Annotated in this window: 53 protein-coding genes and 4 pseudogenes; 25 read left to right on the top strand and 32 right to left on the bottom strand. The window is 64.2% G+C overall.

The features are described from left to right. Positions 1-109: 109 nt before the first annotated feature. Both hisI and folE read right to left on the bottom strand, forming a co-directional pair. Positions 110-538 (bottom strand): phosphoribosyl-AMP cyclohydrolase, encoded by a 429-nt coding sequence (gene hisI, locus H8A92_RS11640; RefSeq protein WP_229195926.1) that lies wholly within the window; start codon positions 536-538, stop codon positions 110-112. A 28-nt stretch (positions 539-566) separates the two neighbouring features. Next, positions 567-1,247, bottom strand: a complete 681-nt coding sequence (folE, locus tag H8A92_RS11635) for a GTP cyclohydrolase I FolE (protein WP_163155996.1) — start codon at positions 1,245-1,247, stop codon at positions 567-569. 239 nt (positions 1,248-1,486) lie between these two features. On the opposite strand from folE, the gene H8A92_RS11630 reads away from it, so the two are divergent. Next, positions 1,487-1,933 carry an iron-sulfur cluster assembly scaffold protein gene (locus tag H8A92_RS11630; protein ID WP_229195925.1) on the top strand — a complete coding sequence of 149 codons (447 nt, stop codon included), beginning with the start codon at positions 1,487-1,489 and terminating at the stop codon, positions 1,931-1,933. 21 nt (positions 1,934-1,954) lie between these two features. Here the strand turns inward: H8A92_RS11630 and H8A92_RS11625 are convergent, their stop codons facing one another. Further along, on the bottom strand, positions 1,955-2,872 hold the full coding sequence (locus H8A92_RS11625; RefSeq protein WP_229195924.1) for a COG3904 family protein: 918 nt from the start codon (positions 2,870-2,872) through the stop codon (positions 1,955-1,957). A gap of 240 nt (positions 2,873-3,112) precedes the next feature. On the opposite strand from H8A92_RS11625, the gene yidD reads away from it, so the two are divergent. Together yidD and H8A92_RS11615 are read left to right on the top strand one after the other, a co-directional pair. Continuing rightward, the gene (gene yidD, locus H8A92_RS11620) at positions 3,113-3,466 is read left to right on the top strand and encodes a membrane protein insertion efficiency factor YidD (RefSeq protein ID WP_420831311.1); all 354 of its coding nucleotides are present in this window, start codon (positions 3,113-3,115) and stop codon (positions 3,464-3,466) included. Positions 3,467-3,581: 115 nt separating this feature from the next. Then, positions 3,582-3,749: a hypothetical protein gene (locus H8A92_RS11615; protein ID WP_165445763.1), complete on the top strand. Its 168-nt coding sequence runs from the start codon at positions 3,582-3,584 to the stop codon at positions 3,747-3,749. Between the two features lie 9 nt (positions 3,750-3,758). On the opposite strand, the gene H8A92_RS11610 is transcribed toward H8A92_RS11615, so the two are convergent. Together H8A92_RS11610 and H8A92_RS11605 are read right to left on the bottom strand one after the other, a co-directional pair. After that, positions 3,759-4,892 (bottom strand): MFS transporter, encoded by a 1,134-nt coding sequence (locus tag H8A92_RS11610; RefSeq protein WP_229195952.1) that lies wholly within the window; start codon positions 4,890-4,892, stop codon positions 3,759-3,761. 106 nt (positions 4,893-4,998) lie between these two features. Continuing rightward, positions 4,999-6,300: a COG3904 family protein gene (locus H8A92_RS11605; RefSeq protein ID WP_229195922.1), complete on the bottom strand. Its 1,302-nt coding sequence runs from the start codon at positions 6,298-6,300 to the stop codon at positions 4,999-5,001. A gap of 228 nt (positions 6,301-6,528) precedes the next feature. Between H8A92_RS11605 and thrS the strand changes: the two genes are divergently transcribed. Beyond that, positions 6,529-8,577, top strand: a complete 2,049-nt coding sequence (gene thrS, locus H8A92_RS11600; protein WP_229195921.1) for a threonine--tRNA ligase — start codon at positions 6,529-6,531, stop codon at positions 8,575-8,577. 84 nt (positions 8,578-8,661) lie between these two features. Continuing rightward, the gene (locus H8A92_RS11595; RefSeq protein WP_229195920.1) at positions 8,662-9,225 is read left to right on the top strand and encodes a nitroreductase family protein; all 564 of its coding nucleotides are present in this window, start codon (positions 8,662-8,664) and stop codon (positions 9,223-9,225) included. 146 nt (positions 9,226-9,371) lie between these two features. Here H8A92_RS11595 and H8A92_RS11590 read toward each other — a convergent pair whose 3' ends face one another. After that, positions 9,372-11,855, bottom strand: a complete 2,484-nt coding sequence (locus tag H8A92_RS11590; RefSeq protein ID WP_229195919.1) for a putative bifunctional diguanylate cyclase/phosphodiesterase — start codon at positions 11,853-11,855, stop codon at positions 9,372-9,374. A gap of 283 nt (positions 11,856-12,138) precedes the next feature. Next, positions 12,139-13,209, bottom strand: coding sequence for a hypothetical protein (locus H8A92_RS11585; protein WP_229195918.1), 1,071 nt, complete (start codon positions 13,207-13,209; stop codon positions 12,139-12,141). A 268-nt stretch (positions 13,210-13,477) separates the two neighbouring features. On the opposite strand from H8A92_RS11585, the gene H8A92_RS11580 reads away from it, so the two are divergent. Then, the gene (locus H8A92_RS11580) at positions 13,478-14,524 is read left to right on the top strand and encodes a patatin-like phospholipase family protein (RefSeq protein ID WP_420831310.1); all 1,047 of its coding nucleotides are present in this window, start codon (positions 13,478-13,480) and stop codon (positions 14,522-14,524) included. A gap of 3 nt (positions 14,525-14,527) precedes the next feature. Here H8A92_RS11580 and H8A92_RS11575 read toward each other — a convergent pair whose 3' ends face one another. Together H8A92_RS11575 and H8A92_RS11570 are read right to left on the bottom strand one after the other, a co-directional pair. Continuing rightward, entirely contained in the window at positions 14,528-14,956 is a 429-nt protein-coding gene (locus tag H8A92_RS11575) for a CBS domain-containing protein (RefSeq protein WP_163156016.1), read from the bottom strand. Between the two features lie 192 nt (positions 14,957-15,148). Continuing rightward, complete coding sequence (locus H8A92_RS11570; protein ID WP_229195917.1) at positions 15,149-15,946, bottom strand: rhomboid family intramembrane serine protease; 798 nt, start codon at positions 15,944-15,946, stop codon at positions 15,149-15,151. 488 nt (positions 15,947-16,434) lie between these two features. Here H8A92_RS11570 and H8A92_RS11565 point away from each other — a divergent pair, with 488 nt between their 5' ends. Together H8A92_RS11565 and H8A92_RS11560 are read left to right on the top strand one after the other, a co-directional pair. Continuing rightward, the gene (locus tag H8A92_RS11565; RefSeq protein ID WP_229195916.1) at positions 16,435-16,989 is read left to right on the top strand and encodes a PAS domain-containing protein; all 555 of its coding nucleotides are present in this window, start codon (positions 16,435-16,437) and stop codon (positions 16,987-16,989) included. Between the two features lie 127 nt (positions 16,990-17,116). Continuing rightward, positions 17,117-18,849 (top strand): annotated as a pseudogene (locus H8A92_RS11560) (adenylate/guanylate cyclase domain-containing protein). 18 nt (positions 18,850-18,867) lie between these two features. Here H8A92_RS11560 and H8A92_RS11555 read toward each other — a convergent pair. Then, complete coding sequence (locus H8A92_RS11555; protein ID WP_229195915.1) at positions 18,868-19,254, bottom strand: ester cyclase; 387 nt, start codon at positions 19,252-19,254, stop codon at positions 18,868-18,870. A gap of 248 nt (positions 19,255-19,502) precedes the next feature. Here H8A92_RS11555 and H8A92_RS11550 point away from each other — a divergent pair, with 248 nt between their 5' ends. The 3 genes from H8A92_RS11550 (at position 19,503) to H8A92_RS11540 (ending at position 23,308) form a co-directional block, all read left to right on the top strand. Further along, positions 19,503-20,117, top strand: coding sequence for a tetratricopeptide repeat protein (locus H8A92_RS11550; protein ID WP_229195914.1), 615 nt, complete (start codon positions 19,503-19,505; stop codon positions 20,115-20,117). 254 nt (positions 20,118-20,371) lie between these two features. Beyond that, positions 20,372-22,729, top strand: coding sequence for an Orn/Lys/Arg family decarboxylase (locus H8A92_RS11545; RefSeq protein ID WP_229195913.1), 2,358 nt, complete (start codon positions 20,372-20,374; stop codon positions 22,727-22,729). A gap of 18 nt (positions 22,730-22,747) precedes the next feature. Next, on the top strand, positions 22,748-23,308 hold the full coding sequence (locus tag H8A92_RS11540) for a GNAT family N-acetyltransferase (RefSeq protein WP_229195912.1): 561 nt from the start codon (positions 22,748-22,750) through the stop codon (positions 23,306-23,308). Positions 23,309-23,471: 163 nt separating this feature from the next. Here the strand turns inward: H8A92_RS11540 and H8A92_RS11535 are convergent, their stop codons facing one another. Further along, the gene (locus tag H8A92_RS11535) at positions 23,472-23,693 is read right to left on the bottom strand and encodes a dodecin (RefSeq protein ID WP_163156030.1); all 222 of its coding nucleotides are present in this window, start codon (positions 23,691-23,693) and stop codon (positions 23,472-23,474) included. Between the two features lie 238 nt (positions 23,694-23,931). On the opposite strand from H8A92_RS11535, the gene H8A92_RS11530 reads away from it, so the two are divergent. Then, positions 23,932-24,513, top strand: a complete 582-nt coding sequence (locus tag H8A92_RS11530) for an HdeD family acid-resistance protein (RefSeq protein ID WP_165445764.1) — start codon at positions 23,932-23,934, stop codon at positions 24,511-24,513. A 76-nt stretch (positions 24,514-24,589) separates the two neighbouring features. Here the strand turns inward: H8A92_RS11530 and H8A92_RS11525 are convergent, their stop codons facing one another. Further along, on the bottom strand, positions 24,590-24,796 hold the full coding sequence (locus H8A92_RS11525) for a hypothetical protein (protein ID WP_229195911.1): 207 nt from the start codon (positions 24,794-24,796) through the stop codon (positions 24,590-24,592). Between H8A92_RS11525 and H8A92_RS11520 the strand changes: the two genes are divergently transcribed. Beyond that, positions 24,786-25,046, top strand: a complete 261-nt coding sequence (locus H8A92_RS11520) for a hypothetical protein (RefSeq protein ID WP_229195910.1) — start codon at positions 24,786-24,788, stop codon at positions 25,044-25,046. The genes H8A92_RS11525 and H8A92_RS11520 overlap by 11 nt on opposite strands. A 66-nt stretch (positions 25,047-25,112) precedes the next feature. Here the strand turns inward: H8A92_RS11520 and H8A92_RS11515 are convergent, their stop codons facing one another. Both H8A92_RS11515 and H8A92_RS11510 read right to left on the bottom strand, forming a co-directional pair. Next, entirely contained in the window at positions 25,113-25,499 is a 387-nt protein-coding gene (locus H8A92_RS11515) for a COG4315 family predicted lipoprotein (RefSeq protein WP_229195909.1), read from the bottom strand. Between the two features lie 193 nt (positions 25,500-25,692). After that, positions 25,693-26,433, bottom strand: a complete 741-nt coding sequence (locus H8A92_RS11510) for a bestrophin-like domain (protein WP_229195908.1) — start codon at positions 26,431-26,433, stop codon at positions 25,693-25,695. A 146-nt stretch (positions 26,434-26,579) separates the two neighbouring features. Here H8A92_RS11510 and H8A92_RS11505 point away from each other — a divergent pair, with 146 nt between their 5' ends. Further along, positions 26,580-27,524: an ornithine cyclodeaminase family protein gene (locus H8A92_RS11505; protein ID WP_229195907.1), complete on the top strand. Its 945-nt coding sequence runs from the start codon at positions 26,580-26,582 to the stop codon at positions 27,522-27,524. A 112-nt stretch (positions 27,525-27,636) separates the two neighbouring features. Here H8A92_RS11505 and H8A92_RS11500 read toward each other — a convergent pair whose 3' ends face one another. The 5 genes from H8A92_RS11500 to H8A92_RS11480 form a co-directional block, all read right to left on the bottom strand. Next, entirely contained in the window at positions 27,637-28,617 is a 981-nt protein-coding gene (locus H8A92_RS11500) for an alpha/beta fold hydrolase (RefSeq protein WP_274613332.1), read from the bottom strand. A gap of 174 nt (positions 28,618-28,791) precedes the next feature. Further along, entirely contained in the window at positions 28,792-29,724 is a 933-nt protein-coding gene (gene coaA / locus H8A92_RS11495; RefSeq protein WP_229195905.1) for a type I pantothenate kinase, read from the bottom strand. Between the two features lie 129 nt (positions 29,725-29,853). Further along, the gene (locus H8A92_RS11490) at positions 29,854-32,112 is read right to left on the bottom strand and encodes a xanthine dehydrogenase family protein molybdopterin-binding subunit (RefSeq protein ID WP_229195904.1); all 2,259 of its coding nucleotides are present in this window, start codon (positions 32,110-32,112) and stop codon (positions 29,854-29,856) included. After that, on the bottom strand, positions 32,109-32,591 hold the full coding sequence (locus H8A92_RS11485) for a (2Fe-2S)-binding protein (protein ID WP_229195903.1): 483 nt from the start codon (positions 32,589-32,591) through the stop codon (positions 32,109-32,111). The genes H8A92_RS11490 and H8A92_RS11485 overlap by 4 nt, the downstream gene beginning before the upstream one ends. Before the next feature lie 4 nt (positions 32,592-32,595). Beyond that, positions 32,596-33,456: an FAD binding domain-containing protein gene (locus tag H8A92_RS11480; RefSeq protein WP_229195950.1), complete on the bottom strand. Its 861-nt coding sequence runs from the start codon at positions 33,454-33,456 to the stop codon at positions 32,596-32,598. Between the two features lie 347 nt (positions 33,457-33,803). Here H8A92_RS11480 and H8A92_RS11475 point away from each other — a divergent pair, with 347 nt between their 5' ends. Beyond that, a complete protein-coding gene (locus tag H8A92_RS11475) occupies positions 33,804-35,414 on the top strand; it encodes an ABC transporter substrate-binding protein (RefSeq protein WP_420831309.1) in 1,611 nt (536 codons plus the stop codon). 329 nt (positions 35,415-35,743) lie between these two features. Here the strand turns inward: H8A92_RS11475 and H8A92_RS11470 are convergent, their stop codons facing one another. Continuing rightward, on the bottom strand, positions 35,744-37,753 hold the full coding sequence (locus H8A92_RS11470) for an SPFH domain-containing protein (RefSeq protein ID WP_229195902.1): 2,010 nt from the start codon (positions 37,751-37,753) through the stop codon (positions 35,744-35,746). A 105-nt stretch (positions 37,754-37,858) separates the two neighbouring features. Beyond that, positions 37,859-38,050: a hypothetical protein gene (locus tag H8A92_RS11465; RefSeq protein WP_229195901.1), complete on the bottom strand. Its 192-nt coding sequence runs from the start codon at positions 38,048-38,050 to the stop codon at positions 37,859-37,861. 294 nt (positions 38,051-38,344) lie between these two features. On the opposite strand from H8A92_RS11465, the gene H8A92_RS11460 reads away from it, so the two are divergent. Then, positions 38,345-38,938 (top strand): YybH family protein, encoded by a 594-nt coding sequence (locus tag H8A92_RS11460; protein WP_229195900.1) that lies wholly within the window; start codon positions 38,345-38,347, stop codon positions 38,936-38,938. Positions 38,939-39,022: 84 nt separating this feature from the next. On the opposite strand, the pseudogene H8A92_RS11455 reads toward H8A92_RS11460, so the two are convergent. The 7 genes and pseudogenes from H8A92_RS11455 to H8A92_RS11425 form a co-directional block, all read right to left on the bottom strand. Continuing rightward, a pseudogene (locus H8A92_RS11455) lies at positions 39,023-39,302 on the bottom strand (amidohydrolase/deacetylase family metallohydrolase); the annotation flags it as partial. Beyond that, a complete protein-coding gene (locus H8A92_RS11450; RefSeq protein ID WP_229195899.1) occupies positions 39,290-40,138 on the bottom strand; it encodes an SDR family NAD(P)-dependent oxidoreductase in 849 nt (282 codons plus the stop codon). The gene H8A92_RS11450 and the pseudogene H8A92_RS11455, both read right to left, overlap by 13 nt. 125 nt (positions 40,139-40,263) lie before the next feature. After that, a complete protein-coding gene (locus tag H8A92_RS11445) occupies positions 40,264-40,953 on the bottom strand; it encodes an aspartate/glutamate racemase family protein (protein ID WP_229195898.1) in 690 nt (229 codons plus the stop codon). 140 nt (positions 40,954-41,093) lie between these two features. Next, positions 41,094-42,338: a hypothetical protein gene (locus tag H8A92_RS11440; RefSeq protein WP_229195897.1), complete on the bottom strand. Its 1,245-nt coding sequence runs from the start codon at positions 42,336-42,338 to the stop codon at positions 41,094-41,096. A gap of 249 nt (positions 42,339-42,587) precedes the next feature. After that, a complete protein-coding gene (locus H8A92_RS11435; protein WP_229195896.1) occupies positions 42,588-43,727 on the bottom strand; it encodes an amidohydrolase/deacetylase family metallohydrolase in 1,140 nt (379 codons plus the stop codon). Between the two features lie 59 nt (positions 43,728-43,786). Then, a complete protein-coding gene (locus H8A92_RS11430; protein ID WP_229195895.1) occupies positions 43,787-45,658 on the bottom strand; it encodes a cyclic nucleotide-binding and patatin-like phospholipase domain-containing protein in 1,872 nt (623 codons plus the stop codon). A gap of 169 nt (positions 45,659-45,827) precedes the next feature. Continuing rightward, positions 45,828-46,022 (bottom strand): annotated as a pseudogene (locus H8A92_RS11425) (sorbitol dehydrogenase); the annotation flags it as partial. A 335-nt stretch (positions 46,023-46,357) separates the two neighbouring features. On the opposite strand from H8A92_RS11425, the gene H8A92_RS11420 reads away from it, so the two are divergent. The 6 genes and pseudogenes from H8A92_RS11420 (at position 46,358) to H8A92_RS11395 (ending at position 51,602) form a co-directional block, all read left to right on the top strand. Beyond that, positions 46,358-46,885, top strand: coding sequence for a hypothetical protein (locus H8A92_RS11420; RefSeq protein WP_229195894.1), 528 nt, complete (start codon positions 46,358-46,360; stop codon positions 46,883-46,885). Between the two features lie 221 nt (positions 46,886-47,106). Then, complete coding sequence (locus tag H8A92_RS11415; protein ID WP_229195893.1) at positions 47,107-47,799, top strand: fatty acid desaturase family protein; 693 nt, start codon at positions 47,107-47,109, stop codon at positions 47,797-47,799. A gap of 27 nt (positions 47,800-47,826) precedes the next feature. Further along, positions 47,827-48,042, top strand: coding sequence for a hypothetical protein (locus tag H8A92_RS11410; protein ID WP_229195892.1), 216 nt, complete (start codon positions 47,827-47,829; stop codon positions 48,040-48,042). A 292-nt stretch (positions 48,043-48,334) separates the two neighbouring features. Further along, positions 48,335-49,902: pseudogene (locus H8A92_RS11405) on the top strand (FAD-dependent monooxygenase). A gap of 135 nt (positions 49,903-50,037) precedes the next feature. Further along, the gene (locus tag H8A92_RS11400) at positions 50,038-50,655 is read left to right on the top strand and encodes a PilZ domain-containing protein (RefSeq protein ID WP_163160632.1); all 618 of its coding nucleotides are present in this window, start codon (positions 50,038-50,040) and stop codon (positions 50,653-50,655) included. A 332-nt stretch (positions 50,656-50,987) separates the two neighbouring features. Beyond that, positions 50,988-51,602 (top strand): transglutaminase-like cysteine peptidase, encoded by a 615-nt coding sequence (locus H8A92_RS11395; RefSeq protein WP_229195891.1) that lies wholly within the window; start codon positions 50,988-50,990, stop codon positions 51,600-51,602. A gap of 216 nt (positions 51,603-51,818) precedes the next feature. Here H8A92_RS11395 and H8A92_RS11390 read toward each other — a convergent pair whose 3' ends face one another. Together H8A92_RS11390 and H8A92_RS11385 are read right to left on the bottom strand one after the other, a co-directional pair. After that, positions 51,819-52,703, bottom strand: a complete 885-nt coding sequence (locus tag H8A92_RS11390; RefSeq protein WP_229195890.1) for a class I SAM-dependent methyltransferase — start codon at positions 52,701-52,703, stop codon at positions 51,819-51,821. A 313-nt stretch (positions 52,704-53,016) separates the two neighbouring features. Then, complete coding sequence (locus tag H8A92_RS11385; protein ID WP_229195889.1) at positions 53,017-53,427, bottom strand: hypothetical protein; 411 nt, start codon at positions 53,425-53,427, stop codon at positions 53,017-53,019. Positions 53,428-53,525: 98 nt separating this feature from the next. Between H8A92_RS11385 and H8A92_RS11380 the strand changes: the two genes are divergently transcribed. The 3 genes from H8A92_RS11380 (at position 53,526) to H8A92_RS11370 (ending at position 55,365) form a co-directional block, all read left to right on the top strand. Further along, entirely contained in the window at positions 53,526-54,152 is a 627-nt protein-coding gene (locus tag H8A92_RS11380) for a TetR/AcrR family transcriptional regulator (protein WP_229195888.1), read from the top strand. Positions 54,153-54,176: 24 nt separating this feature from the next. Continuing rightward, a complete protein-coding gene (gene fabA, locus H8A92_RS11375; RefSeq protein WP_420831308.1) occupies positions 54,177-54,716 on the top strand; it encodes a bifunctional 3-hydroxydecanoyl-ACP dehydratase/trans-2-decenoyl-ACP isomerase in 540 nt (179 codons plus the stop codon). A gap of 157 nt (positions 54,717-54,873) precedes the next feature. Beyond that, positions 54,874-55,365, top strand: a complete 492-nt coding sequence (locus tag H8A92_RS11370) for a hypothetical protein (protein ID WP_229195887.1) — start codon at positions 54,874-54,876, stop codon at positions 55,363-55,365. A 433-nt stretch (positions 55,366-55,798) separates the two neighbouring features. Here the strand turns inward: H8A92_RS11370 and H8A92_RS11365 are convergent, their stop codons facing one another. Both H8A92_RS11365 and H8A92_RS11360 read right to left on the bottom strand, forming a co-directional pair. After that, the gene (locus H8A92_RS11365) at positions 55,799-55,948 is read right to left on the bottom strand and encodes a hypothetical protein (protein WP_163160625.1); all 150 of its coding nucleotides are present in this window, start codon (positions 55,946-55,948) and stop codon (positions 55,799-55,801) included. 202 nt (positions 55,949-56,150) lie between these two features. Next, positions 56,151-56,425: hypothetical protein (locus H8A92_RS11360; protein ID WP_229195886.1), on the bottom strand; the 275-nt coding region annotated here is incomplete at its 5' end.

Genomic DNA, 56,425 nt, shown 5'->3' with positions numbered 1-56,425 from the left:
GGCATCTCTACGACATCGCGATCGCTGCCGACCGTGTGCTGCCGGTTGCGATGGCACCAGCGGAGCTGTTACCCGAGCCGGACGGACCACCCCTCGAAGGGCTGAAGCGCTATTTGCGATAGACCTGCGCCGGATCGAACAGTCGCTCGGCATCGACGAATGACAGGCTGATGTCGCCGCCCTCGCCCTTCACGGCGCGATAGAAGCAGGATCGCCGTCCCGTGTGGCAGGCAGCGCCGATCTGCTCGACCTTGATCCACACCGCGTCCTGATCGCAATCCATCCGGATCTCGACCACGCGCTGGGTCTGGCCCGAGCTCTCGCCCTTGCGCCACAACGCATTGCGCGAGCGGCTGAAGTACCAGCCTTCGCCGGTCGCGATCGTCTTGCGCAGGGCTTCGTCGTTCATGTGCGCAACCATCAGCACATCGCCGGTCGCGGCATCGGTCGCGACGCAGGTCACGAGACCTGTCGCGTCGAATTTGGGCTGGAAGGCCAGCCCCTCTTCGCGGTCGTGATCGTGAGTCGATGCGGACACGGAAAACCTCGCTTGGAAAAATGCGAGGTTACCGGTTCGGTCCTCGCACCAGGGACAGGAAGCGCTGCTGCTCCGCCGGATTGTCGCGGAACATGCCGGTGAAGCGGCTGGTGAAGGTCGATGCACCATGCTTGGCGACGCCGCGCACCGACATGCAGGTATGCTCCGCCTCGATCAGTATCGCAACGCCGCGGGGCTTCAGCACCTCGTCGATCGCGGCTGCGATCTGCGCGGTGAGATGCTCCTGGGTTTGCAGGCGGCGGGCGAAGATATCGGTCAGCCGCGCCAGCTTGGAGAGGCCGACGACGCGCTCCACCGGTGTATAGGCGATATGCGCCTTGCCGTAGAACGGCATCATGTGATGCTCGCACTGCGAGGTGAATTCGATGTCGCGGACCAGGACGAAGTCGTCGTAGCCGGCGGTCTCGCCGAAGGTGCGGTTCAGCACTTCGGCCGGGCACTGATGATAGCCCTGATAGAGCTCGTCATAGGCCTCGACGACGCGGCGCGGCGTGTCGAGCAGACCTTCGCGGAAGGTGTTCTCGCCGATATAGGCGAGCAGCGTCTTCACGGCGTCCTCGGCTTCCGCTCGCGACGGGCGCGGCTGGTCAGCACGGACGGCGGCCGCCATGAATTCTGAGGGGTCGAGCTCGCTGGCCTTGGCGTCGGCTGGCTTGTTGGGGCGAATCGGCTTGATCAAAGCGTCCATGTCGTCTCCGTTCGACCGGCCCTGGCATTGCCCTCGGGCCGGATGTGTCACCGGGCAGACGGGGCGGATTGTCGAACCGCCGGGCGCCTGAGTCCCCATCTTGTAGCACCACAACGGCGAATGTGGTCCGCGGTGGCCGCATGGCCGGGCTATGTTTCCGGCGCTGCCGTCCATATATAGGACGGTGAAACCCAGCCGCCAAGAGCGCCCGGCGCCGCCGGAACCAGGCATCTGTCCCCATGCTGAACGACATTTACAACAAGCGGATCATCGAGTTGGCCGGCAATATTCCGCGCCTCGGACGGCTGGCCGAGCCGGACGCCAGCGCCACCGCCCACTCCAAATTGTGCGGTTCGACCGTCAAGGTCGACCTCAAGATGGACGGCCCTGTCGTGACCGACTTCGCCCATGACGTGAAGGCCTGCGCGCTCGGTCAGGCCTCCTCCTCGATCATGGCGAGCCATGTGGTGGGCTCGACCGCGGACGAGCTGCGCGACTTGCGCGAGACCGTCCGCAAGATGCTGAAGGAAAACGGCCAGCCGCCGCAGGGCGGCAAATGGGCCGACATCGCGCTGCTCGAGCCGGTGCGCGACTACAAGGCCCGTCATGCCTCGACGCTTCTGACCTTCGATGCCGTGGTCGATGCGATCGGCCAGATCGAGGCCAAGGCCAAGCAGCCGGCGTAAGCCTTACCGCCGGCGAAGACCCTACTGGGACGGCTGGACCGGCGCCGGCGCTGCGGTGCCGCCGGTCGGCACCTCGGCCTCGGCGGTCTTGGTCGCCTTCGCGGCCTGCGGTGGCGCCTCACCCTTCATCGCGCTGCTCACGAAGCGATCGGTGTTCTTCGGCTTCGCTTCGGCAACGGGAGTTGCATTGTCCTGCCGCGGCAGCACATCGGCGACCGCATCCGTGGTGACGAGATTGGTCAGCCGCAATTCGGCCGCGGACAATTCGTGCAGATCTTCCCACGGCGGCACGCTGAGTGCGAGCGACAAAAGCTCACCTGCCCCGCCCATGTCGAAGGTGTACTTGGCGAGACGGCCGATATCGCGCTCGACGATCATCAGATCCTGCGCGGTGTAGCTCGCGGCCTTGGCGTCGTCGGCGCGGTCGCCCATCCATATCTGATGCACGCGGACGTGGGCGGCCGGCGGCACGTAGCGCGTCTTGCCCGACAGCAGCAGGAACACGCACATCGACTCGCAATAGGCATCCGGCAGCACGCTGGCGCGATCACCGGTCGCGGCCTGATTGGCGACGCTGATGCCAACCGTGGTCAGCGCGCCGAGACCGCGGAAGCGGCGGCCGAGCGCGATCGCGTCGTTGACCGAGCCGCCGCTGGAGTCGAGCACGATGGTGGCGCCGTTGAGCGGGCGGCTGCGCGCAAACTCGTCGAATTCCTTGGGGCTGTCAGCCGTGATGATGCCGACCGCCGACACCCAGCCCCGGCAATTCGGCTGGCAAGCGATCCAGCTGAACTTCATCGGCAGCTTGCGCTCTTCGAGGGTCGAGCTCGCCCGTGCGGAACTGCCCGCCGTGGTGACCGTGCCGGAAACTGCGAAGCAAACGGCAACGGCGCCGGTGAGCACCCAACTGCGCAACGAGAACGACTTGACGAGCCTCAATTTGGTTCCTTCCCCCAAGCTCTTGGTGATGCGAGCGGTGGCAATGGCCCCATGGCAACGCGCCACGATTCTGTCATCGGCGCGTAACGGGAACGGTAGCCCTGCTGACCTGGACCGTCCATAGGACCCTTGCTGCAGCGCCATTTCCGCTGTGCAATAGTTGCGAACTGTGGCGTAAATATCTGCAATTGAACAGTTCCTTGGCTTGGAACCCCCGCAAGACTACGTACATACTTGCGTATGCCGTCGACAGATCATTCAACATCAGACCATCCGCGATGCATGGACTGTGCCACCGCTGCGCGTCGATTGCCGCGCAACTTCGGCCGCGCCCTGATCTGGATCTACCGGCACACGCTGTCACCGCTGGTGGGCTATAACTGCCGGCACCTGCCGACCTGCTCGGTCTATGGCGACGAGGCGATCGAGCGCTTCGGGCTTTGGGCCGGCGGCTGGATGACGCTGGCGCGGCTGCTGCGCTGCCAGCCCTGGGGCACGTCGGGGATCGACAACGTGCCGGCGGTCGAGCCGCCGGGCGCGCAGTGGTACCTGCCATGGCGCTACGGCCGCTGGCGCGGCGTCAACGACGTCTGATCAATTGCTGCGGCGCTTCCAGGCGCAGCGCGCATTGCTGGTTCGGCGGAACTGTGGCGATGCTTTCTGCATTGTTTCGTTGCCCGCTCGGGATCCCCTCGGGGAGGAAACAACAATGCGCTGGAAAATCAGCCACAACGGTCACGACCCCCGGCAGATCGATTTGTTGGCCGTGCTTGCCCTGCTCGTCGTGATCATTGCCGCCTACGGCTACTTCACCCACAATTCCAACAAGCCGAGCACGACGGCGTTCATCGTGCCGAGCCAGAGCGTCAAGTGGTGAGGCACATACCTACTCGGCTGGAGCAGTGCGCACCCGGCGCGGCCGCGTGATGACCACGACCACCAGGGCCGCCGCGACGAAGGCCGTCGCCACGTAGCCCGCGCTATGCAGCCATTCGCGCGCGAACAGCAATCCGCCGATCGCCGAGCCGATGGCCTGGCCGATATACAGCACCGAGGTGTTGAGCGAGACCGACGCCGACGCGAGCGCCGGAGCCGCACCGACCAAACGCACCTGCTGCATCGAATTGGTCGAGGCGAAGCCCAGGCCCCACACCGCAACGGAGGCGGCCATCAATGCATAGGCGCCCGCGCTCAGCGCCCAGCCGGCCACGCCCGCGAGCAGCAGCACGGTGAACAGGACCGACGTCTTCCAGGCGCCCCAGGAATCCACGATGCGGGTTGCGATCGCGATACCGACGAAGCCGAAAATGCCGTAGAGCGCGAACACGATCCCGACGGCGTCGGCATTGGCGCCGGTCAGCTTGGCGAGCAGCGGCCCCATGAAGGTGAACACCACGAACTGACCCGACATCTGCAACGTCGTGATCGACAGCAGCAGGATGACGGTTGGATTACGGCCGAGATCGGCCCACGTCCTCAAATCGACCGGCACGCCATGCAACCCGCCGGGCAGCCGCCACCACAGCAGCAGTGAGCTCACGAGCCCGGTCAGCGCGATCGCGCCATAGGTCACGCGAAAACCGTAACGGCTTGCGATGAAGGTGATCAACGGCAGCCCGATCGCGGCGGCGAGCGACCAGCCGAGGAAGATGTAGGCGATCGTGCTGCCGCGCTTCTCCACCGGCACGATCAGCGCCGCGGTGCCGGCCGCCTGCGGTGTGTAGAGCACGCCGACCGCGAGCATCACGAGGCGGATGGCCAGCAGACTGTCGTAGTCCGGCGCGAAAGCCGATGCTGCGTTGGTCAGCGTCAGCACCAGCAGCGTCGCCGTCAGCAAGGCGCGCCGTTCGAACCGGCTGGTCAGCCAGGCCGTCACCGGCGAGCCCACGCACAGCACGATCGCGCCGAAGGTGATCAGGAGACCCGCAGTGTGGATCGTGACGCCGAGGCCATCAGACAATTCCGCCAGCATGCCGGCCGGCGCCAGCACCGAGCAGCCGGTGACGATGTTGCCGAGCATCAATGCGGTAGGAGCGAAGCGTTTCACGCCGCGGTGTTAGCAGACTCCGAGATCAATGCAACTGCATCTAAATGCATGGCACTTGATCGTTTGGCGCCTCTTGCGCTCACGGCGCCCGCGATGCCGTCGGCGCCGCGTCGACGCTCGGCGAAACGACAGGCGGAATCGGAGCCGCGGGCTTCGGACCTGCCGTCGCCGCCGGACACGATGCCAGAAGCTGCGTCCATCCCCGATCCAGCCCGGTCGTGTCGATGTCGAATGTTGCATAGCCGGGCTTCAGGTCGGACTTTGCATCGGACCTGACGTCGGATCTGGCATCGGACGACAGCGTGCTCTCGCCGACCTGTAGATGCGGGACCGCCAGCATCGCCTGCACGCTGTCCGAGCTCACCGGGTCGCTCCAGACCTCGTATTTGCCGAACCGCGCCGGCGATCTGCCGAACGCGATGGTCTTGGTGGCGCCGGCCATCATCACCACCGTGCTCTTGCCGGCGACGCCTTCATCGAATTCGCGCACGAACATCAGCCGCCCGCGATCCCTGTTCTCGCAGAACAGGCGCCACTCCATCATGCGGAACGAACTGCCGTCGCCCTTTTTCTCCTGCGCGATCTTGCGCACATAGGGCCGCGTTTCCTTCTCCACCGCCCACAGGGTTTCCGGCAACGGCCGCGTATCGATTCCGAAGCGATAGAGTTCCGGCCGCGTCAGCACGTGCAGGCTCTCGAACTTCACAGTCCGGATCAGTTCGCTGAGCTCATGGCTGATCCCCATCGCCGCCAGGAACAGGTTGCGGTCGCGATCGGCGCTCACCATCTCGCGCCGCCTGAAGTCCGCGACAGCCTGGGCCGGAGGATGCCCATGGACCACGAACATCAGCTTGGAATTGTGCACCCCGAGCACCGAATCGGGTGCCACCTCGCGGGTGGTCGCGCCCAGGAACAGATAGGCGCAGGCCGAAACGCACATCGCATTTCGGGTGGTGAGTTCGGCCTCGACCTCCCTCTTCGCAGCCTTGATCTTGAGGCAGGCGGCGTCGACCTGCGTGCCGGTGGAACAGGCCGGCACGTTGGTGCGGCCGACCCGGGCAACCGCCTTGCGCGCACGCAGAAACCGCGCAATCGCATAGGACTGCTCGACGTTTCCGCCGGGCGAGTGAAGGTAGATCGGAAGCTGCGTGTCCTTTATGGCAAGCAGGAAGCTGCGAATCCGCGCCGCCGCATCCCGATCGATCTCGCCTTCGATCGCAATCCAGCGATCGCAACCGGCGCCGCAGGCATTCGCCGGTCCCTTGGCGAGGTAGATCGTCAGCCGTTTCGCAAATCCGACCTTCTCGACCGGTGTTTCTTCCGCGCGCAAGACGCCGGGGATCAGAAGCAGCGCCACGAAAAACAGGACACGGGAAAGCATGAATTTGGTGGATCGCACGATGTCGGGAAGGTGGGACGTTCGACGTTAGACGATGATCGGCAGCGTCGCAACGTTCGGTGCCGTCAGGTGCGGCGAGCTTGCCTCAATTCCCTGCCGCAGGAGGGCCATTTTCTTGATATTGCCGGATTGCAGGCGTCAAATCCCCTGCTATACCGCTGCTTTCCGCTTACCTGCGCTCGTTCGCAGGAGTGAGCTACAGGAGACATCATGGCAGACACGCCACCCAAATCCGAATCCGGATTCCAGTACAGCCTCTCCAACCTCAAACCCGCAGAACCCGTGGACAAGATCGCCCTCACCTTCCCTGATGGAGCGAGGCGTGAATTCCCGAGAGGCACCACCGGTCTCGACATCGCCAAAGGCATTTCGCCCTCCCTCGCCAAGCGCACCGTCGCGATGGCGCTCGATGGCACGCTTGCCGACCTCAATGATCCCATTGAAGCCGACGCCAGGATCGAGCTGGTCGGCCGCGACGACCCGCGCGCGCTGGAACTGATCCGGCACGATGCCGCGCATGTGCTCGCCGAAGCCGTGCAGTCGCTGTGGCCGGGCACCCAGGTCACGATCGGCCCGGTGATCGAGAACGGCTTCTACTACGACTTCTTCCGCAACGAGCCGTTCACCCCGGAAGATTTTGCCGCGATCGAGAAGCGGATGCGCGAGATCGTCGCGCGCGACAAGCCGTTCACCAAGGAAGTCTGGGATCGCGAGAAGACCAAGCAGGTGTTCCGCGACAAGGGCGAGGCCTTCAAGGTCGAGCTGGTCGACGCCATTCCCGGCAACGAGCCGATCAAGATCTATTTCCAGGGCGACTGGTTCGATCTGTGCCGCGGTCCGCACATGACCTCGACCGGCAAGATCGGCAACGCATTCAAGCTGATGAAGGTTGCCGGCGCCTATTGGCGCGGCGATTCCAACAATCCGATGCTGACCCGCATCTACGGCACGGCATTCGCGAAGCAGGAAGACCTCGACGCCTACCTCAAGCAGATCGAGGAAGCCGAGAAGCGCGACCACCGCAAGCTCGGCCGCGAGCTCGACCTGTTCCACTTCCAGGAGGAAGGCCCCGGCGTGGTGTTCTGGCACCCGAAGGGCTGGACCATCTTCCAGCAGCTGATCGCCTATATGCGGCGCCGGCTGCTCGGCGACTACAACGAGGTCAATGCCCCGCAGATCCTCGACAAGGTGCTGTGGGAGACCTCGGGCCATTGGGACTGGTATCGCGAGAACATGTTCGCGGCGCAGTCGGCCGGCGACGAGGCCGAGGACAAGCGCTGGTTCGCGCTGAAGCCGATGAACTGCCCGGGCCATGTCCAGATCTTCAAGCACGGGCTGAAGAGCTACCGCGACCTGCCCTTGCGGCTCGCCGAGTTCGGCGTCGTGCATCGCTACGAGCCGTCGGGCGCGATGCACGGCCTGATGCGGGTGCGCGGCTTCACCCAGGACGACGCCCACGTGTTCTGTACCGAAGAGCAGCTCGCCGATGAGTGCCTCAAGATCAACGAGCTGATCCTGTCGACCTACGCCGATTTCGGCTTCGATGGCGAGCTCACTGTCAAGCTCTCGACGCGGCCCGAGAAGCGGGTCGGCACCGACGAGATGTGGGATCACGCCGAGCGCGTGATGGCGACCGTGCTGTCGGAGATCAAGGCCAAGGGCAGCAACCGGATCCGCACCGAGATCAATCCGGGCGAAGGCGCGTTCTACGGGCCGAAGTTCGAATATGTGCTGCGCGACGCCATCGGCCGCGACTGGCAATGCGGCACGACCCAGGTCGACTTCAACCTGCCGGAGCGGTTCGGCGCGTTCTACATCGATCACGACGGCTCGAAGAAGGCACCGGTCATGGTGCACCGCGCGATCTGCGGCTCGATGGAGCGCTTCATCGGCATCCTGATCGAGCATTATGCCGGCAACTTCCCGCTCTGGCTGGCGCCGACGCAGCTCGTGGTCACGACCATCACCTCCGAAGGCGACGAGTACGCCAAGGTGGTGGCGGCGGCGGCGCGCCGCGCCGGGCTGCGGGTCGAGATCGACCTGCGCAATGAGAAGATCAACTACAAGGTCCGCGAGCACTCGCTGGCCAAGATCCCGGCCCTGCTCGTCGTCGGCAAGAAGGAAGCCGAAACCCATTCGGTCTCGGTCCGCCGCCTCGGCAGCGAGCGCCAGGTCGTGATGCCGACCGATGAGGCGATTGCCGCGCTGGTCGATGAAGCAACGCCGCCGGACGTGAAGCGGGCGCGATCCGCCGCGTGATCTTCACAATCGGTCTAAACTGGCTTTCGCTGGCTCCGTCGTGCCCCCATCTTGGGGGCACGACTCCCCTTGAAGGACATTTCCGTGCCCGATGCCATTGAACTCCTGAAGACACGCCGTTCGCTGAAACCGCGCGAGATGACCGGCCCCGGGCCGTCCGCGGCCGAGCTCGAGACCATTTTGACGATCGGTGCGCGCGTGCCCGACCACGGCAAGCTGGCACCTTGGCGCTTCATCGTGTTCGAGGGCGATGCCCGCGCGCGCGCCGGTGACGTGATCGCAAAGGTCTTCGCCCGCAAGAATCCCGGCGCGCCCGTCTCCGACATCGAGGTCGAGAAGAAGCGCCTGACCGATGCGCCGCTGGTGATCGGCGTGGTCTCCTTCACCAAGCCGCACCCGAAGGTGCCGCCGTGGGAGCAGGAATTGTCGGCGGGCGCGAGCGCGATGAACATCGTCACCGCCGCCGCAGCCCTCGGCTACGGCGCCTGCTGGCTGACCGGCTGGTTTGCCTTCGACCGCGACGTGCTCGACGGTCTCGGCCTGAAGCCGGACGAAAAGCTCGCAGGCCTGATCCACATCGGCACGCCGACCAAGCCGAGCGAGGACCGGCCGCGCCCGTCGCTGTCGGATATCGTGACGCGGTTCTAGACGAGGCACCGCCTCGTAGCCCGCATGAGCCAACGGCTCGCGCGAACGCGCGCCCGACGACAGGCTCCGCGATATGCTGGACGCTCCTCCCGGGTGGCGCTTCGCTCACCCGAGCTACGGGAACCGTGGTCATTCCGGATAAAAGCTCAAGCCGCCTTCGACGCGCGCTCCGCAAAGCCGCTCAGCAAGGCTGCGATCTCGTGCCCCGGCCTCGCAGCGCTGAACAGGAATCCCTGCACCTCGTTGCAGCCTTCGGCGCGCAGCCAGTCGAGCTGATCCGTCGTCTCGACGCCTTCCGCGGTCGTGGTGATCTTGAGGCTGCGGCCGAGGCCGGAGATCGCACGCACGATCGCGACACAGTCCGAGCGCCGCGCCAGATCCTTCACGAAGGAGCGGTCGATCTTGATCTTGTCGAACGGAAAGCTGCGCAGATAGCTCAGGCTGGAATAGCCGGTGCCGAAATCGTCCATCGAGATGCTGACGCCGAGCTCGCGCAGCTGATGCAGGATGGCGAGATTGGCCTCGGTCTCCGCGAGAAACACCGATTCGGTGATCTCGAGCTCGAGCCGGCGCGCTGGCAGGCCCGAATGCGCCAGCGCCGAGATCACGGCCTGAACCAGATTGCGGCTGCGGAACTGGACCGGTGAAAGATTGACGGCGACCTTGACGTCGGCCGGCCACTTCATCGCCTCGGCGCAGGCCTCGCGCAGCACCCATTCGCCGAGCGCGACGATCAGGCCGATGTCCTCGGCGACCGGGATGAACTCCGCGGGCGACACCATGCCCTTCTGCGGATGCCGCCAGCGCAGCAGCGACTCGAAGCCCGAGATGCGGTCGGCGGCGATATCGATCAGCGGCTGGTAGTGCAGCTCGAACTCGCCGTTGCTGAAGGCCGCGCGCAGATCGCGCTCCATGTCGCGGCGCTTCTGCGCCTGCTGATCCATCTCCGGTTCGAAGAAATGATGCACGCCGCCGCCGTCGGACTTGGCGCGGTACAGCGCCATGTCAGCGTTGCGCATCAATTCTTCCGACGACGTGCCGTCACCCGGCGACAGCGCAATCCCGACGCTGGCGCCGACCACGACTTCGAGCCCGTCGATGTTGTAGGGCGCGCTCAGCGCATCGATCAGCCGTTCGGCAAAAGCGCTCGCCTCCTTCGGCGAAACGTCGGCGGCAAGCACGATCGCAAACTCGTCACCGCCTAGGCGGGCCGCCACGTTGTCGTCACGGACCACCTCGCGCAACCGCTCCGCCACCAGCTTGAGCAGCCGGTCGCCCATCGGATGCCCGAACGAGTCGTTGACGTTCTTGAACAGGTCGAGGTCGATGCACATCACCGCGACGCGCTTGTTGCCGTTTCGGCCCCGCTCCAGCGCCTCGCTCAGGCGCTGCTGATAGAAGTCGCGGTTCGGCAGGTTGGTGAGGCCATCATGGTGCGCCATGTGGGCGATCCGCGCTTCGGCGGCGCGACGCTCGGTGATGTCGACCACCGCGACCAGATAGCCGTCACGGCCCTCGAACGCCACCTTGCGTCCGAAGGTCAGCACATGGATCTCGGTGCCATCGGCCTTGACGTGCCGCCAGTCGCGGCTCGATTGATAGACGTCGCCGATGTCGCGCAAGGCTGCACTGTGCATGCTCCACTCGTCAACCGGCCAGATCTCGCGCAGCGTCATGCCGAGAAATCTCTCCCGGCTGTAGCCATAGTGCTGAACGGCGGCGTCGTTGACGCTGAGGAATTCCATCGTGCCGGCGTCGAACACCCACATCGGCATCGGGTTGTTCTCGAACAGCAGGCGGAACGACACCTCGCGCTGCTTCAGCGCCGTGACGTCGGAGACGGTCAGCGACAGCATGTCGCCGAACGCCGTGACGCCGAGCCGCAGGCAGCGATCGCCGCTGTCGATCTCGAACTGGCCGCCCGGACCGCTTCCAACGAATCCGAGCAGGCGGTCCATCACCGCCGGCGCGGCAAGCGGATTGCCGCCGGCGCTGAGCCGGCGCCACAGCAATTCGGTTGCGGGCCGCATCAAGAGCTTTGCAGCACCCTGGTTGAGATGCACGACCTGGAAATCGGCCGGCTCGCCCCGCGCATCGCGGATCGCGGCGAGCGACAGCACGCCCTCGTCGGTGGCCGAGAAAATCGTATCGAGCAGATTGTACTGCGCATTGCGCTCGTTGACGTAGACGCCGACCAGGATGCCGCCCCAGCGCGACCGCGTCGGCAGCGCCAGCACGTCGAAGGTCCGCACCAGGCCGTCGCGCACGCAATGTGCCGATGCGAGATAGGGCCGACAGTTCTCGCGCGCGTTTGCGGCGGCTTCGGTCAGCGCGGTGGCGCAGTCCGGCGGCAGCGCGCTGAGCGGAATGTCCCAGCGCTCGTCGTTCAGCCAGGTCTGGACATAGCGGCCGGTGTGCGAGACGCTGAGCACGCCGTCGACGTTCCGCAGCAGCACGATATGATCGGCGAGCCGGCCGAGACTGCCGAGCATCACGTCTTCATAGTGCGGCAGCTTCTCGCCGGGACGAACCGCGGCCTGCCACTTGCGTTGCAGAACCGGAACGTCCGCGAACATCTCGGAATTGAACTTGGCCGATGTCTTAGCTGATTTCTTGTTGGCCATGACCATGGCACGCCCCGTTCACGCAAACGCCAGAGCATGATCCGGAAAATGTGCGAAGCGGTTTTCCGAAAGGATCATGCTCAAACAAAAAGCCAAAGCGCGATGACGCCTCAACGTGAACCCATCGCGCCGTGGTCCCCGTGGCATCCAAGTCATGCCGCGGCTTAACGCCATGTAAAAATAGCGATGCTGCGCGTCGCCGCCAGCGATTATGACAGCTCAAATTCGCGCGATGGTTAGTTCGCGTTAGAAACTATGACGGTTGCATGAAATGCAGCGCGGTCGGGCGTCAGCGCGCCACGACTTCGACTTCGCCATCGACGCCGTTGACGACGTTGAAGGGACGCTCGAACACCTTGCCCTCGTTCTTGGCGATTGCACGATACTCGCCTTCCGAGAGCACGACGCGCGGGAACGCGCCGATCGATTCCTTGATCACGTCGCCGCCCGGCGTAATCACCGACCATGCGGTGTTGGCGAGCGCCTCGCCGCCCTTCTCGCTGACCAGCTTCAGCGTGATCACGGCCGCGCGATGCGTGACGGTGACGTCGGTCAGCTTGCCTGCCGCGACGCGAATGTCGGAGCGCACCACCGAGTTGGCGTCACCATAGTTGGAGACGATGTAGTAGGTACCCTCGGGCAGCAGCGCGACATCGCCGGCGGAGACGTTGGGCACCAGCGGGCCGCGGTCCGAGCCGTCGAACTGGCTGCCCTTGTAGATCGCGAACGAGATCTGGTTGGCCGGGATCTTGCTGGAGCCGACCCGGCCTTCGATCCGCAGGCCGCCGGCCGGCAGCACGAACGACTCGCGGTCGGTCTCCGACTTCAGGCTGACGGCACGCACCGCGCTGACGAGGCCGAGCGCGACATGGACGACGTAATTGCCGGGCGGCAGCACGACGTTCGGCGTCGCCCCGCGCTCCTCGCGGACCAGCTTGTAGGTGCCGTTGTCGTCCGGCTTGTCGGCGAACACCCGCCACACCAGCCCGGCATTGATGACCGGCAGGTCCTTGCCGTAGCGCGCCGTCAGCGACAGCACCGCCTGCCCGGCGGTCGGGGAGCCGGCCGGCGGCGTCACCGGAGGCACGGTCGCAATGGATGGCTGGACGATGGTCGGTTGGGTCAGCGGACCGGGCAGAACAGGCCCGGAACCGGCCCCGGACGGCGGCGCCAGATTGAGGGCCGGGCCGGACGGTACATCCGGCACCGAAGCAGGCGGGATCGGCGGCGGCCGGTCGCTGAAAAACTGCGCCGACACGGAACCCGGGACCATCGCGAGCAAAAATGCCGCAAGCGCCACTAGCGGAAGGAGCCGCATGCCCCGCCCGCATCCGCCGATGCCGTTGCCCCTCGAAGTCATCCCCATGCTTTTCAACGAAAACGCGGCGAATTCAAGCCTTCGTGCAAGGGGCGTCCAAGGCTTTGTCACAATCCGGACGGCGCCGTCCCCCTCTTTGGAACCGGTCGATCAAGCCGATGTTAGCCATATCGTCGCGGTCCAGTCACATTCCCTGCCTAGGGCGGTCCAGCCGGGCATGAATCATGCCTGCTCGGAATAACCATGAAGACGGACGACGCTGGCGCCGCCATGCCGCGCGGCCTAGTCTCGCGCTGGCAGGAGATTTGTCGTGTTGGATAGCTGGATGGGCCGAGGCCACAAGAGCTCCGACGGCCCCGACAAGGTAGGACTTGGACCGGTTCGCCGGCCGGTGATCGGGCTTGCGCTCGGCGGCGGCGCGGCGCGCGGCTTTGCCCATATCGGCATCATCAAGACCCTGCTCGCCCACGGCATCGTCCCCAATGTCGTGGTCGGCACCTCGATCGGGTCCGTGGTCGGCGGCGCCTATGCGGCCGGCCATATCGACAAGCTGGAACAGTGGGCCCGCAGCCTGCAGCCGCGCAGCGTGCTCGGCTACCTCGACATCCGCCTCAACGGCTCCGGCCTGATCGGCGGCGCCAAGCTGGCCGCCGAGATCGAGGCGGCGCTGGGCCAGGTCATGATCGAGGACCTCTCCGTCAAGTTCGCCAGCGTCGCAACCGAAGTCCGCACCGGGCACGAGATCTGGCTGACCCAGGGTCGCGTGGTCGACGCCATGCGCGCCTCCTACGCCCTGCCCGGCATTTTTGCGCCGGTGCTGATCGGCGACCGCTGGCTGGTCGACGGTGCGCTGGTCAACCCGGTGCCGGTTTCGGCCGCGCGCGCGCTCGGCGCCGAGATCGTCATTGCGGCGAACCTCTCCAGCGACGTATTCGCGCACTCGACCACGATCTACAATCACGGGCCGTCGGCCGCGCCAGAGGTGACGGTCGCGGTGACCGCCGAGGCGGAGATCGAGCCGGAGCCGCCGAAGCGCCGGTTCGGCCGCTTCTTCTCCGCCGAACGCACCGTGAAGCGGGAGTTTTTCGGCAGCGCCAGCCGGCCCGGAATCTCCAGCGTCATGGTCGACGCCTTCAACATCATGCAGGACCGCATCACCCGCGCACGCCTCGCCGGCGATCCGCCTGACATGCTGATCTCGCCGCGGGTCGGTCAGATCGGCTGGTTCGACTTCCACCGCGCCGACGACCTGATCGCACACGGCATCCGCGCGGCCGAACGCGCCATCGGCGCGATCGAGGAAGCGATCGAGGTCCTGGCGCCGCCGTCGACCGGCGCAGGCACCACGGGGAAATAACGCTCAGGCGGTCTTGATGTAGTCGCGCAGCGCTTCCTGCTCGCGCTCATATTCCTGCACGCGGCGCTTGACGATGTCGCCGATCGAGATCAGCCCGACCACCTTGCCGTCCTCGACGACAGGAAGGTGGCGGAATTTTCCCGTGGTCATCATCTCCATGATGCCGCTGACCGTATCGGTCTCGCGACAGCTCACGACTTTCTTGGTCATGACCGCGCTGACCGGTTCGTCCAGTGCGCCCGCGCCGCGTTCGCTGAGCACGCGCACAATGTCGCGCTCCGACAGGATGCCCTCCATGCGGCCCTGCTCCATCACCAGCACCGCGCCGATCTTGCGTTCGCCGAGCAGCTTGACCGCGGCCGAGAGCTTCGCGTCGGGCGCGACGCTCATGACCTGATGGCCCTTTGCATCGAGAATGGAACGTACCGTCATTGTCGGCCTCCCTGAATCCGTTCGTGCCCCGCTTGAGCGGAGCCGAGCCTGTTCGCCAGAGTCTTCAATCAACAGTTCCGCGCCGATGTCGGTTCCGGGGCGCGGTCAGTAGCTGGGCTCGATTTTGTCGGCCCGCTTTGTTTCTGCGTCGCAAAGATGATGGAGGAATTCGAACCGAGCCGCAAGCGGCGATCAGACGCGCCCCGACTGATCGACCGATGACGCATCTGCAGCATCGTCCCGCGTGCGCGCGATCGGGTCGAACAACGAGAACAGCAGCAACCCGGCGAGGAAGCCGCCGATATGAGCCTGCCAGGCGACAACCGTGTCCTCACCGCCGAGCGACAGCGACGTGGCGCCGAACAGGATATTGACGCCGAACCAGATCGCCAGGAAGCCGAGCACCCGTCCGTTGCGCAGCGCCCGCCACAGCGACAGCGCAGGCACCTTGGCGGCCGCCTCGGCGTCGCCCCGGTTGAACGACAGGAAGCTGCCCTTCACGAAGGCGAAGCGGATCGCCGCCGCCATCGTTCCCGACACCGAAGCCGACGCGCCGATCATCGGCGCGATCGCGTGCTCATGGGTCAACAGATGTGCGAGCGCGCCGGCGGCCGCCGTCACCGCCATGAAGACAAAGAAGCGCACCGCGCCGAAGCGGCGTGCCAGTGCGCTGCCGAACGGCAACAGCCACAGCACGTTGAAGCCGATATGGGTGAGGTTGGCGTGCAGCAGCGAATAGGTGACGAAGGTCCAGACCTTGGCACCCTCCCCGCCCGGAAAGGTGATGTCGAGCAGCGTCGAATCGTAGCGCTTCGGGATGAAGCCGAAGACATCGATGGTCCAGTTCTCCATCTCCGGTGGCAGCAGCACCCGCAGATGGATCACCGCGATCAGCACGACGTAGGCGGTGAGCGCCGGCGGCAAGGTCAGGATCGGCTCGCGTGGCGCCTCCGGCGGCGGCGCGAGCGGGGATTCGGGATGGGAGTCCAAGGGGTCGGCGACCTCGAATACGGCTGTGAATCAGAGATAGGCGGCTTTCGCACCGCTGTGCAAGTGCACAATCCCGAAATCGGACAGCCGGCGTCGCGCGGCGCCGGGATCGACAGAAAGGAAAGGGAGGGCGCTGAGAACGCCCTCCCTGATCGGCTGGTCTTGTCGTGCCCCAGAGGGATCGGGAGACCATCCCCACCCCTCCCCGCACGATGACCAAACTGTTTGACGCCACCTGTGTATCAACCACGCCGGTGCTTGGGGCAGCCGGCGAACGGGAACGCGTGGACCCTATTCGGACCTCGCACCGGCGCCAAGGACATAGTTAAATTTACGTTAACAACACAAAGCTGCCGATAAGCTGCCCAAACCGCGGCCACGGCATGGACGCTGCACAGCCTTCCCTGCACAACAGAGAAGGGAAGGCGCCTGAGCAAAACCGGGACAGAAGTGTCCCGCCGAGACCGGCGCCGGGCAAGGTTCTTTAGATGAAACACAGCTCCAGCCGCGACTTCTTCGCCTATTGGAATGCGAAGCGCGGCGCCGCACGTGCACCTGACCGGAGTGAGTTCGAGCCCTCCGCGGTGCGCGAGTTGCTGTCCGACATCTTCGTGCTGTCCTATGACGGCGAGACCCGCTTTCCCTTCCGCGTCGCCGGCACCCGGACCTCCGCCCTGCTCGGCTGCGACCTCAAGAACCGCAGCTTCTCGGCCCTGTTCACCGGCGAAAGCCGTGGCGAAATCGAAGACATCATCACCTGCGTCGTCGAAGAGACCGTGCCGGCCATCGCCGGCGTCACCGCCACGACCGAAACCGGCTCCAAGGCGCACCTTGAATTGCTGCTGCTGCCCTTCACCGCCCGCGTCCATATGCCGGCGAGCCTCACCGGCCTGCTCGCCCCGTTCGAGGACGACGTCACCAGGCTGCACGACCTCGTGCTGACCTCGTGGCGTTATCTGCATCCCCAGGAACGGCTCGTCCCGCGGACCCTGCGCAAGCTCGCGATCGCGCGCGGCCTGATGGTCTACGAGGGCATCCGCTAGCCGCCCCGCCATCTTGCCACGGGATGGCAGGAGCCGGTCGCTTGCACCGCGGGCCGCGGAACTCTATTAGCTGGTGCGCCGCCACAGCGGGGGTGACCCGCTCATTGCAGCTGCGGCGGGGCTCGGCATGTTTCGGAATTCGATCAGGCAGAAGATCGTCGGCATTGCCGCAGGACTGATCGTCCTCGCGGTGATCACCTCGCTGCTGTCCATGGTGATGGCCGGCCAGGTCGGCCATCTCCTGGACGAGCTCACCAATCGCTACATCCCCGCCTACGGCCATCTCGCCCGCGTCAACATCCGCTCGCTGGAGCGGTCCTTGGCGATGCGCCGGATGATGATGGCCAAGATGCAGGCGCCGAACGAAGACGGCGGCTACGCGGCGGCGCGCAAGACCTTCGACGAGATCGAGCCGACGATCAAGCGCGAGGCCGATGCCGCGCGCGTGCTGATCGATGCGATCATCGCCGATCCCTCGACGCCGTCAGACAATGCAGCGCTCGGACGCCTCGATGACCGCATCGACAATGCCGTCAACGACCTCTTGATGCGCCTGAACGCAGAGAACAAGACGCTGCTCGAGCAACTCGATGCCCAGGAGTTCGCGGCCGCGAAAGCGACCACGCTCCGCGCCGACGCCCTGCGCGACGACTTCAGCAACAAGGTCGAGGGCATCCGTGGCGACATGCTGGCCCAGGTCGCCTCGGCCGCGGCGAAGGTGATGGGTGCCCAGCAACGGGCGATCATCATCTCCGGCGTCGTGACCGCGATTGCCGCGATCCTCGGCTTCGTGTTCGCAATGCTGGTCGGCAGCGGCATCACCCGCCCGGTGATGCGGCTGCTGGAGAGCACCCGCGAGGTCGAGGCGGGCCGCCTCGACGGCGCCATCGCCATCACGACCCAGGACGAGATCGGTCAACTCTCCGCCGCCTTCAACCGCATGATCGAGACGCTGCGCCACAACCAGCGCATCCGCGAGACGTTCGGCCGCTACATCAATCCGCGGATCGCCGAGGGACTGCTCGAGCAGCCGGCGGTCGCAGCCACCGAAGGACAGCGCCGGATCATGACGGTGATGTTCTGCGACATGAAGGGCTTCACCAGCCTGAGCGAAGGCGTGACGCCGCGCGGCCTCGTCAAGATCATGAACCTCTATCTGTCGACCATGTCCGCGCCGGTCCATGCGCATCGCGGCATCATAGACAAATACATCGGCGACGCCATCATGGCCTATTGGGGGCCCCCTTCGTCGAGGAGGCCGAGCAGACCCATCTGGCGGCGCTTGCCGCCATCGACATGATCGGACAGGTCAACCAGCTGCGCAAGGATCTGCCCGAGCTGCTCGGCGTGCGCGCGATCCCGGCCGACTGCGACATCAGGATCGGGATCGCCACCGGCGAGGCGCTGGTCGGCAGCATCGGCTCCGAATTCATGATGAGCTACACCGTGCTCGGCGATACCGTGAACCTCGCCTCGCGGCTTGAAGGCGCCAACAAGTTCTACGGCAGCCGCAGCCTGATCTCGGAGGCCACCGCGAGCGCCTGCGCCGCGTCCATCGAACTGCGCGAGGTCGACCGCCTCGTCGTCGTCGGCCAGACCCAGCCGGTCGCGGTGTTCGAGATCATCGGCAAGAAGGACGAATTGACGCCGGCGCAGGCCGAGTTGCGGCAGCATTATGCCGACGGTCTCGCCGCCTATCGTGCGCAGCGCTGGGACGACGCCGAGCAAGCCTTCGCCGCGGCGCTGGCTGCGGCGCCGGGCGACGGCCCGTCGATCGCCATGAAAGCGCGCGTCACGAGCTTCAGGCAGAATCCGCCGGCGGCGGATTGGGACGGCGCCTGGCACCTGGAGCAGAAATAGCGCCGCGCGAGTCGTCGCTTACAGTTGCGCCTCGATCGCCAACTTATCGATCACTGACCAGACCTCCACGATCTTGCCGTCACGGAATTCATAGAACACGTTCTCGGTAAACGAGACGCGCCTGCCATCGACATCGAGGCCGAGGAATCTTCCCTCCGGCGAACAGTCGAACGCCAGCCGGCTCGCGACACGTGACGCATCCGCAATCAACAGCACGATGTCAAAGCGAAGGTCGGGGATGTCGCGGAAATCCTGCTCCAGCATCGCACGATAGCCTGACAGCCCGAGCCGCCGGCCGTTGTGGGACACGTCGTCGCCGACGAATTGGCCAAGCTGCGGCCAGTCCTGCCGGTTCAGACAGGTGACGTAGTTCCGGTAGATCTGGGCGAGATCCGTTTTCACCATCGCTTGTCCTTGTCGCTGCGCGCCAGACACACACTGAAGATATGCTTGCAATTCTAACATCGATGTTAGTTTCGGCTCCATCGTTCGATAGCAGGAACAAAACGGCGCACACGCGCAAGCCCGGGGTCCGGAAGCGACAGTGCGATTGCCGCATCGGCAACAATTTTTCAGAACGCGCGGAATGTCTCCCGCGACCGGGAGTTAGTGCTTCAGACTAACGACTGTCCATGTCTACTCGGGAGGTGCGCATGATCAAGTCATCGATGAAGCTCGCAATGCTTGCGGCAGTTCTGACAGCGCCGATCATCCTGTCCCCACAGCAGGCCGCCCTCGCCGCCGGCGGAGGCGGTGGTGGCGGCGGAGGAGCAGGCGGCGGAGAACTCTATGGGTCGAGCTATAGCACCCCCGCGCCGGCCTATCCCCAGCAGAAGGACAGAAAGACCACGCACAGGGTGAAGAAGCCGGTCAAGCAGTCCAGCTTCGAGGATCCCGCGTTCCGCGACGGCTATCGCGCGGCCTATTCGACGATCTACGAGCATAACGACTACGCCGCCGCGATCGAGCAGCTGCATGCGCTCGGCAACGACGATCATCCGAACGTCGCCAATCTAATCGGCTACTCCTACCGCAAGCTCGGCGACTACAAGCAGTCGCAGGTCTGGTACGAGCGCGCGCTGAAGGCTGATCCGAACCATGTCCTGACCTGGAACTATTACGGCCTGTGGCAGATCGAACAGGGCAACCGCGATGCCGCGCAGTATCACCTGAGCCGGATCGCCGCGATCTGCGGGACCGACTGCGAGGAGTATCGTTCGCTGGCGGCGGCGCTGGAGAAGCCGCCGGGTACGAGCCTGGTGTACTGAGCGAGCTTGCAGTCTGCATGAGCGAAAGCGATATGCGGGGGAGAGGCCGGGCCCGGATGTCGTTGTCGCTCGTCCGGGCTACGCCTTTGGGCCGCGCTTGTCGCCTGCCCCCGGTTCGATCTGGATGTTCGCAGAGGCCGCGCCGTGAGGGCCGAGGCTCCAAAAAGCCAATTCGATGCGTTGCGCTCCCCATTGTCATCTGTTTGTCATGAATTGTGCCGACACGTCAGCGCCGGACCAGTTCGGGGACACGCATGGACTATTTCAAACGCTTCAACTTCCTGTTCGCCGCGCCGGTTTTCGAGGCCGACGACCTCGAAGGCATCCGATTCAACCAGATCATCGCCGAAATCGAGCGTTCCGGCTTCGAGGTGGTCCGCGCCCGCAAGCTGGAAGATGCCGAGATCGCGGTGCAGACGGATGCTGCGATCGGCTGCATGGTGGTCGACTGGGGCAAGAAGGGTCTTGAGGGCAAGACCGCGGCGCTGATCAACCTGATGCGCCGGCGGGGGCTGGACTTCCCGATCCTCCTGCTGATCCGGCGCAAGCGGTTCGAGGACCTGCCGGTCGAGGTGCTGGATTTCATCGACGGCTACGTGTTCCTGTCCGAGGAAACCCCGTCCTTCATCGCCAAGAACCTGATCTCCAGGCTGAAGCAATATGCCGAGAACCTGAAGACGCCGTTCTTCGGCGCGCTGGTCGACTATGCCGAGGAAGGCAACCAGCTCTGGACCTGTCCGGGTCACAATGGCGGCGTGTTCTACAGCCGCAGCCCGATCGGCCGGGTGTTCGTCGAGCATCTCGGCGAAGCCGTGTTCCGCGACGACCTCGACAATTCCGTGCTCGACCTCGGTGACCTCCTCACCCATGAGGGGCCGGCGCTCCGGGCGCAGAAGGAAGCGGCAAAGATTTTCGGCGCCGAGAAGACCTATTTCGTGCTCAACGGCACCTCGACCTCCAACAAGGTCGCGCTCGGCTCGCTGGTCACCGACGGCGACCTCGTGCTGTTCGACCGCAACAACCACAAGGCGGCCCATCACGGCGCGCTGCTGATCGGCGGCGGCATCCCGGTCTATGTGCCGACGGTGCGCAACGCCTGGGGCCTGATCGGCCCGATGCGCTGGGACCTGCTCGACGAGGGCACGCTGCGCGACCACATCCGCAAGCACCCGCTGGTCAGGGACGAGAACGCCTGGAAGAAGGAGCGCCCGTTCCGCGTCGCCGTGGTCGAGCAGTGCACCTATGACGGCACCATCCACTCCGCCGAGATGATCCTGAAGCGGATCGGCCATCTCTGCGACTACATCCTGTTCGACGAGGCCTGGGCCGGCTTCATGAAGTTCCACCCGATCTATGCCGGCCGGTTCGCGATGGGGCTCGCCAATCTCGGCCCCGAGGCGCCCGGCATCATCGCCACGCAATCGACCCACAAGCAGCTCGCGAGCTTCTCGCAGGCCTCGCAGATCCACATCCGCGACCGCCACATCAAGGGCCAGAAGCGCCGGGTCGAGCACCGCCGCTTCAACGAAAGCTTCATGCAGCACGCCTCGACCTCGCCGTTCTACCCGATCTTCGCCTCGCTCGACGTCGGCGCGCAGATGATGAAGGGCCGCTCCGGCGAAGTCTTGTGGGACGACACGATCCGGCTCGGCATCGAGCTGCGCAAGAAGATCCGCGCCGTCAAACGCGAGTTCGAGGAGAAGGAGATGCGCGCGGAGCGGCGCTGGTTTTTCGAGCCGTTCGTGCCGGACCGCGTGATGATTCCGGACGTCGCCCGCGAAGGCGGCGTGCACAATGTCGCCTGGGAGACGATCTCGACCGATCAGCTCGCGACCAATCCGTCCTACTGGCAGCTCAGTCCGGGCCAGACCTGGCATGGCTTCCCCGAGTTGACGGAAGGCTTCGCCATGACCGACCCGAACAAGCTCACTCTGCTGACGCCGGGTTTCGATCACGCCACCGGCGCCTATGCCGATCACGGCATCCCCGCGCCCGTGGTGGCGCAATATCTGCGCGAGAACCAGATCGTCGCCGAGAAGAACGACCTCAACTCCCTGCTCTTCCTGCTGACGCCGGGCGTCGAGGCCAGCAAGGCCGGCACGCTGGTGTCCGGGCTCGTCGCCTTCAAGAAGCTGCACGACGACAACGCGCTGGTCGAGGACGTCATCCCCGAATTCTTCCGCCGCCGCCCGCAACGCTACACCGGGGTGCGGCTGCGCGACCTCTGCGGGGACATGCACCGCTTCTTCCGCGACGGCGGCGTCAGCACGCTGCAGGCCAAGCAATTCCTGCCCGAGCATCTGCCTGAGATCGCGATGTCACCGCGGCAGGCGGCGCAATATCTGATCCGCAACGACGTCGACTATCTGCCGATCGACCAGATCTACGGTCGCATCGCCGCGACGCCGTTCGTGGTCTATCCGCCCGGCATCGCGACCATCGTGCCCGGCGAACGGCTGTCGGAACGCAGCAAGCCGATGATCGATTATCTCAAGATGTTCGAGGCGAGCTTCAATGCGTTCCCCGGCTTCGAGGTCGAGGTCCAGGGCATCTACAAGGAGATCGACGACGCCGGCCGCATCCGCTTCTACACCTATGTCGTGTCCGAATAGGCGAACGGACGCAACACAATGGAGAATGATCACAAGATCACCGTTCGTCCTTCGCGCGACAGCGACGTCGATGCGATGCTGTCGATCTACCGCCACCACATCCGCCACGGCATCGAGGAGAGCGTCGACGACAGCGGCACGCCTGAGCCCGATGATCTGCGCGACCGCCGCAAGAACCTGCGCAGCACCCGCCTGCCCCATCTGGTCGCGGTGTGCGACGGCGAGGTGGTCGGCTACGCCTATGTCGTCCAGTTCCGCAAGCGCCCGGCCTATCGCTACACGGTGAAGCATTCGATCTATGTTCACCACCGCTTCACCGGCAAGGGCGTCGGCGGCCGGCTGCTGCAGGAGCTGGTCCATACTTGCGCGGCAACCGGCTTCCGCCAGATGATCGGCTACATCGACAGCGATAATTCCGCATCGCTTGCGCTGCACGACCGCTTCGGCTTCACCCGCGTCGGCCATTTGCCGGGTGTCGCCTACCGCTACGGCCACTGGTCCGATACCGTGATGGTGCAGCGCTCGCTCGCCGCCGGCGCCACCACCCCGCCCCCGCCCGCGCCGCTGTCGCGGCGGTGAGGCTGGGCGGCCCTGCCCCCGTCATTCCGGGGCTCACGAAGCACGAGCCCGGAATCCATTTCACCACGATTTGTGTGGCCCTATGGATTCCGGGCTCGTGCTTCGCACGCCCCGGAATGACGAGGGGGAGAGACGACCCGGCTTCGGCTCGGCGTCGCGCGCCCTACTCCAGCGTGAAGCCGACCCGCAGCGTCACCTGGTAATGCGCGACCTTGCCGCCGTCGATATGGCCACGGGTCTGCACCACCTCGAACCATTTCATTTCCCGGATCGTCTTCGACGCGCGGCTGACCGCGTTCTCGATCGCCGCCTCGATGCTCTTGTCCGATGATCCGACCAGTTCGAGGATCTTGTAGACGTGATCCTTGTCGTGGGTGGCAGGCATGTCGACCTCCTCTGTGGATGCGCGATCCGGACAATTTGCGGGTCAATCCGGGCAGTCTTCGTCTGATGCAAACCGGCTGTCGTCGAACGAATGCTGCGCGGCAACACACCGATTGATTTGAATCAACGTGTTGCGGCGGCTTGGGTGCCACCATGCATTTGATGCCAACCAAGAAGCCGCCTTGTCCGCGCCTTGACCTATGGTAGCATGGTTTGGTCCAGTATTCGGGAGCGATACGATGTCAACAACGTCCAGCTCACCCGCCACACCGCCTCACAGCCTCGGATCCGGGCTTACCAGCCTTCGCTCCAAATGGGGCTGGATCGTCGCCCTGGGCGTGATCTACCTGATCGCCGGCGTGCTCGCCTTCGGCAGCGTGCTGTTCGCCACCGTCGTCAGCGTGCTGTTCGTCGGCGCCATGATGATCGTCGCGGGCGCCGCCGAGATCGTGAACGCCTTCCAGTTCAAATCGTGGGGCAAGTTCCTGTTCTGGCTGCTGCTCGGCGCACTCTATGTCGTCGCGGGCTTCATTACCTTCGAGAACCCCCTGCTCGCCGCGGCGACGCTGACGCTGTTCCTCGGCATCGCCCTCGTGGTCTCCGGCATCGTCCGCATTTTCCTCGCCTTCGGCATGACCTCGGAAGCGCCGTGGGGAGTGGTCGCGATATCAGGCCTGATCACGCTTGTGCTGGGCGCCATGATCCTGGCGCACTGGCCGGTATCCAGCCTTTACGTGCTCGGCATCTTCCTCAGCGTCGATCTGATCTGCGCCGGGGTGAGCTGGATCAGCATGGGCATGGCGCTGAAACGCAAGGTGTAGTTCGCAAGCCGCAGTCGGACCGGCCGGCGCGGCCCAACGCCCGGCGCGGCAAAAAAGGGCGCGAGCCGTCGCGCCTTCACGTTGTCGTGTCCCCATCGCCAAATCGCGATTTCCCTGTCGAACCCACTTCCATCCGGCCCCGTCCAATCGGCGAGCGGGCCATTCCGGTATCGCCGAACCGAAGGATGGAATTTCCAATGTCGATGCGATCGAGATTTTCGTCAGCAACATTGTTCACCGTCGCGAGCACCACCACGTTCGCGGCAACCGCGGTGCTGGCCACGACTGTCGCCACGACGGCGCTGACGACCACCGCGGCCCATGCATTTCAGCCGCGTATCGTTCCGCCCTGCAGCTTGTTCCTGTTCACGGAAGGGTGCGGGCAGCCCGTCCCGCAGGCCGATCCGGGCCGTGCGCGCAACCGCGACATCTCACCGGCCTACATGAAACAGTCCGATCCGCGCTACAATCAAGGCCTGTTGAACGCAGGCGGAGGTGGTGGTGGTGGCGGAGGGGGCGGCGGCGGTCGCTAGCGCGGCCTCAGGGCGGGTTGCGTCAGTGCTGACCCGCCCGACAGAGCGAACCCTTTTGACGTCGCCTCAGGGCTGCGCGAGGTGCCAGGCGCCGTTAAGGAAGCCGTCCCCGGTGATGTCGCCGGCCTTCTGGTCCTTGGCGAAAGTATAGAGCGGCTTGCCCTTGTAGGCCCACTGCTTCGAGCCGTCGTCACGGGAGATGATGGTGTAGCCGCCTTCGGCCTTGTCGCTGGCCTCCGCCTTCAGCACCGGCCAGTTCGTCGCACACGGGCCGTTGCAGGCCGACTTGCCGTCGACGTCCTTGTCAAAGGTGTAGAGCGTCATCCCCTTGGTGTCGGTGAGGACGGAGCCCTTCGCCGTCGTGCCGGTCTTGGTCGGCGGCGCCGCAAATGCTGTTGATGCGAACGCAAACGATACGGCGGTGGCGAGCGCGAACGAGATCGATGTCTTCATGACGTCTCCTTTCGAATGCAAACGGCTTGCATGCGTAGGACGCGCGAAGCCGCCCGCTATTCCCGTGGAGAAGCGGAAAGAATTTCCGGAACATCGATTAATGCGAGGGGAATAAAGCCGGAGGCGCGTGCCGATACCGCAACCAAGGCTTCTTCCTCCCCGCGAACCGGCGTCCACTTCGCTCGAAAACGCTCTACCGCCTGATCTCCTCGACCACCCGCACCAGCGGGCGGTCGGAGATCTGGATCGGGCCGGAGAACGGCGTGCTCATTTCGAGGATCAGATAGATCGCGGCGGAGACCAGCGCCGCCGCGGCGACATAGGTCGAGATCACGACTGCGTTGCGCGGCGCGCGAAAGCCCAGGGTCGCGAACATCAGCGTCAGCCACCCGACCAGGATGCAGATCAGCGGTGACGGGAACGAACCGTCGTACTGCTCGACGAAGGTCCAGCGCTGCTGCACCGCCTGGCGATAGACCGACCTTGCGTCGTTCCACAGCGCGACCTTCTGCTCGTCGTCGAACCGCAGCTCGCGGAGGCTGGTGCCGACCTCGTCGAGCAGATGTTCGGACACCTCGTTCGCCCGTGAGATCGGAACATCCTTCAGCACCTGCTCGACATAGGCGAGCAGCCGCCTGCGCGGCTCGTCGGCGCTGGGACCGAGCGGCCGCAGGCTGCGATCGAGCAGGATGAGGTCGGTGGCGAAGACATGCAAATTGCGGTCGACCGCCACATAGGTGTTGGCCGAGTTGTTCATCATCAGGCCGAGCAGCAGCGACGGCATGGTGAAGAACAGCGTCGCGACCAGGCGTACCGAGGTATTGGTCTCGTCGCTGCGCTGATGGTCGGCGAACCGGACATGGATCGCCATGGTCGCCAGCGCGGCGCCGCTCAATAGCATGAAGATCAGGAGGGCGACGACGAATGCGACCACGGCTTGCGAAGACCTGCGAGAGAATCAGGCGGGCAGGATAGCAAGTGCAGCGCAGCGGCGCATGTCCGGTTGACTAGCCCTCCCCACGCGCTATCCAGTCCGGACCGGCTTTTTGGCGCGCCGCGCGTGCCCTGGGAGAGAACCACGTGCATTTTGTCGACGACAACGAGGTCAACCGCGTCCTGACCTTTCCGATCCTGATCGAGGCGATCGAGACCGCGCACCGGCGGCCCAAGATCGCCGTGCGCGACGGCTATCTCGGCGACGACAGGGGCCAGCAACTCGTGACGCGCAGCGCGGTCGATGCCGGCCGCTTCATGATGACCAAGCTGTACACGAGCTTTCCGGGCAACCTTACGGACGGCAAGCTGCCGGCGGTGCAGGCGGTCTGCGTGCTGTTCGACGGCAATGACGGGCGGCCGCTGGCGGTGATGGACGCCGCCGAGATCACCCATTGGAAGACCGCCGCGGACTCCGCGCTCGGCGCAAAATACCTGGCACGGCCGGATGCCGAGACGCTGCTGGTGGTCGGCGCCGGCGAGATGGCACGCTGGCTGGTGCGCGGCCACCGCACGGTACGGCCATCGCTGAAGCGGGTGCGGGTCTGGAACCGGACGGTCGAGCGCGCGCAGGAGCTCGCCACGCTCTTGGAAAGCGACGGCATCGCCACTGAGGCCGTCACCGATCTCGACGCCGCGACAGCCGAGGCCGACATCATCACCACCTGCACCCGCTCGCGCGAGCCGCTGGTCAAGGGCGCCAATTTGCGGCCCGGCACCCATCTCGACCTGGTCGGCGGGTTCACCCCCGACACCCGCGAGTCCGACGACGAGGCGGCGCGGCGTTCGCGCATCTTCGTCGACCGCCGCGAATCCGCCTTCGACGGCGTCGGCGACATCCTGGCGCCGATCGCCAGCGGCGCGATCCGCGAGAGCGACGTGCTCGGCGACCACTACGATCTCGCGAGCGGCAAGGTCGCCGGCCGGCTGTCGGATAGCGACATCACCTTCTTCAAAAATGCCGGCGGCGGGCATCTCGACCTGATGACCTGCGAGACGGTGTTTGCGCAGCTGGGGAAAGAGCTACGGTAACGGCGGAAAACGTGAGGCGGTCAAGGGAAGCTAACCCGCCGCGGCTGCTGCTTGATCCGCGGAAGATAGCGGATTGCGCCTTCGGCTAACCGGCCTGCCCTGCCGCCGAACCTCATCGATCGTGCGCGCGCAGGAAACTGACGAGCTGCGCGGACAGGAAGACTGGATTTTCGTCCGGCAGCCAATGCCCGGTCTCCGGCGCGGTGCCGCCTGAGACATCGCTTGCGAGACGCTGCGCCATCGTCAGCTCGACCGTGCCGTTGCTCTTGTCGCCTGCCAATGCCAGCACCGGCATCGGCAGCTTGGTCTTCTCGAACTCCGCGAACCGCTGCTCGTCTTGCGGGAATGCGCGATACAGCTCGAAGCCGGCGCGCAGGCCGCCGGCTGCCGCATAGGCGTCGGCGTAAACGCGAATGTCGTCGTCGAGGATCGGGCGATATTCGCGGACGTGAATGAAATCGCGGATGAAAGCGAACTCGTGCCCGGCTATCAGCAGTTCCGGGACGTCGGGCCGTTGGAAGAAGCCGAAATGCCAGATGTCCGGATCGGGCTTGTGCTTGGCCTCGTTCCATGCAGGTGTCGCCGGGATCGGCACGTCGAGCATGGTGAGTGTTTTTACCCCATCCGGCCACTGCGCCGCATAGGCGTAGGCAATCATGACGCCGATGTCGCGACCGACCAGATTGACGTTGGATACACCAAGCGACTGAACGAGCGCACGGATGTCGGCCGCCATGGCGGCCTTGTCGTAGCCGGAGGCGGTTTTTTCGGACTGACCGGCGCCGCGATAGTCGACAGCCACGACACGGTATCCCGCGGACGCGAGCTTCGGCATGACGTTGCGCCACGTGTACCACGTCTGCGGCCAACCGTGCAGCAGTACAATCACCGGCCCATCCACGGGACCTCCAACGACGTAATGCAGCCGAACTCCGTTGGCCTCTGCGTAGCGATGGGTGAACTGGGTGTCGAAGTCCGTCGGAAGGCCGGCGGGCGGCCCGGAAGGAGCCTGCTCCGACGCTTGGGCATGCACGGAAGCCGCGAGCGTCGCTATAGCGATGACAGCAGCCAGTAATCTTCGGTTGATCGCCATGGTGATTGAACCACATTGGTGACGGTCGTTGCGAAACGATTATTGCGAGTTGGCGTTCCTATTCCGCGCGCGGAGGCACGCCATGCACGCGTGCAATTACCCTGGCGCGAAGTTGGGGAGCCGAAACCGACCAAGACATCCAGCGGGTCAGCGTGAGCGTCCGCTGCTGCGCAGCTAGGTCTCCCGCAACCAGACCTCGCCGATCGAATGGTCGGCGCGCTTGCGCAGCACGACATCGGCCCGCGTCCGCGTCGGCAGGATGTTCTCCCTGAGATTGGCGCGGTGATGCTCGCGCCACAGCCGTTCCGCGACCTCGCGCGCGTCGCTCGGCGGCAGGTCCCTGTAATGGTGGAAGTATGAAGCGGGGTTCCGGAACGCGGTCGGCTGTAGCCTGAGGAAGCGCTCGACATACCAGGACTGGATGTCGGCCTCATCGGCATCGAGATATATCGAGAAGTCGAAGAAGTCCGAGACCACCACCGGCGCCGTGCCGCGTGCCAGCAGCACATTGAGGCCTTCGAACACCAGGATATCCGGCCGCTGAATGATCTGACGTTCCGAGGGCACGATGTCGCCGATCAGGTGCGAGTAGACGGGCAGCTCGAGCTCGCGTTCACCCGCCTTTGCCGCCGCCAGAAACCGCAGCATCCGCGGCAGATCGTAGCTCTCGGGAAAGCCCTTGCGCCGCATCAGGCCGCGCTCTTCGAGGACGACGTTCGAATGCAGGAAGCCGTCGGTCGTCACCAGCTCGACCCGCGGGTGATCGGCCCAGCCGGCCAAAAGCGCACAGAGCACGCGAGCAAAGGTGCTCTTGCCGACGCCGACGCTGCCCGCCAACGCGATGATGTAGGGCGAGCGGCGCGCCGGCCGGCCGAGAAACTCCCCCTTGACCTGCATCAGATTGCGCGCCGCCGAGAAATGCAGGTTCAACAAGCGCGTCAGCGGCAGGTAGACGTCGCTGACTTCGGCTGATGTGATCGGCCCGTTCAGACCGCGAAGCACCGCGAGATCGGCGTCCGACAGCGTCAGCGACGTGCTGGCGCGCAGCGCCGCCCAATCGCTCCGGCTGAAGATCATGTAGGCGGACAGCTCGTCGGGGTTGGTCATTCTCATCCGTTCACGGTGAGCCTGATGCATCCGATCGATCTTGCCGGGGCAGGGCCGGAAACGTCAATGACCGTCGTTCGGACTGGAATCGTAGGGCGGGTTAGCGAAGCCTAACCCGCCCTACGCTCCCTACTCCGCGGCCTGCTGCGTCGGCGCATCCAGCGCCGCCGAGACTTTCGGCGGCGACATCGGCAGGCTGTAGAAGCGTTTGCCGAGTGCGTTGTGAACGGCGTTGGCGACCGCAGCCATGACAGGCACCAGCGGCACCTCGCCGACGCCCTTGACGCCCTGCGGATGCTTCGGGTTCGGCACCTCGACGAGGGCGCAATCGAGCATCGGCAGATCAGAACAAACCGGCATGCGATAGTCGAGGAAGCCCGGATTATCGACCTTGCCGTCCTTGTTGTAGATGTACTCCTCGTTCAGCGCCCAGCCGATGCCCTGCGCGACGCCGCCCTGCAGCTGACCCTCGACATAACTCGGATGCACGGCGCGGCCGACATCCTGCACGGCGGTGTAGCGGATCACCCTGACGATGCCGAGATCGACATCGACCTCGACGTCGCAGATATGCGTGCCGAAGCCGCCTTCCGCTCCTTGCGTGTTGAGCTGCACGCTGGCGCCGATCGGGCCGCCCTGCGACGGCGCCTTCTCGGCGAGGTCCGCGAGCGTCAGCGGCTCGAACTGGCCGGCATTCGGGCTGACCGGATGCGCGGCGCCGTTCTCCCACTTCACGGCTTCCGGATCGATCTCCCAGATTTTTGCCGCGCGCTCGCGCAAGGTCGCGATCACCTTGTCGGCCGCCTGCGTCACCACCATCGAGGAGGCGAACAGCACGCGGCTGCCGCCGGTGAGGTTGGAGAAGCCGACGGTCTGGGTATCGCCGATGATGACCGAGACGCGCTTGTAGTCGATGCCGAGCAGTTCGGCGCAGATGTTGGCGATGCCGGCGCGCGAGCCGCCGATATCGGGATGCCCCGTCGTGACGACGACGTTACCGTCCTCGGTGATGTTGACTTGGGCTGAGGATTCACCGCCGGCGTTGAACCAGAAGCCGGAGGCGACGCCCCTGCCCTGGTATTTGCCGAGCGGCGCGGCATGATGCGGGTGGCTCTTCGCGGCCTCCAGCGTCTCGATATAGCCGATGCGCGGGAATACCGGGCCGTGCGCGGCCTTGGTGCCTTCCTTGGCCGCGTTCTTCAATCGCAGCGCCAGCGGATCGATCTTGAGTGCTTCGGCAAGCTCGTCGAGCACGCATTCCACCGCATAGGCGCCGATCGGCGCGCCGGGCGCGCGATAGGCCGCGACCTTGGAGCGGTTCGAGCAGACGTCGAACCCCTCCGACAGCACATGCGGAATGTCGTAGGGCGCGAAGCTGCACCCGACCGCGCCGCGGATCGGCGAACCCGGGAAGGCGCCGGCCTGCAGATAGAAGCTGCCATGGGCCGCGACGATGGTGCCGTCCTTCTTGGCGCCGATCTTCACCGTGCTCTTCGAGCCGGAGGTCGGACCGGTGGCGCGCATCACCTCCTCGCGGGTCATCACCATCTTCACCGGGCGGCCGGACTTCTTCGCGAGCAGGGTCGCAAGCGGCTCGAGATAGACGATGGTCTTGCCGCCGAAGCCGCCGCCGATCTCGGCGGGGATGGCGCGGATGTCGCTCTGCGGGATGCCTGTCAGCATCGAGGTCATCGCGCGCACCATGAACTGGCCCTGGCTCGACGACCAGATCGTGGTCTTGCCGTCGGCGGCAACCGAGATCAAACAGGCGTGCGGCTCGATATAGCCCTGGTGCACCGGGCGCGTGGTGAAGGAGCGCTCGATCACCAGCTCGGCGTCCTTGAAGCCCTGCGCGATGTCGCCCTTCTTGGACTCGATGCGGCCCATGATGTTCGAGGGCTTGCCGTCGAATTTGTTGAACTCGTGCAGGATCGGCGCGTCAGGCTTGAGCGCATCGTCGATCTCGATCGCCCAGGGCAGCACCTCGTAGTCCACCTCGATCAGCTTGCAGGCTTCCGCGGCAATCGCCTCCGTGGTCGCGGCGACGGCGGCGACGGGGTGGCCGGGGAACAGCGCCTTGTCGCGCGCCATCACGTTGCGGCACATCCAGCGCATGTCCTGGATGCCGAGCATCACGGCGCCATTCTCGATTCTGAAATCGACGATGTCGCACGAAGTGACCACCGCCTTGACGCCGGGCAGTGCCTCGGCCTTCGCGGTGTTGATCGATTTGATGCGGGCGTGCGGATGCGGGCTGCGCAGCACCTTGCCCCAGATCATGCCGGGCATGGTGGTGTCGGCGGCAAACGCCGCGCGGCCGGTCACCTTGTCGACGCCATCGGGCCGGATGGTGCGCTGGCCGATCCATTTGTTGTTGACGACGTTCATCGTGCAGTCTCCCGCATTTCGGCCGCGGTCTCCATCACCGCACGGACGATCTTGTCGTAACCGGTGCACCGGCACAGATTGCCGGCGAGCCAGAAGCGGACTTCCTCTTCGGTCGGATTGGAATTCTTGGCGAGCAGCGCCTCGGACGCCACCAGCATGCCCGAGGTGCAGATGCCGCACTGGAGCGCGGCGTGCTCGAGGAACTTCTGCTGCAACGGATGCAGCTTCTCGCCCCTGGCCATGCCCTCGATGGTCCGGATCTCGTGGCCCTCGGCCTCGGCCGCGAGCATCAGGCAGGAGCAGACCAGACGGCCGTCGAGCGTGATCGAGCAGGCGCCGCAATCGCCGGAGGCGCAGCCCTCCTTGGAGCCAGTGAGCCCCAACTGCCCGCGCAAGGCATCGAGCATGGTCTCATACGGCTCGCACAGGAATTCGACCGGCTCGCCGTTGACTGAGGTGGTGACGTGCAGTTTCGGCATGGTGCTAGTGTCCTCCCGCGCGCTGGGCGGCGATCGCGGCGGTGCGCTTGAGCAGCACGCCGGCGGTTTTTGTCCGGTAAGCGATGGTGCCGCGCTTGTCGTCGATCGGACGGCAGGCGGCGCGGCATGCGGCCGCGGCGGCTTCCAGCGCCGCATCGTCGAGCTTCGAGCCGACAAGCGCCTGCGCCGCCGGCGCGACCAAAAGCGCGGTCGGCGCCACCGCGCCGAGGCCGACGCGGGCGGCGATGCAGACGCCGTCCTTCAAGGTCAGGCTGACGCCGACGCCGACCACCGCGATGTCCATCTCGGTGCGCGGGATCATCCGCAGGTAAGCGTCACCCGAGCCCTTGGGCCGCGGCGGCAAGGTGAAGCTGACGAGGATCTCGCCCGGCTTGAGGTTGGTGCGGCCGGGTCCGGCCGGCACATCCTCGACTTTCATCTCGCGGCGGCCGTTCGGCCCTTGCACGGTGACGACGGCACCGGCGGCGATCATCGCCGGTACGCTGTCGCCGGCCGGCGAGCCGTTGCAGAGATTACCGCCGGCAGACGCCCGGCCCTGCACCTGCTTGGAGCCGATCAGGTTCACGGCCTCGAGCACGCCGGGCCACACCTTGCCGAAGCGCGCGTGCTCGGCGAGCTCCATGCCGGAGACGGCAGCGCCAACGCGGAAACCGCCATCGGCGGTCTCGGTGATCTCGGTCATCTCGCCGATGTTCTTGATGTCGACGATCAATCCCGGCCGCACCAGGCCGGAGCGCATTTGCACCAACAAATCGGTGCCCCCTGCCATAATGCGGGCGGCACTTCCGGCGGCAGCGAATGCGCCAATCGCTTCATCAAGCGTGCGCGGTGCCACGTATCGGATATCGGTCATGACGGTTCTTTTGATCTCCCTCGGCTGCGTGTTCGCGCTGCTTGTTCCCTTGGGGGGCATGGCCTTATTGCTGGCCGGCAGACCACAAGCCTACACGGCAGGGCGAGCTCCGAACAGCCTGCGAGGTGCGGCAGGAAGCGCAGGCTCCTATGCAGGATGCGGACTTGTGCGGTGCCGACGCGGCGCGCGCCGGTCATCGAACGTTCACCCGACCAATCCGGGAAACCTGGCGCCAGACCGGCGGCATGGCCCTTGCTTGCTTTCAACAACGAATTCGTGAAGCATGCCGGCCGCTGCGGCACGCGTGCCGGGCGCAACGACAAATCGGGGGACGGCGAATGGTCGATGTTTCGCGCAGAATGCTCCTCAAGCTCGCGGCCAGCGTGCCTCCGGCCATTGCGGCCCCGGCCATCCTCACCTCGCGCGCCTTCGCCGCCGCCAAGGGCAAGACCATCACGGCGGTGATGCATTCGGACCTGCGCATCATCGATCCCGGTTTCACCACCGCCTACATCACCCGCGACCACGGCTACATGGTCTACGATACCCTGCTCGGCATCGATTCAGGCTTCAAGGTCCGGCCGCAGATGGCGGACTGGACCGTCTCTGACGACAAGCTCACCTACACCTTCACGCTGCGCGACGGCCTGAAATGGCACGACGGTGCGCCGGTCACCGCGGAAGACTGCATCGCTTCGCTGAAGCGCTGGGCCACCAATGACGGTACGGGGCAGAAGCTGATGGACTTCACGGCGACGCTCGAGCCAGCCGGACCCGGGACCATCGTGCTCAAGCTGAAGGAGCCGTATGGTCTGGTGCTGGAGAGCATCGCAAAGCCCTCCTCCTATGTCGCCTTCATGTTGCCGAAGCGGCTCGCGGAGACGCCGCCGGGCAAGCAGATCCCTGAACAGATCGGCTGCGGCCCATTCAAGTTCATTGCCGCTGAATTCCAGCCGGGCGTCAAGGCGGTCTATGAGCGCAACGCCGACTATCTGCCGCGCAAGGAAAAGCCGGATTGGCTGTCGGGCGGCAAGGTCGCCAAGGTCGATCGCGTCGAATGGATCACGATGCCCGATGCGCAGACCGCGATCAACGCGCTGCAATCCGGCGACATCGATTTCCTCGAACAACCGTCGATCGATCTGGTGCCCGTGCTGGAGGCGAACTCCGATCTCACCGTGGGTGTGCTGAACAAGTTCGGCTTCCAGATCGAAGGCCGGATGAATTTCCTGCACCCGCCGTTTGACAACCCCAAGATCCGCCGCGCCGCGTTCCTGGCGATGAACCAGAAGGACGTGCTCGACGCAACCGTCGGCAATGCCAAATATTACGAGATCTGCGGCGCCTATTTCGCCTGCGACACCCCCCTCGCCAGCGACGTCGGCGCGGAGACGCTGATCAAGGGCAACGGCATGGCCGAGGCGAAGAAGGCGCTGGCGGCCTCGGGCTATGACGGCACGCCGGTCGTGATCATGATCCCCGGCGACGTGCAGACCCTGAAGGGGCCGCCGACCGTGGCGGCGCAGCTGTTGCGCGCGGCAGGCTTCACCGTGGACGCGCAGGTGACGGACTGGCAGACCGTGGTCAGCCGACGCGCCAGCCAGAAGCCGCCGAAGGAAGGCGGCTGGAACCTGTTCTTCACTTTCACGGGTGCCACCGAGACGATGAATCCGATCGTCAACAACCAGATCGCTGCGAACGGCAAGCGCGCCTGGTTCGGCTGGCCGGAGAACGCCAAGATCGAGCAGATGCGCGACGCCTACGCGCGCTCCACCACCCCCGAGGCGCAGAAGCAGCTCGCGGTGGAGATCCAAAAGGAAGCCTATGAGCAGGTGATCTATATCCCGCTCGGCCAGTTCCGTCTGCCGAGCGCGTGGCGCAAATCATTGACCGGCATATTGGACGGCCCGGCGCCGCCGGTGTTCTGGAACGTCGACAAGACGGAATAGCTGCGCGCGGCCAAAATATCGAAAACAACCCCATGCAAAGGAGCCCGCTTCTGCCGGCGTTCGACAAGGCAACTTGACACGTCGGGCAACTCAGGGATACATTTCCAATATTCCGAAATCGTGCACACGCCCTGCGCCCGCAGGACCACCGCATCAAGACCATCGCATCAAGACTATCGCATATGGCGTGAGCAGACTTGTCAGCACCGTCATGGCCGGGCTTGTCCCGGCCATCTACGTCTTACTTGACGCTGAAACCAAGACGTGGATGCCCGGGACAAGCCCGGGCATGACGAATTTGTGGGAGACTTCATCGTATCGTCGCCGCATCACTGGCCGTTGGTCCGGCGCGCGGCTTTCGGCGCCTCGTCCTTCAGCTTCTCCAATGCGCCGGGCATCATCTGTCCGAACATCGAGCTCAGCATCGCGGTCGGGATCAGGCCGGCGCTGTTGCCTTCCTGGCTCGGTCCGCCCGACATCAGGAATTGCGGCACCAAGGGCTGATTGATCCGCGTCAGGGCGTCGGCGAATTTTGCAAAATTCTGCTCGGCAAGCCGGTACTCGGGCCCGCCATAGGCATCGACCGACAGCTTGGTCGCCTGCGCGTTGGCGGCGCCGACCGCAAGCACCCGGTCGGCCTCGCCCTGGCCTTCGAGCCGCGACTGCTCGCCGACCGCGGCCGCCGTCACCTTCCTCGTTTCGGCATCCTTCTGGGCGCGGGCGAACGCCGCCGCGCCCTCGTTCTCGTTGACCCTGACCTGGATCAGCGATTGCGTCAGTGCCGTCTGCGCCGCCGCCGTCGCCTTGGCTTCGTTCAGCGCGCGCTCCTGCACCGCGGCCTTCTCCTGCTCCTGATAGGTCTCGATCTGCTCGCGCGCGATCTGGCGCGAGCGGAGCTGGATCAGGATGTTCTCGATGGTGTGGTCGCCGGGGGCCGCCCGGGGCGTACCGATCAAGACCTCCTGAAGGTCGAGCGAATAGCTCTCGAACCTCGCCTTCATGTCGTGTGCAGCTTCCTCCTGGATCGCGGCGCGGTTCTGCAGCAACTCGATCAGCGTCATCTTCTGCGCGATGTTCTTGAAGAACGCGCTGACCATCGGGTCGAGCGTCTGCTCGACCAGCTTCTTCACGTCGCCGAAGCGCTGGATGATCATCGGCGCCTTCTTGTAGTCGATATGCATCACCACCGAGAGTGGCAGCGTCGGCTCGAACGCGTCCTTGGTGATCAGCGAGATCTCCGAAAGGTTCTCGTCGAGCTTCATCGCGCCGACCTCGCCGCGCATCCATTTCAGGATAAAGTTGACGGTCGGGATGATCTCGATCTTGCCGGCATATGTGTTGAAGGCGTACTTGCCCGGCAACAGCGGGTCCTTCCAGACGCCGCGGCTGCCGTTGAGCACCAGCTCGCCATGGCGATACTGCTCGCCCGAGACGTCGTCGGTGCGCGGGCCGGTGTAGAAGATCACGACGCCGACACTACCGACCGGGATCACCGTCTTCGGCGCCGCCTCGACGGTCGCGAACAGCCGGTTGATGTACCAGGTGCCTTCGACGATGACCTGGAGCTGGCGGCCGCGATAGCCGCCACCCTTCAGGAATTTCTCGGGCTCCTGGAAATTGTTGTGAAACGTCGCAGCGTCCCGCAGCTCGATGCCGACTTCGGGCGCGATGATCTCGCCCGGAGGCAGCGACGGGCCGTCATGCACGGTGACGATGCCGACCAGGTCGTGATCGGCCGCCAGCACGACCGGCGCAAAGCCCCAGCGCTCGGTGATCGTGAGCTGCATGCTCTCCAGCACGCCGCGTTCCCGCTCGCTCAGCGCATGACCATAGACGCGCTCGTCGGTGATGACGGCGAACTGCGTGGTGTTGATCGCATAGGTACCCTCGCGCAGGATCTTGCGCTGCGGCCCCTTCTGGCCGCCGCCGAGCAGGAAGCGGCGCGCGTCCTGGAAGTCCGACTTGTCTTCGGTGTCGTTGGCGCCGAGCACTTGCGACGGCTCGAGCGGCACACCGTCGCGCGCGAACACATAGGCGATCTTGCCCTGGCCGACGGTCACGAGATCCGAGCGGTGGATCCGGTACATGAAGGGAAACATCACGTGCAGGCCGCCGCGCAGCACCTCAGGCTCATAGCCGGCTTCGCCGTTGAGCGCGATGAAGCCGCCGTCGATCGAGCCCTTCACCGCCCACAATTTCTCGACGATGCCGACCTGGTTGTTGGGAATGTAGCGAAATACGTTCGATATCCGCAGCAGGATCACACATGCGACCACGGCTGCGATCCAAATGGCAGGCTGGGTTAAACCTGAACCATTAAGAAAACCGAGGAAGTCCATAGCCCACCTCCACAATTCGCAACTGGGCGGTTTGGAACCCAAACCTGCACCCAAGAATTGCGGAGCGGAGATGGTGCGCGGCCTTGCGGGCACAAGGCGTGAACATTATTCGCGCAGCCGATCTTTTTTTGAAGACAGCATGAACCGGCGAACGACTCGCGCGACGTTGATCTGCGCGATGGCGTTGCCGCAATTGCGCATCATTCGCAGCGTGGCGGCGCGAAAGGATTTGCCCGACAATTGGGACTCATACGTCCGCCTCTGGGGAAAGCGGCGACTGCCAGCATCGGTCGTCATTGCCGGCTTTCGACCCAACTGAGACATCGCGCATCAGGCCCTTTTTCCCAGCGAGACGATCGAAAAGTGCTAGGCTTTGGCTATCGCCTCCGGCGGTTTCCATGGCGGGGCCAGGTGGCGTGATTTCATCACCAATTTCGGAAGCGCGAGCGCCACGTCGGCAGTCGCTATCACGGCGCAGCACGCTAAGGCGAACCTATCGTACTAATTGATGGACCATCCGCACGATGCGCCTGTGAGCCGCCGCCCGGAGGTTGATAGAGAGGCAAAGCCATACTGGAACAGGAGAGAGCCATGTCGGCTAAGCTATTCCGCAAAGGCCTGCACGCTTTGGCACTATTCGGCTTGGCAAATCATTTGGGAGGAGTTTCGATATCCGTAGCCGTCGCCGAGGCTCAAACAAAACCGATACAAGAACCCATTACGGGTAACGAAGATCTTGGAGACCTGAGCCAGCCCGAACAGGCATTGGCCCAGTTCTACCGCGCCTTCAATACCCGTGATCTGAAGATGATCGACGACAACTTCGCTCATACCGATGAGGTTGCGATCGATAATCCTCTCGGAGGCATTCGACGGGGAGCAGATCAGCCACACGCGATGTATGAGGGAGTCTTCAAGAGTCCGGCTGATGTTCACGTTGTATTTTGGGACTACACCATCCACCGCGCGGGCGATGTATTCTGGGCTGTTGGGCGTGAACGCGGCACCTATCGTGAGGGTGATGTCGAAAAAAATCTAAACATTCGCACGAGTCGCATCTTTCAACTGATCGATGGGCGCTGGCGGCAGATGCATCATCACGGATCAATCGAAGATTCCAAACTTCTCGGCGACTATCAAAACGCAATTCGATCGGCAGCGGCGAAAGCCACTAAGTCGCCTTAAATTCATACGCCAAGGGCCAGAAATCGGTCAACGATCGCTTCTGGCCCACAGACAGCGTTCATTCGGACCGATTTCGACCTCGCCCATCGCGGCATTGACGGGGAATGCCGCGATCACGTCCGGCGGCGACACCCCATGCAGATGAATTTCGACATCGTCGTCACCTGGTCGAACACCGGGTCGTCGATGCAGAGCTGGTGATGTCGGAGGAGATGGTGTCGGGTGAGAAGCCGTTGGCGAGCATCGCGCGCGCGGTCTTGAAGGCGAACGAGCCCTTGCCGTGCCCGATGTCGAACAGCACGCCGCGCTCGCGCGCCTCTGGCACCACCTTCTTCACCCTGCCCTGCGTGCTCAACGTTTCGGGTCACGTCCGCGGATATGGTCAAAGCCTTGCTTGATTGCGGCGAAGCGCGCTTCGACCACGGATTCGAATTCGAGGTCGGTGAAAATATAGGGCCAGTCGTTTTCGACGCCCTCGCGGACGAGTTCACCGACATACATGGGATCGATGCCCTGGGAGATGCGTTGGCGGACCAGATCGATCCGCTCGGCAAGCGGGCCCGACGTCGGCAAGGTGCGCGTCTCACCCTCGAAGCGCTTGGGGAGGTTGCGCGTCGAGTCCATGATTTGAGTGCGGATGAACCCGGGACACAGCACCGATACGCCAATCCCGCGCGGCGCGAGTTCACCCCGCAGTCCCTCGGACAGCGCGACAACGCCATACTTTGAAACGTTGTAGGCCGTGCTTCCCCCTGAAATGAGGCCAGCGAGCGAGGCCGTATTGACGATCTGTCCACCCTCGCCATGCTGCTCGATCAACGGCCCGAAAATCTCGATCCCCCAAATGGTCGCCATCAGGTTGACGCCCAAGGTCCAATCCCACGACGTGTCGGTCCAGGTACCATAAGGCCCCCCGCCGCCGACGCCCGCGTTGTTGACCAGGATATGCACCTTGCCGTAGCGGGCCGTCGTGGCTTCGGCCGCCGCCGCGAGTTCGGCCTTGAGTGAGACGTCCGCTTTCACGCCATCGACATCGACATTGGTCCGCCTCAGTTGTTCGAGCGCCGCGGACAGTGCCGCGTCTTCAATATCGCAAAGCATGACCTTCACCCCCGCCTGAGCAAAAGCGGTCGCGATCCCCAACCCAATACCTGACGCCGCACCGGTCACGAACGCGGTCTTTCCAGCAAGTTCCTTCACGCGCAGTCTCCCCCGTGCAAGCAGGCACCCTTGGCCGCAAACGCCAAGCATCTCGAGACGCCATATCACCGCACTTTCAAGCGATTGGGAAGTGTGCGGGATGTCAGCTCCCGGCCCCGAATCGGTCATTCAAGCGCGTGGTCCAACACCGCCTTGCAGTGTATCAGCGTCGTGTCGAAAACCGGCACCTCGACATTGCCTTCATTGAGCAGCATTCCTACCTCGGTGCACCCCAAAATCAGGCTGTCGGCCCCCGACGCAGCAAGCCGCTCAGCGATTGCTACATAGGCCGCTCTGCTCTGTTCGGTCGTTACGTCCTTGCAGAGCTCCTCGTAAATGATCCGGTGTATTTCCGCTCGGTCGCCGGGATTTGGGATGACGGGCCTAAGACCGGCGGCAATCAATCTATCGGTATAGAACGACTGCTCCATCGTGAAGGAGGTTGCCATCAAACCAGGCGTCCGAAGCCCCTTCGTCTTGATTGCATGTGCGGTCGCGTCAGCGATGTGAACAAACGGGATATGAACTCCCGCCATCATCTCATTCGCAAGCTTGTGCATGGTATTCGTTGCCAAAACAATGACCTGTGCGCCTCCGCGCTCCAGCGCCCTGGCCCCCTCGTTGAGAATAACTCCAGCGGCCGTCCAATCGCCCTTCATCTGGAGGGTTTCGATCAGGGCAAAATCAAGAGAGCGGATCAGCAACTCGGGAGAGTGAAGTCCGCCAAGCCGCTCCCGCGTCATCGTGCATAGCTCGCGGTAGTAAATTTGGGTCGAAGCCGCAGACATTCCGCCCAGTATGCCAATGGTCTTCATGTACGTTCTCTGGATGATTGCGGCCTGGCATAATACTTGATTGCGACTTCCGTTTCTGGGCCCTTAGCGGACGTCGCGGCGGTCAGCCGTCTTTGTCGGTTTTTGACCCAAAGCGGACATGTCTCGCGAAGTCGATAACTTCACAACCCTCCAAAGGCACTCACCAGCGGATAAGTCCGGAAGATGAAGACGTACTCATCCCGCTCAAAAGCGAAGCTAAACTGTGATTCGTGCCAGGTCAGTGCATCCTCACTAATCGGCTCGCCATTGACTCGACTGTCGAGGAGTTGGGTATACGAAACGGCGGACGGCGTATCGGCGACATTGTCCACGAGATCGCAATAAGCGAAGCCTTTGAGTTGCGGATCAGTGTTGCCATCCGCCCAACTCTTTCTCGACTTCGCCTTGATCTCCACCGACAAATTGCCACTATCATCAAGGCGATTGAAAGAGACGTCAGACCTCGCGGGGTAGAGAGCACCAACCGCGCTTTCTTTTGATAAAAATTTCACTTCCGGCTTGCTGGGCTCAGCGTGGAAGTATGAGTAAAGCGGATGGCCGTCAAAGAGCACTGCTTTTAGATTTTTGTCGTGATACCCTTCAAACGCCCCCACCGTTCGGAAAGCGCGCTGCGCGTCGGAATTTGGATGCCAATACCTGGGCTTGCTCGCAGGCCAATAGGGACGAATGGCTTCTCGCACCGGCTCGGGCAGCTTGACCCAAGAAAAGCCCTTGCAGTTGGAAGGCATCGCCCGATAGCCCGGCCTCCAATGCACGTGATCCCATATGTTCTTTCTATTTATTCCCAGAACCTCATAGGTAATGAAATTCTTCGGCGCCTCGGTGCGGCGCCATTCCTGCCATTCCTCGCGCGTAGCTCTGCTAACTGTGGCGCCGAAGAATTTGAGTTTGGAAATCGGGCTTGCGTAGGCGTCCTCCGAGACATAGGCGAGACCGAGCCAGGGCGCGTCCGCATTTTCGTAGGTCACAACCAGCGGAAGCAGCGTAGCGGGCACTTTGCCGTTTTCCGTCGTCTCTCCCTGGCAAGCTTCCGGTGGACGCACCACAACGCCCCGGCCGTCTTTCATTTTTAGGCCATACACCATCGGCGCGATGTCGATCTCGACGGTCCGATCACTATCCTTGTAGGTCGTGACCCTGACATTGCAGCCAACCACGATATCTAAATCGAGCGGATCGCCCTTGTAAGCGAAGCTGGCCTTGAACCGGTAATAGTAGCCGCGATCCTGGCCGGGAGTGGTGACCTCGACCGACTTCGTGAAGCTCCAGCCGCCGAGAGCCCGGAATTCCCGCGGCACCAGTATGAGCCCCGTGCAGAACACGAGGAAGATGATGGCGCTGAGCCATGCAGCGATTGTTTTCATGTTAAACCACTTCCAGCAGTCGCGGTTTTGACCGCATAGCATTTCGGTCCTATAACAAACAGAGGTTGCAGGATTAATCAGCGTCTACTGATATCTTCTTACTTCGCTTTCACCAATTGTTAGCCAGTTTGAAGACGGCGCGGCTCTTGAGGCGCTGGTCTGGTAATGGCCCTTAGCCGACATCGATTCAGACACCCACGAAGTCAGCTTTTGGGGAAGAAGCCGAAGCGGACTCTTTGAGCGCACGCCCTATCTCGGGTGCCACCAGCGGCCGCCGATCACGACTCCTTCTGACGCGATCTTGCGGTCACCGGTCAGGTGTTCGCCGACCACGTCGACATAATCGAACTGGCCTTCCTTGATCGAGAGCAGCGTGGCGTCGCCGACGCTGCCGGGCTTGAGGCTGCCGAGCTCCGGCCGCCGCAACGCCATCGCGGCATTGACGGTGGACGCCGCGATCACGTCCGGCAGCGGCATCCCCATGCAGAGGAATTTCGACATCGTCGTCACCTGGTCGAAGGCCGGGCCGTCGATGCAGAGCTGATGGATGTCGGAGGAGATGGTGTCGGGATAGAAGCCGTTGGCGAGCATCGCGCGCGCGGTCTTAAAGGCGAACGAACCCTTGCCGTGGCCGATGTCGAACAGCACGCCGCGCTCGCGCGCCTCCAGCACGACCTTCTTCACCGTACCCTGCGCGGTCGCTGGCGTATTGGGGAACGGACGGAACGCATGGGTCAGCACGTCGCCCGGCCGCAAGCGCGCCAGCACCTCCTCATAGCTCGGCGGCGGATGGTCGATATGCGCCATCAGCGGCATGCCGACCTGCTCTGCAACTTCCAGCGCAATCTCGAGCGGCACCAGCCCAGAGGTGCCCGAGGCGAACAGGCCGACCCGCACCTTGATGCCGACGATGAGGTCGCGGTTCTCGTCGGCCACGCGCGCGGCGTCGACCGGATTCATCAGCCGCAGCTCCTCGCTCTCGCCGACCATCACGCGATCCGAGAAGCCGAAGATGCCGGCATGCGAGACGTGCAGATAGGCGAGGATGCGGACCTGGCTCGGCTCGATCACATGCTTGCGAAAGCCGGCGAAGTTGCCGGGGCCGGCGCTGCCGGTATCGACCGAGGTGGTGACGCCGGAGGCGCGACAAAACTCCTCGGCGTCGATGCCGAGCGAGGTGCCACCCCAATAGACGTGGGTGTGCAGGTCGATGATCCCCGGCGAGACGATCAGCCCCGACACGTCGCGAACGTCGGTCGCGGCATCGGCCTTCAGCTCTCGGCCGACGGCTGCGACCTTGCCGCCGGCAAAGGCGACGTCCGTCACCGCATCGAGCTTTTGCGACGGGTCGATCACCCGTCCGCCGCGCAGAATCAAATCGAAAGGCATCGTGTTCTCCGGATTTCCGTCCGGCACGATGGTCGACTTCGCCGCCGCCTGCAAGCCGTTCAGCCGACACGGGCCTGTTGGGAAACCGGCGCGGTCACTGTCGCGTGATCCGCGCTCTTGTCCCCGGCCATGGCCGACGCGACGATCGCCGCAAGGGCCGGGTTATGCACCGCCTCCGAGGCCGCAATAATCTGTTGGGCCCAGCGGTACGAGGATTCGAAAATCTCCTGATGGCGGTCGAAATCCGTCACATCGATGCCGTCGGGCGTTGGCGGCCGCATCACCATGTCGAGCGGCGTGGTCGGCAGCGTATCGTAGCGCTGATGCGCGACGAGGCTACGCCACAACACATTGACGGCACTTGGAGCCGCCGGAAGCGATTTTCTCCGGAACGGCGTCAGCAGCGACGCCAGCAGCTCGAGCCGCCCGGGCAGCGCGGCATAGTCGACGTCGAACATCTCGGTCGCCGGCTCACCGAAATGGACCACCAGGTTCGGCCCGCTCTTCAGCTGATGCATCTGCGCCAGCGGCACGTTGTCGACGAGGCATCCGTCGACCAGCATCGATCCATCCCTTGTATAGAACGGCGGCAGCAGGCCGGGGATGGCGCTCGATGCGCGCACCGCCTGCCACAGCAGACCGGTGCGGATCAATTCGAGACTGTGCGTCGACAGATTGGTCGCGACCGCCGCGAACGGCCGCCAGCAATCCTCGATGCGGCAATGCAGGCCGTATTGATCGGCCAGCGCCGCATCGAAGGCCTTGTGGTCCAGCAGCGCGTAGCGCGGCCAGGTCGGGCGGCGGAAGCTGCGGCTGGAGACGAAGATCTCATGGGTGCCGCGCTCGAGATGCTCGGCGTCGTAGTTCTTGGCAAAGCCCGCCGCCATCGCCGAACCGACGCTGGTGCCGACGAAGATATCGAACATCGCGCCGCGCTCACAAAACGCCTTGTAGATCCCGACATGCGCGGTGCCGAGGCTGCCGCCGCCGCCGGCGACAAACCCGACGGCGCGGCCGCACAGGAAACGCACCAGGCTGTCGATATCGATCTGGTCCTCGAGCGCGACATGATGATGCATGAAGCATGGAAGCCGCGCGAGCCAGGCCGCGGTGCCGCTGACCTCGTGACGCCTGACGTCGTGAACACGAACCAGGCGCCGCGCCGACGCCGGATGCACGGAGCAGGCGAAGCTTTCGATCTCGGTCAGGTCGGGCGCGGGAGCATGGCCGCGGCAGGCGAACACGACAAGGTCGGCCTGGCGAATGGTTTTCCGCGCCCATTCCGAGGCTTCGTGACCACCGAAATAGGCCACCAGCGGCGCGTCGTACTCGATCCCGTTGAGCCAGTCGGCGACTTCGGATGCGTCGAGCCCGCGGCCGGGAAACCTGGCTTGAACGCGCGCGAGGTCGACGATCTCGGCACCGGCCGCGGCAAGGCTCTGACGCAGGCGCGCTTCAAAGGCCGCAGGCACCGGCTCCCGTCCGCCTGAGACCAACGCAACGGTCCGCGCCTTCGGTGACGCCCGGACCGGCAACAGGCGCGCAGTCTGGACCGCAAATCGCTGTGCAAGCGCGGCCAGCAGTGCGTCGATGATGCCGGGCGTTTCCTGGACAAGCCTCGCATAGGCCGCACGTGTCAGCACCAGCACGCTGGTATCGCGGATCGCGATCACATTGGCCGTGCGCGGGATGTTGGCGAAGAAGCCGATCTCGCCAACCAGCTCGCCGGCCCGAAGCTCCGCAATCGGCTCGGAATGATCGGTCCGGTACACCGCGAGCGCGCCGTGCAGCACCAGGAACAATGCGTCCGAGGCGCCGCCCTGCTCGACCAGCAGCTCGCCGCGCACGAGGTCGCGCCGGGTCATTGCGCCAAAGGCGATCAGCCGCTGCTCCGCGCTGAGGGTCCTGAACAGCGGGAAGTCCGCGGACACGGTCCCCCCCGCAAACGTTGCACTCGGCGGCACACGGTTCGACTGCATCATCAGATGTTAGCTCCCGGCCGTCGCCCCGGCGAGCGATATCAGAGCATGATCGGCAGCACCCGGCCGCTATTCCTTGGGAGCACTGCAACAGGAATTGCAGCGCGCCCGTTTATCGGCCTCACCCGACCAGTTCCGGCCACGGCACGATGGTCGACTTCACCGTCTTCATCGCCATCGCGTCGGCGACCGCGCACGCCACGCCATCCTCGGTGAACGGATAGATCGTCTGCATATCGAGCCAGGGGTATTTGTTGCGCGTGCGGTAGAGCATGTCGACACCGAGCGGCAGGTCGTTGCCGGTAAAGCCCCAGGAGCGACCTTGATCAAGGCCGCGTTTTTGCCGACTTCCGGCCATGGCACGGTCCGGATTACGGGCTTGGCTCCAGGTCCATCATGGGTGCAGACGCGGATCTGCTCCATCGGTTCGCTCTCCCTGTCCTTGTCGTTGGCCCGGGCACGGCCGCACCGACTGTAGGTCAGGACGATTGGGATGTCATGAATGCCTGTCATGAAGGGATTCGTGACAGACCTTGGCGGGACGAGGCGCTTCAACTCTCGACCGGAGTATTTTTTCGCGCATCGCAAGAAACCATCGATTGTGAATGCAACTGAGTGCGAAGAAGCTTGTAGCATTGCGGGGACGACACCATGAATCCAGGTATCGAAGGCATCGTTGGCATGTACGTCAAGATGGGCGAACTGGACACGCTGCAACGAATGAAAGAGCATCGGCAGAGCCTGCTGGACCAATGCGTCGATACGGCGAATTTCAGCTTTGACGTCACGCGATCGATCTACAGGAGCGACCTCGAGGTGATCGAAGCCGGCATCGAGAGCCTCTCAGGCGAGGTCACCGGCCATGTCGATGTTTTCAACGAGAACAGAATCGCCGGCTGGGCCTTGTACGACCAGCACCCCGACAAACGGGTGACGATCGATATCTATTTCAACGGCGATCACGTTGCCGAGGTCGTCGCCGATCAGTTCCGCAAGGATCTTCTGAAGCTCAACAAGGGCGACGGGCACCACGCCTTCATGTTCGAGCCGCCAGCCGGGTCCTATCAGCCGCCTTTGCAGCTCGAGATCCGCGCGGCGAAACGCAAGGTGCTGAAAGCGGTGACCGTCGAACCGCCGGCGGAGACTGTCGAACCGGCAACGGACGGCGAAGCCGAATAACCTCGCCGCGCTGGCGCAGACGCAGATGACAGCAACAAGCGCAAGCCAGAATTTCTGGTCGCACGATCGAACGTCTCCGCACCATGAGCTGACCAATTCACGGCAAGTTGGGTGAAGTGGCCGGAGATGCCAATGTCGGCTGCGGCACGACGGACGAGCGCGGCGGATTGACAGCAATGGTCGCTCCATCCCACCCTGCGGTGGCACCGTCAGGTATTGGAATGAAGCTGCAGCCCGGGTCGGAACGAATCTTCGCGGACGACAGCACCGACCCGCTGGACGGACGTGTGCAATGGGCGCCGGCGAAATCGCTATGGCTCGGCAGCATGACCGTGGTCGCGATCATGTTCGGGCCGCTGCTGTTCTCGTGGAGCGCGTTCGCACTGTTCATCGTGACCAGCGCGATCACGCTGTGCTTCGGACATTCGGTCGGCATGCACCGGCGCCTGATCCATGCGAGCTTCGACTGTCCGCTATGGCTCGAGCGGCTCTGCGTCTATCTCGGCACGCTGGTCGGGATGGCCGGTCCCTACGGCATGGTGCGGCTGCATGATTTCCGCGACTGGGCGCAACGCCAGGCGGCGTGCCATGCCTACTCCCGCCACGCTGCCGGCTTCTGGCGCGATGCCTGGTGGCAACTGCACTGCACGCTCGCGCTGAAGCACCCGCCGCTGTTCCGGCTCGAACCCCGGCTTGCCGATGACCGCTTCTATGCCTTCGTCGAGCGAACCTGGATGTGGCAGCAATTGCCCTGGGCGATGCTGTTCTTTGCAATCGGCTCGTGGAGCTGGCTGGTCTGGGGCATCTGCGTCCGGGTCGCCGTCTGCGTCACCGGTCACTGGCTGATCGGTCATTACTCGCATCGCAAGGGCGGACAGACCTGGGTCATCGAAGGCGTCGCGGCCCAGGGCTAAAATGTCGGCATCGCCGGGCTGATCAGCATGGGCGAGAGCTGGCACAACAATCATCATGCCTACCCCGGCTCCGCGAAGCTCGGGCTGCTGCCGGGTCAGATCGACCTCGGCTGGTGGCTGATCAAGGCGTTCGAGGCAACCGGATTGGCGAGCGACATCAAGACGCCGGATAATCTTGGGCCGCGCCCGGGTTCGCGCCGCGTCGATGGCCTGCGCGAGGCCGATGCGGTCGCCGGGGCATAGCAGCTGCGCATTGTTGCCGTCATCCGCATGCCGGATCGCCGTTGCGGACCAGGCGCCACGCCGCTATACGACCAGCGTCGGAAAAGGCAGACTTGGTTTGGTAAGCCCAAGTCCTTTCGAAAGCGAAGTCTTTTCGAAGTCGAAGTCCCTTCGAAACGAAAGCTCTGGTCTCCTGCTTGATGCGTGAGATCCCCACGACGAACACCGGACGCCGTCCAGGCGCCCATTGTTCGTCCGTGTGGTTCTCAACCCGACGAACCGCTCGGGTCGAACATCGACAAAGGAGCAGTTCATGCATAACGACCACCCCCTCCCTTATGATGTCGTGATCGCCGGTGCCGGCCCGGTCGGTTTGATGCTTGCCTGTGAGCTGCGGCTCGCAAAACTCTCGGTCCTGGTGCTGGAGCAGGCCGCGGACCCGCATTCGCCGTTGAAGCGGCTGCCGTTCGGCATGCGCGGTCTCTCGGCGCCCACCATCGAAGCCCTCCATCGTCGCGGGATGCTGGACGACATCGCGGCGCCGCAGCGTGCGAAAGATGGCTCGAGTAACGTATCGAATGGCGCGCATTGGATGCAACAGCCGCGCCGCCCGGCCGGCCATTTCGCAGGCATCCAGTTCTTTCACGACGATATCGATACGTCGAAATGGCCGTTTCGCCTGCCGAGCCCGGCCGGCACCAGCATGGCGGTCGACATGGAGTCACTCGAATCCGCCTTGGCCGCGCGCGCAACCGCTATGGGCGTCGAGACCAGGCGCGGCCTCGGCGTCGAGGCGCTTGATCAGTCCGATGACGGTGTGACCGTTGGCGCCGCCGGCCACACGTTCCACGGACGCTGGCTGGTCGGTTGCGACGGCGGCCGCAGCATGGTGCGCAAGGTCGGCGGCTTCGATTTCGTCGGCACCGATCCCGAGTTCACCGGCTATTCGGTCGAGGTCGAGATATCAGATCCGGACAAGCTGCGTCCGGGCCGCCACTACACGCCGACGGGCATGTATACGTACGCGCATCCCGGCACGATCGCGATGGTCGAATTCGACGGCGGCGCTTTCCACCGAACCCAACCCATCACGCGCGAGCATGTGCAGGCGATATTGCGCCACGTCTCCGGCACCGACGTCACATTGACGGCGCTCAAGCTCGCCAGCACCTGGACGGATCGCGCCTGTCAGGCGACGGCTTACCGCAACGGTCGCGTGCTGCTCGCGGGCGATGCCGCGCATATCCATTCTCCCCTCGGCGGCCAGGGGCTCAATCTCGGGCTCGGCGATGCGATGAACCTCGGCTGGAAGCTCGCGGCCACGATCCGCGGCGACGCGCCGGCCGGTTTGCTCGACAGCTATATGAGCGAGCGGTATCCGGTGGGCGCGCAAATCCTCGACTGGTCGCGCGCCCAGGTCGCACTGATGCGACCGAGCCGGAGTTCGCGTGCGCTCGAAGCCATCATCCGCGATCTGATCGCGACATCGGACGGCGCGACATATTTTGCCGAGCGCGTGTGGGGCGTTTCGCTCCGCTACGATCTTGGCGGCCGCCATGCGCTGGCGGGCCGCAGTGCGCCCGACTTCGCGCTCGCCTGCGGGATGACGCTCGGCGAACTGCTCAGAGACGGGCGCGGCCTGTTGCTCGACTTTGAGCCGCGCTCGCCCCTGCAAGCGCTCGGCGATCGCTGGCGTGGGCGGGTCGACTATGTCGCAAGCGACGCCAGGGATCGGCTCGGCCTCAGCGCCGTGCTCGTGCGCCCCGACGGCGTCGTCGCCTGGGCCGCCGACGCCGCCCCCAGCTTGAGGACGCTGCACAGGCCATGTCGCGGTGGTTCGGCGAACCGGATGCGGCGCGCGAAGCGGCCGCAATCTCTTGAGAAGCTGCGCGCGGCAGCACCGCGCACTTCTCTTGCACCGTGTGCGGGTTCCCCATCTCAACCGTAACGCCCCGTTAACCCTATCAGCCTTAGGGTCGTCGGGGCTCCGAATGGACGGTGGCCGGGTTTGTGGTGATGTCGTTTGCACAGAAGAAAACTACCGTCGTCCCCGCAGCCGAGGAGCGGCGGCGCTTCCAGCGCGTCAAGGTGCACCTGCTCGGCCGCTACATGCTGCCCGACCGGCGCGAATTTCCCTGCCAGATTATCAACATGTCGCCGGGCGGCCTCGCGCTGCTGGCGCCGGGCATCGGCAATGTCGGCGACCGCGTGATCGCCTATCTCGACCATATCGGCCGCGTCGAGGGCCGCATCACCCGGATCATCGACAACGGCTTTGCGATGACGATCGGCGCCACCGCGCGCAAGCGCGACAAGCTCGCCGCCCAGCTCACCTGGCTCGCCAATCGCGACATCCTCAATCTGCCCGAGGATCGCCGCCACGACCGTATCGTGCCGCGCAACCCGATCGCCCTGCTGACCCAGGAAGACGGCACGCGGATGACCTGCCGCATCATCGACCTTTCCTTGTCCGGAGCCGCAATTGCCGCGGAGAACCGCCCGCCGCTGAAGTCGCTCGTGATGCTCGGCCGGGTGCAGGCCCGCGTGGTGCGAAATCTCGAGGAAGGCTTCGCGCTCGAGTTCGTCCACGAGCAATCAGCGGAAACCCTCGAAGAGAGCGTTACCGCGAGGTAAAGCGAAAAACCGCTCAAGACCCCGGTTTCAGCCCGCGAAGGCGGCCTCCGGTACACCGGTGGCCGCCTTCGGTGCGTTTGGCGTAGTGAAATCGGCGGTTAACGGCCGGCGCTTTTGACGCAACAAACCGCGCTGGCGCAGCGTTCTCCGTATTAATGCATAAAATTTGAATCAATTGCAGTTGTTTCAACTTTTAGGCGAATTCGATTCAAGTAAAGATCGAATTAGCCGCAGCTTTTACCAGTATTCGCGTCAAATCTACTTCGCGTACTTAGCGGCGGCGCAAAAGCTTTGTGCGAAACGTGGTCCCAACAAAAAGAACGGGGGCCACAATGTTTGGTTTCAGGGGACAGGGGAAAGGTTTGGCGGTTGCCGCCATCCTTTTTGCAACGTGCGTGTCGGCCAAGGCCGGCGACGTGGTCTACGCCAGCCTCGGTGACGTCGCACGTTCGCCGATCGGCTGGGTCGAGTTCTGCGCCGACAATCCGGCCGAGTGCCGCGGCGGCAAGACACAACCACGCGACATCGTTATGTCGCAGACCGCTTGGCGCGACCTCGTGCGGGTCAACAAGTGGGTCAACGAATCCATCAAGCCGATGACCGACATGGATCATTGGGGCGTGATCGAGAAATGGTCGTTGCCTTCGGACGGTTACGGCGACTGCGAGGACTACGTGCTCCTGAAGCGCAAGATGCTGATGGACGCCGGCTGGCCCCGCGAGGCGCTATTGATCACCGTGGTCCGCGACAAGAAGGGCGAAGGCCACGCGGTGCTGACGGTGAAGACCGACAAGGGTGAGTTCGTGCTCGATAACCAGAACGAGAGCATCGTCGCCTGGACGGAGACCGGCTACCGCTTCGTCAAGCGGCAATCGCAGAGCGATCCCAATGTGTGGGTCTCGCTCGGCGACAACCGCCCCGCAGTTTCAACCGCAAGCTCGCGCTGAGCAGAGAGCCAAGGATTTTCGAGTTCGCGACCCGGTCACATCCCCACCCCTCCCCGTCCCAGACCGGTTCGCGCGCGGCCAGGCTTCCCCCAAAGCCTGGCCGCAACCTTTTGCGGGGTACGAGAAGTCCTGGCCGAACTCCGCAGCGCCGATGCGGCACCACGCAAGCTCGCCGCAATCGATCGGCGAGTTCGTCAGCGTTTGTTCGGGTTCGCCTTAGCGCGACGAGCGGCATTCCATGTAATGCTGCGCCTCGGTCGAGGCCTCCCGGACAATTTCGAGCTCGCAAGCTGCCGCCCACGCGCGTAACTCATCCCGCTCGTACCGGAACGCGAAGGGCGGATGGTACCAGTCAAAGTTCACGAGATCGCAATGCTGCTCCGAGAACGCCGGATTGTGCCAGCACTTGATGAAGTGGTTGTAGATGAAGGTCTGGATGTCATAGGCACCGGCCTTGATGCCAAGAAACGGCAAATCATTCTCGATCGTGATTTGGCCCTGAGAGCGCTGCAGATCTCGTCCAAGCGCCGTCAACTGGCTCGCCGTGGCAAACGCTTCGTCGTTTGACATCGGAATGATCGTGGCGCGCAAGGCGTCGTCGACGGCTTCACGCATTGGCGCCTTCTTTGCGTAGGCGGTGATTGCAATGGTGCCACCGGGCGCGAGTTGCCGCACCAAAGTCTGGTATGTAGCGCGCGGATCTGGCGTATGATGGATCGCGGCCCGGCAGATGATGAAATCGAACTTCTGCCCTGTCGGCAATTCACCTGTGATGTCATGATTTAGCAGCGTCGCAATCCCGTGCCGCTCGATCGTATCCAGCGCGCCGTGAATATCGGCGCCGACATAGTCGAGATGGGCCGGGATCGGCGATGCCGTGAGCTGGTTGAGGATGTCGCCAAATCCGCAAGCAGCATCATATACCGTTGTCTTGCGTTCCGACGCCTGCTCGCGAATACGCTTGAACAGTCCGGCCCACGGCAATTGCCTGCTCGGCATCGCCTTCGCTGCTTCAGGATTCTGCTGAACGAACGACTTGAAGCCCAGGTCGCTCGACCATTGCTTCGTGTAGTGATCGGCCGTCTGCTCGTTGTCTCGCATGCTGCCTCTCCTTGGAGAAAAAGCTAGCACTGCAACCAGACATTCGCAACGGGACCAGACACGCGCTCCGGTGCGTGCCGGTTTGCGGCCGCGCCGCGCAACGATTGAGGCCGGCCGGCGAGCGCGACGCTCACTAGGCAAATTGCGAAACGAGCACGTCAAGATTGCCGATGTTCGCAGGTGGAGAGACCAGCGCAGCGCTCGTCGAGACCACCCCGATGACGGCTAACCCTCACCGCAAACAGTCAACCGCGTCGATAGGCGGTGCTCGACTTGGGACCCGCTGGACGATGCGCAAGTCGTGCCCACCGCTTTAGAAGAAGCGCTCAAGAAAGGCTGACGTCTCGTCGGTGATGCCGACGATCTTGTTGGTGGCCTGGCGATAGAACTTGAAGTTGAGCTCGGTCTCGGGCCGGCCGTCGTCCCAATCCTTGAAAGGCTCGAGTTGGTCGCGCCCGAGCGGGCACGTCGCCAGCGCGGTGCGCTTGATCACGATGCTGACGCGCGGCGTTTGCCTTTCGATGCCGACCTTGCGCGGCACCGCCTCGGCCGAGGTGACGAGCGCGCGGACGATCAGGCCCTTGCCGCCCTCGTTCTCGCTCGCGAATACGAACACGATGTCGCCGGCGGCGATCAGCTTGCCGCCATACATGGTCTTCTGCGCCGTGAAGGCGAACGCTTTCGCCCGGAGTTCGGAGATCTCGGTCTTGATCGCGAATGCCATTCCCCGCCTTACCGTCCAATCCCCGGCTCGTGCCGCCACGCTTGACATCCTAGCATTCGGCCTATTGAATTGAATTCAATTCAGCTCACGGATGGACAATGACGGTCTCCAGCCCGGCAACGCGGGAAAGGCTGCTCGCCGCAGCCCAGGACGAACTGATCGAGGGCCAAGGACACATCGAGATGCAGGCCGTCGCCAGACGGGCGCAGGCCTCGGTCGGGCTCGCCTATCACCATTTCGGATCGAAAGCCGGCCTGATCGCCGCCGTGGTCGAGGGGTTTTATGAACTGCTCGATCAGGCAGCCTTCAGCGGCGCCAAATTGCCGACGGCAGACTGGGCCGGCCGGGAGAAGGCCCGGATCGGCGCCTATGTCGCGTTTCATTATCAGCACCCGTTTGCTCCACTCGTGATCGGACCGCTGAGCCGCGCGGCCGAGGTGCTGGATGTCGAGACCGCCTTCACCGCCCGGCAACTCGCGGCCGGAGCGCGGATGCTCGAGGCTGCGCAGCGCGACGGGATCGTCGGCACGGACATCGACCCTCACCTCACCATCGCGTTGATGATCGGCGGCATCCGTCAGGCACTGATCGGTGCGCTGACCGCCGCGCGGCGGCCGGATCCGGCCGATCTGACCGACGACATCTGGGCCTTCATGGCCGCTGCGTTGCGGCTGCCCGCCGAAGCCTCCGTGAAGTCAAAGCCAACGCGGCGCAGCCGCCGCTAACGTTCAACAATAACCCCAAGGTTGGTGGCCATCTTGTTCAACCCGCACGATTTTCACACGCCGCAATCGTCCTACACCAAGCCGGATCTGCTGCGATCGAGCGAGGGCGGCTATTTCGGCCCGGCTAATGCACAACTCCCGGCGCCACCGATGCTGATGATGGATCGCATCACCGAAATCAGCACCGAGGGCGGCGCCTTCGGCAAGGGCCATGTCGCCGGCGAACTCGACATTGCACCTGATCATTGGTTCTTCGCCTGTCACTTTGCCGGCGACCCCGTGATGCCCGGCTGCCTCGGGCTCGACGCCATGTGGCAGATCATCGGCTTCTGGCTGGGCTGGTCGGGCTCGCCGGGCAAAGGCCGGGCGCTCGGGGTCGGCGAGGTCAAGTTCAGGGGACACATCACGCCGGACGTGAGGTTGGTGCGCTATGAGGTCGACATGCGCCAGGTCAGGCGCGGCCGGCTGGTGCTGGGTATCGCCAACGGCCGTGTGCTTGCCGATGGCGCCTGTGTCTATCTGGCGAAGGACATGAGGGTTGGCCTGATCGCGCCGACGCGCTGAACCCGCTCGCGTCGAACAGTCCCGTTTTGGGACAGAAGCCTCGGAATTTGCGGCGAGTTTTGCACTCCCCGCGCCACCTGCTTGAATCTCCGGGGGTTTTGCCCGCGCGGTGGTTGTGGTATTCCGAACCTTTCAATTGACGTCCGGTTCTGGTCGCATGGTCGAACTTGCCCCCCGGAATTCACAAACCAGCAGCCTGATTGGCGTGCAGCCGATCGCGATCGGCGCCGTGGCGCTGGTGCTCGTGCTGTTCGGGATCGGCTCGATCGCGCTGTGGCGCGCCTTCAGCGGCAACGTGCCCGAGACCGACCGGATGATCGCCGCCCGTCAACTGCAGGCGCGGACCGCGCAGGTCTCCGAGGCCTTGGTGGAAAAGACCAAGGGCATGGAGGCGACCCAGCAGGAATCCATCGACCAGTTGCAGGAGGTGCAAGACCAGCTGCTGACCATGCGCAAGCAGTTCGCCCTGCAGCAGGCCGACGCCAGGAGGCTCTCCGACCAGGTCGCTGCGCTGACCGAACAGGTCGAGGGTCTGCGCCAGTCACTGGCAAGCGCGCAGGCCAATGAGCCGGCCGCCGAGACCGAGCCGCGCAAACGCTCGAAGGCCACCCGCAGCGCCAACCGGAAGCGCCACAGGTCGCGCGGCTGACGACCGAGGGTGCCAGGCGCCCGGCCATCAAAATGCGCCAAATCCCGAACAAGATCAGGGTCCAAGGTGGAGCTTTCCGGGCGCCAGGCCTGCCGCGGCAGCCTCGCATAAGTGCCCGTTACCGTGAATTAATCCGGACTTTGTGAACTGGTTCACATATCGGCCCTCGAATCCGAGTCATCCTTAAATGACCGGATGGCGTGAGCCGATTTCAATATCCGGGGCTGGCAAGGTCGTTGACGGTATACTACGTCGACGGCCTTGTTTTTTTGGCCCTGCAGCGAGGGTCCCCGAGACTACCCAAAAGGAAAGCCGGGCTCCGCACATCGGGAGCGGCCCTCGCGCACGTGCGGTCCGCAAATCGGTTTCAGCTTGCAGCTCCGCACGCGCAAAAATCGCCGCGGCCGAAGCCGCAACCAGCGGCGTTGACAGCCTACTTGGTGCGATCGCGCTGGAAGCGATCGGTTCTCAGCCGCAACCGCGCAAGCTTCGGCTCGAGCTGGTGGAGCGCGTAGACCAACGCAATGGCAAGACTCGAAACAACCACCATGAACAACAAGGTCAGATCAGGAATGGTCAGCATCTTTCGGATCCTCTGAGGCCAGGCTCCAATCGCAGCCGGCCCTTGTGTTTTCGCGACGCGCTCACGCACCGACTGCTGCAAGGCGTTGCAAGCAGCGTACCAATGCGCGACGGCCTCGGCGTCAAGACACCGAGGCCGCGCCATTCATTCCAAGACCATCAGCATGGCGATCGAATGGACCTGCCATGCTTCAAGGGATGGCTCAGTTGCAAACCTGCACTGGCCGGATTTGCCAGCCATACGGTGTCAGCATGCGACGCCGCACGACGTAGCAGCCGCCGTCACCATAGCCATAGCCATCGTCGTAGCCGTAGCCGGCGTAGTATGGATTGCCGTAATAGCCGTCATAGTAATCATAGGCGCCGTAACCTAGCCCGAAGCCGACCGCCGCGGCAGCGAACGGATATCCCCAGCCCCAGCCGCGCCGATAGTAGCCGCCGCGCCAGCCTCCACCATGCCAGCCGCCGCCGTGCCAAC

The sequence above is a fragment of the Bradyrhizobium acaciae genome, from assembly GCF_020889785.1.
GTDB classification, from domain to species: Bacteria; Pseudomonadota; Alphaproteobacteria; order Rhizobiales; family Xanthobacteraceae; genus Bradyrhizobium; species Bradyrhizobium acaciae.
Note: the sequence above shows the minus strand (reverse complement) of the source record. Positions and strands in the feature narration are given on the sequence as shown.

What these genes read in the sequence shown, in the direction of transcription:
- H8A92_RS11390 (WP_229195890.1), bottom strand. Translation starts at nt 52,703, where the DNA reads ATGCGAGACAACGAGCAGACGGCCGATCACTACACGAAGCAATGGTCG.
- H8A92_RS11365 (WP_163160625.1), bottom strand. Translation starts at nt 55,948, where the DNA reads ATGCTGACCATTCCTGATCTGACCTTGTTGTTCATGGTGGTTGTTTCG.
- H8A92_RS11440 (WP_229195897.1), bottom strand. Translation starts at nt 42,338, where the DNA reads ATGAAAACAATCGCTGCATGGCTCAGCGCCATCATCTTCCTCGTGTTC.
- H8A92_RS11535 (WP_163156030.1), bottom strand. Translation starts at nt 23,693, where the DNA reads ATGCCTGCCACCCACGACAAGGATCACGTCTACAAGATCCTCGAACTG.
- H8A92_RS11395 (WP_229195891.1), top strand. Translation starts at nt 50,988, where the DNA reads ATGTTTGGTTTCAGGGGACAGGGGAAAGGTTTGGCGGTTGCCGCCATC.
- H8A92_RS11605 (WP_229195922.1), bottom strand. Translation starts at nt 6,300, where the DNA reads ATGCTTTCCCGTGTCCTGTTTTTCGTGGCGCTGCTTCTGATCCCCGGC.
- H8A92_RS11420 (WP_229195894.1), top strand. Translation starts at nt 46,358, where the DNA reads ATGAATCCAGGTATCGAAGGCATCGTTGGCATGTACGTCAAGATGGGC.
- H8A92_RS11555 (WP_229195915.1), bottom strand. Translation starts at nt 19,254, where the DNA reads ATGGTGAAAACGGATCTCGCCCAGATCTACCGGAACTACGTCACCTGT.
- H8A92_RS11380 (WP_229195888.1), top strand. Translation starts at nt 53,526, where the DNA reads ATGACGGTCTCCAGCCCGGCAACGCGGGAAAGGCTGCTCGCCGCAGCC.
- H8A92_RS11575 (WP_163156016.1), bottom strand. Translation starts at nt 14,956, where the DNA reads ATGACGGTACGTTCCATTCTCGATGCAAAGGGCCATCAGGTCATGAGC.
- H8A92_RS11400 (WP_163160632.1), top strand. Translation starts at nt 50,038, where the DNA reads ATGTCGTTTGCACAGAAGAAAACTACCGTCGTCCCCGCAGCCGAGGAG.
- H8A92_RS11385 (WP_229195889.1), bottom strand. Translation starts at nt 53,427, where the DNA reads ATGGCATTCGCGATCAAGACCGAGATCTCCGAACTCCGGGCGAAAGCG.
- yidD (WP_420831311.1), top strand. Translation starts at nt 3,113, where the DNA reads ATGCCGTCGACAGATCATTCAACATCAGACCATCCGCGATGCATGGAC.
- thrS (WP_229195921.1), top strand. Translation starts at nt 6,529, where the DNA reads ATGGCAGACACGCCACCCAAATCCGAATCCGGATTCCAGTACAGCCTC.
- H8A92_RS11370 (WP_229195887.1), top strand. Translation starts at nt 54,874, where the DNA reads ATGGTCGAACTTGCCCCCCGGAATTCACAAACCAGCAGCCTGATTGGC.
- H8A92_RS11475 (WP_420831309.1), top strand. Translation starts at nt 33,804, where the DNA reads ATGGTCGATGTTTCGCGCAGAATGCTCCTCAAGCTCGCGGCCAGCGTG.
- H8A92_RS11615 (WP_165445763.1), top strand. Translation starts at nt 3,582, where the DNA reads ATGCGCTGGAAAATCAGCCACAACGGTCACGACCCCCGGCAGATCGAT.
- H8A92_RS11460 (WP_229195900.1), top strand. Translation starts at nt 38,345, where the DNA reads ATGTCGGCTAAGCTATTCCGCAAAGGCCTGCACGCTTTGGCACTATTC.
- H8A92_RS11530 (WP_165445764.1), top strand. Translation starts at nt 23,932, where the DNA reads ATGTCAACAACGTCCAGCTCACCCGCCACACCGCCTCACAGCCTCGGA.
- H8A92_RS11465 (WP_229195901.1), bottom strand. Translation starts at nt 38,050, where the DNA reads ATGACGACCGATGCTGGCAGTCGCCGCTTTCCCCAGAGGCGGACGTAT.
- H8A92_RS11565 (WP_229195916.1), top strand. Translation starts at nt 16,435, where the DNA reads ATGAAACACAGCTCCAGCCGCGACTTCTTCGCCTATTGGAATGCGAAG.
- H8A92_RS11500 (WP_274613332.1), bottom strand. Translation starts at nt 28,617, where the DNA reads ATGGCGATCAACCGAAGATTACTGGCTGCTGTCATCGCTATAGCGACG.
- H8A92_RS11540 (WP_229195912.1), top strand. Translation starts at nt 22,748, where the DNA reads ATGGAGAATGATCACAAGATCACCGTTCGTCCTTCGCGCGACAGCGAC.
- H8A92_RS11550 (WP_229195914.1), top strand. Translation starts at nt 19,503, where the DNA reads ATGATCAAGTCATCGATGAAGCTCGCAATGCTTGCGGCAGTTCTGACA.
- H8A92_RS11545 (WP_229195913.1), top strand. Translation starts at nt 20,372, where the DNA reads ATGGACTATTTCAAACGCTTCAACTTCCTGTTCGCCGCGCCGGTTTTC.
- H8A92_RS11410 (WP_229195892.1), top strand. Translation starts at nt 47,827, where the DNA reads ATGGGCGAGAGCTGGCACAACAATCATCATGCCTACCCCGGCTCCGCG.
- H8A92_RS11590 (WP_229195919.1), bottom strand. Translation starts at nt 11,855, where the DNA reads ATGGTCATGGCCAACAAGAAATCAGCTAAGACATCGGCCAAGTTCAAT.
- H8A92_RS11485 (WP_229195903.1), bottom strand. Translation starts at nt 32,591, where the DNA reads ATGCCGAAACTGCACGTCACCACCTCAGTCAACGGCGAGCCGGTCGAA.
- H8A92_RS11630 (WP_229195925.1), top strand. Translation starts at nt 1,487, where the DNA reads ATGCTGAACGACATTTACAACAAGCGGATCATCGAGTTGGCCGGCAAT.
- coaA (WP_229195905.1), bottom strand. Translation starts at nt 29,724, where the DNA reads ATGACCAACCCCGACGAGCTGTCCGCCTACATGATCTTCAGCCGGAGC.
- H8A92_RS11445 (WP_229195898.1), bottom strand. Translation starts at nt 40,953, where the DNA reads ATGAAGACCATTGGCATACTGGGCGGAATGTCTGCGGCTTCGACCCAA.
- H8A92_RS11415 (WP_229195893.1), top strand. Translation starts at nt 47,107, where the DNA reads ATGAAGCTGCAGCCCGGGTCGGAACGAATCTTCGCGGACGACAGCACC.
- H8A92_RS11515 (WP_229195909.1), bottom strand. Translation starts at nt 25,499, where the DNA reads ATGAAGACATCGATCTCGTTCGCGCTCGCCACCGCCGTATCGTTTGCG.
- H8A92_RS11435 (WP_229195896.1), bottom strand. Translation starts at nt 43,727, where the DNA reads ATGCCTTTCGATTTGATTCTGCGCGGCGGACGGGTGATCGACCCGTCG.
- H8A92_RS11585 (WP_229195918.1), bottom strand. Translation starts at nt 13,209, where the DNA reads ATGACTTCGAGGGGCAACGGCATCGGCGGATGCGGGCGGGGCATGCGG.
- folE (WP_163155996.1), bottom strand. Translation starts at nt 1,247, where the DNA reads ATGGACGCTTTGATCAAGCCGATTCGCCCCAACAAGCCAGCCGACGCC.
- H8A92_RS11610 (WP_229195952.1), bottom strand. Translation starts at nt 4,892, where the DNA reads ATGCTCGGCAACATCGTCACCGGCTGCTCGGTGCTGGCGCCGGCCGGC.
- H8A92_RS11490 (WP_229195904.1), bottom strand. Translation starts at nt 32,112, where the DNA reads ATGAACGTCGTCAACAACAAATGGATCGGCCAGCGCACCATCCGGCCC.
- H8A92_RS11470 (WP_229195902.1), bottom strand. Translation starts at nt 37,753, where the DNA reads ATGGACTTCCTCGGTTTTCTTAATGGTTCAGGTTTAACCCAGCCTGCC.